This window comes from Methylobacterium sp. WL119 (assembly GCF_008039875.1).
Taxonomy (GTDB): Bacteria; Pseudomonadota; Alphaproteobacteria; order Rhizobiales; family Beijerinckiaceae; genus Methylobacterium.
Genome location: NZ_VRUU01000020.1, coordinates 1 through 54,663, shown reverse-complemented (window position 1 = coordinate 54,663; position 54,663 = coordinate 1). Strand labels below are relative to the sequence as shown.

Here is a 54,663-nt window from a genome sequence, read left to right as displayed (position 1 = left end):
CCGGCCAGCTACAGCATCGTGGCGGTCGACCGCGGCTTCCGCCAGCGCCGCGTCTCGGTGATCGCCGCCTCAATGCATCCCGAATTCGTCCCCGGCACCACGCCGGAGGACCAGCCGGGCGTCGACCTCGCCCTGCTCAAGCTCGAGCAGCCGCTCGGCACGGACTACGCGCCCCTCGATCCGCGCGGCGCCGGCTCGATCGGCAACGGCGACGCGGTCGACATCGCCGGCTTCGGCGTCGTCGCCGAGAACCGCCGCAACACCGCCCGCACCCTGCGCCAGGCGCACCTCGTCTCGATCGGGTCGCTGCAGGTCGCCAACCGCGTCACCGTCGTCACCGACCGCCGCCGCATGGCCGAGACCGCCGGCGCCGGCGCCTGCCTCGGCGATTCCGGCGGCCCGATCCTGTCGGGCGGCCCCGGCGGCTACCAGATCGTCGGCGTGGTGAGCTGGTCGAGCGGGGCGATGCGCCAGGACGCCCGCCGCCGCACCGCCTGCGGCGGGTTCACGGCGGTGACGCCGGTGGCCGAGCACACCGGGTGGATCGCGGCACGCTCGGCCGAGCTTTCCCGGATCGAGGTCGGCCAGGCGATGCCGGCCGGCCGTGGCAACCGCTCGGATTGGATGGCCCGGCCCGGGCGCAACCGCTGAACCCTGACCCGAACCGGAATTTGCAGAAGGACCAGGTTTCACGTGCGGTCGCGCGATCGTCGCCCGTGCATCTGGTCGATTGCATTTTCAATTCAGTGAATGATACCGCTTGATGCGATGGCGCCGACGCATCCGGCCTCAACCGGAACGCGATGCGGCTTCGCTCCCGGGAGCATCGCTCATGTTCGACGGCTCGACACCCGCCACGCCCTCGCTCGCCTCGGCGCTCATCGCCTTCGGGTTCGTCGGCGCCTGGGAGACGAACGTCGCGGCCGGGCGCTCGGTCCTCGACGAGGGCGCCTGCGACGTGATGGCGGGCGACGCGTCGCTCGCCGGCAAGCCCCTCACGCTAGACGAGTCGCTCGCGCGCATCCACCCGGAGGATCGCGACTGGGTGTTCGACCGGATCAGGCAGGTGCGCGAGACCGGCGGTTCGTTCTCCGCCGACTTCCGGATCGTCACGGAAGGCGGCGACATCCGCTGGATCCGCAACCGCGGCCACGTGACCCGGACGGAGACCGGCATGCACGGCCACGGCGCCTTCTTCGACGTCACCGACACGCGCGCGAAGCTCGACGTCCTGCCCCGGCCGAAGCTTCGCCTGCTGCCCCCGGCCGATCCGCTGGAGCAGGCCGCCGACCAGATCCTGGCCGCCCGCGTGGCGTTCGACCGGACCGGGCAGAAGCGCCTGCGCACCCTCGTCGATACGCTGCTGCTAGAGGTGGGCCGCGCCCTGGCACGGCGCCAGGGCGCGTGAGGCCGGCCCGGGGCGGGCCGTCGACGCGGGCGGGGACGCCGCCCGCGGCCCGGATCAGGCGAACTTCAGCAGCTTGATCGCGGCGAAGTCCTGCACGCCGCCGCCGACGCGCTTGGTGGTGTAGAACAGCACGTAGGGCTTGGCGGAATACGGGTCGCGCAGCACCCGCAGGCCGGTGCGGTCGACCACGAGGTAGCCGCGGCGGAAATCGCCGAAGGCGAGCGCGAGGCTGCCGGCGGCGATGTCGGGCATCGCCTCGGCCTCCGTCACCGGGAAGCCGAGCAGGGTCGCGGCCCGGTCCGAGGCGGTCGGCGGCAGCCAGAGATAGTTGCCCTCGTTGTCCTTGAACTTGCGGATCGCGCTCTGCGTGCGCCGGCTCATCACGAAGCCGGCGTTCTGGCGGTAGCCGGCCTTGAGGCCGTAGACGAGGTCGAACAGCACGTCGGCCGGGTTCGCCGCCGGGAAGGCGCCGGCCGTGCCGGTGCCGACGATCCCGATCTTGCCCGGCACCCAGGCGTCGTTGCCCACGGTGTCGTAGCTGAGGAAGCCGCGCGGGCGGCTGACGCCGTTGCCGGTGACGAAGGCGACGCTCTCCTGCTCGGAGAACGCGGTCTCGACCTCGTCGGCGAGCCAGGCGTCGATGTCGACCACGGCGTCGTCGAGCAGGGTCTGGGTCGCGGCCGGCATGGCGTAGAGCTCCATCGCCGGGAAGTTCAGCTCCGACAGCACCGGCCCGTCGGTGGCCGGGCGCGGCGCGGTCTCGGCGATCCAGCCGGCGATTGGGGCGCCGGTCGCCACCGCGCGCTTGTACTGGCCGCCCGAGATGGTGCGGACGCTGGCGATGGCACGGATCGGCGACAGGTCGGCTAGGCGCTTGAGCACCTCGCGCTCGATGGTCTGCGGCACGAGGTAGCCGCCGTCCGGGCCGGATCCGGCCAAGAGCGCCTTGGCCTCCAGGCTCTTCAGGCCGCCGCTCTCGCCGGCGCGGACGTAGAGGTCGAACGCCGTCTTGTGCTCGTCGGCGGCCGCATCGCGCGGCTGCTCGGGCCGGCCGAGCGGCGGGCGGGCGCGGTCCAGGGTGATCCGGTCGAGGCGCGTCCGAGCACTGTCCAGCGCCGCATCGATCCGCGCGAGCTTCTCCTCGGTGAGCACGTCGGGCCCGAGCCGGCCCTCGATCTGGGCGAGCCGGGTGTCGTTGGTCTCCTTGAAGGCCTCGAAGGCCTGGGTCAGCCCGTCGAAGGCGTCCCGCGCGGTGCCCGGCTCGGCGCCGGGCCGCCCGGCCTTGTTCTCCAGCAGCACGCGATCGGACTTGGTCTCGAAGGTCTCGTGACGGGTCATGTGAGCCTCACCGTTGGAATGAAAAGTTACGCGCGGATCCCTCCCCCTCTGCGGGGGAGGGAAGAACGTGGGCGCCCGCCGCCTCTCACCACCCGGCGGGGGTGGCGGAGCGCCCGGCGGCACGCACCGGCGCGAGGCGCCGGGCGAAGGCGCGCAGTTCCGCCGGCAGCGGGGCGTTCGCGACGCGCGCCCCCGGCTGCAGCGGGAAGGTCACCAGGGAGATCTCCCAGAGATCCACCGCGTGCAGTTGCCGAAAGCCGCCGCGCGGGCGCGCCTCCAGGGTGCGGAAGCCGATCGACAGACCGTCGAGGGCGCCGTCCCGCATCAGCGCGTCGATCTCGCGCGCCCGCTGCACCGCGAGGTTGAGGCGACCCTCGACGCGCAGGCCGCGCCCATCCTCGGCGAGCGCCTGCCAGCGCCCGATCGGCTCGGCGGGATCGTGCTGCCACAGCATCCGCACGCCGGCGGCGCCGCGCTGCCGCAGGCTCGCGGCGAAGGCCCCCGCCTGCACGATGTCGCGCCCGAGGTCGGGCACGCCGAACAGGCTGGCATAGCCGGTGAAGTGGCCGTCCATGGCGGTCTCCCGTGGCGGGCAGGGAAAGATCGGGCTGCGCCGGAGCCTCAGGCCCCGGGCTCCGGGGCTTCGGGCGGGTAGCCCACCGCCGCGCGCTTCTCGGCCTTCGTCAGGAAGTCGGCCGCCTGCACCCGACGCCACAGCGACTCGCGCTCGCTGGCCAGCGCCTCGATCGCGTCGAGATCCGGCTCGAGGCGGACGTCGCCGAAGGCCGGCGCGAGCCAGTGCGCGAGCGCCTCCGCCGTGCGGCGGGCGAGCGGCACCAGGGTCTGGCGGTAGAAGGCGCGGTTGGCCTCGGCGTAGTTGGCGTGGGTGTTGTCGCCCGGAAGCCCGAGGAGCAGCGGCGGCACGCCGAAGGCCAGGGCGATCTCGCGCGCGGCCGCGGCCTTCGCCTCGACGAAGTCCATCTCCTTGGGCGACAGCGCCAGCGGCTTCCAGTCGAGCCCGCCTTCGAGCAGCAGCGGCCGCCCGGCATTGCCGGCGCCCTGGTAGTTCGCCTCCAGCTCGGCTTTCAGCCGCACGAACTGCGCCTCGCTCAAGCTCGCCCCGGCACCGGCGAAGACCAGCGCGCCGGAGGGGCGCGCCGCGTTGTCGAGCAGCGCCTTGTTCCAGGCCCCGGCCGCGTTGTGGATGTCGAGGGAGATCGCGGCCGCCTCCATCGGCGACAGGCCGTAATGGTCGTCGGTGGGGTGGAACAGGGCGAGATGCAGGATCGGCGGCACGGCGCCGGACTCGTCGTAGGCGACGCGGCGGCCGCCGACCTCGTAGACGTAGCCGGCCGGCCAGCCGTCGGGCCCCGGCACCACCCGCATCCGGTCGGGGCGCAGCGCGAACAGGGCGCGCGGGATCCCGTCGAGCGACACCGCCTCGAGATAGGCGTTCCCGGACACCATCAGGTGCCCGTACAGGGTCTCCAGCAGGCGGGTGCTGCCCTCGCGCGGGTTCGGCCGCGCCAGCAGCGCGGCGATCGGGTGGTCGGCCGCCTCCGCGCCGGTGACGACCAGCGGGATCGACGCGGCGCCCTCGGCGACGAGCCGCACGGCGCGGTGGACCACGGCGTTGCGCTGGTAGCCCTCGCGGGCGAGCGCGGTGCCGTCGCGCGCGGTCCAGACGGCGCGGGCGTCCCCGTAGAGGGCGACGCTCGGCCCGGAGAGCGGGGCCGCCTTCACGGCCGGCACGTAGCCGGCGGCCCGCGCCAGCCTCGTCAGCAGGGTCGGCATCGGGCGCCTCCTCGAGATGCGTGTTGTCCGACGCCTCATGGGTCGAAACCCATGAGGCCCGGCGGATGGCCGCCGCCCCGCAGTCGCGTGGGCCGGCATCAGAAGCTGCGGATGCGCGGCTCGGCGCGGGGCGCGAGCAGCAGGTGCGTCACCGCCCAGACCAGGGCGTCGAGGCGGTCGGGCGAGGCGCCGGACGAGAGCCCGTCCGCCCCGAAATCGCACAGCTCGTCCTCGAGCGCCGGCAGCGCCCCGACGTGGCGGACGCGCGCTTGCGCGTAGAGCAGCGAGACCGGCTCGGCCCGCAGGTATTTTCCCCGTGTGGCGCGCACCGGGGTCACCGGCACCGCCGGATCGCACTGGGCGAGCACGGCGGTGGCCATCTCGCCGCCCTGGTTGACCTCGACCACGAGCCCGTCGGCGCCGAGGCGGTGGTAGAGCGCGAGCGCGGCGTTGGCCCAGGCCTGCGGGCTGGCGCGCGCCACCGTCGCGTCGGCGAGCACGTAGGCGGTCTCGCCCAACGCCCCGACCGCGACGATCCCGCAGGCATCGGCCGAGCGGCCTGAGCTCGCCGGCGGGTCGACCGCGACGACGATGCGGGACAGATCGGGTGCCGCGGCGACGCGGGCCGCCTCGATCGTCTCGCGCGTCCACAGGGCGTCGGCCCGGTCGTCGATCAGCTCGCCGTCGAGCTCCTGCCGCCCGAGGCGGGTGCCGGCGTAGCGCCCGACCACCGCCTCCAGGAAGGCGGGGGCGAGGTTTCGGGCGTTGTCGGCGGTGCGGGCCTTCGTGACCACGCAGCGCGGGTCGGCGATCAGCCGGCGGATCAGCGGGATCGGCCGCGGCGTGGTGGTGACGAGGTTGCGCGGGCGGGCGCCCAGCCGCAGCCCGAATTGCAGCATGTCGAAGGCGGCATCCGGCCGGCGCCACTTGGCGATCTCGTCCGACCACGCCGCGCCGAATTGTGGGCCGCGCAGGGAATCCGGCTCCTCGGCCGAGAACGCCGACGCCACCGCCCCGTTCGCCCACTCGACCCGGCGCCGGCTCGGCGACCAGCGCGGGCGGCTGCCGCGCTCGGGCAGCCCGAGCAGGCCCGACGGGCCCTCGACCATCACGTCGCGCACGTCGGCGAAGGTCTCGCCGACGAGCGCGATCCGGCCGATCGCCCTGTCGGTGAAGGCCGGGTCGCCGCGGGCGAGCGCGTCGACCCACTCCGCCCCCGTCCGCGTCTTGCCGCAGCCGCGGCCGCCGATCACCGCCCAGGTGGTCCAGTCGTCCTCCCAGGGCGGCGGAAGCTGGTCGGGCCGCGCCTGGTGCAGCCAGTCAAGCGCCAGCGCCCGGAGGAGCGGCGGCGGCAGGCTCGCCAGAAAGGCGGCCATCCGGCCGGTCGCCGCGGCATCCTCCATAGCGGCGCGCGATCTCCGCGCGGAGGCCCGGAAGGTCGAGGGCGGAAGGGGTTCGGCCGTCGCCATCGCCCTCCCCTTCGCTAGCGGGATCGTCGGCGGCGAGGTCGTCGAGCAGGCGCTTGAGGCCCCCGAGATCGCGCAGGGTCCGCGCGGAATCGATCACCGCCGCCCCCTCGCCGCGCAGAGCCGCATCGAACGTCGCGATCTGCCGGCCGATATGCGCACGCAGCCGCCGCCGCAGCACCGGGAGGTCGGCGGGCACGCGCACCGGATCGCCGCACCGTTCGAGGGCGGCGAGATCGGCCAGGATGTCGTCGGTCCCGCGCGGGCGGACCGGGCACGTCCGCGCCCATCCGCGATCGCGCATCCAGCCCGTCACGGTCGTCTGCGGGAGCCCGGCGGCGGCGGCGATCCGCGCGAGGCTGGCCTCGCCGTGCCGCACCAGCCGTTCCACGGCGGCGACGACCTCCGGTGGGACGGCCCCGGTTGCGCTGCCCATCCGCCGCCTCCCGAGACCGTCTCGTCACACTTCTGGAGCGTGCGGTTCTTATGCCGGAGGAGCGTGCCGATGTCAAGCTCTTAATCCTGAGAACGATATTTTTTCCTTCTCTTAGGCGTTTGCTGCGGGATCCCGGTTCGTGCGACGAGGCCGGCTTCCCAGGCGGGCCGGAGCGCCGACCGACGATGCAGGACGCGACGCACGACACCCTCGACGCCCTCCGCCGGGGCGACCTTGCCGGGGCGCGCACCTTGCGCCTGCCGGCCGCCGGCCTGACCGTGCTCCCGCCCGAGATCTTCGGGCTGGCCGACACGCTGGAAGTGCTCGACCTCTCGGGCAACGCGCTCACCGCCCTCCCCGACGATCTCGGCCGCCTGACGCGGCTGCAGGTGCTGTTCTGCTCGGGCAACCCGTTCGCGACGTTGCCGCCGGTCCTGGGGGATTGCAGGGCGCTGAGCCAGGTCGGGTTTCGCGGCTGCGGCCTCGCGGAGGTGCCGGGCGAGGCGCTGCCGCCGCGCCTGCGCTGGCTGACGCTCACCGACAACAGGATCGCGCACCTGCCCGACGCGCTCGGGCACCGGCCGCGGCTGCGGAAGCTGATGCTCTCGGGCAATCGCCTGCGCAGCCTTCCGGACAGCCTGGCGGGCTGCGACGACCTCGAGCTGATCCGTCTCGCGGCCAACCGCCTCGACGCGCTGCCCGCCTGGCTTCCGGCCCTCCCCGCCCTCGCCTGGATCTCCTGGGCCGGCAACGCGTTCGAGGGCGATGCGCCGCGAGCCTCGGCCGCCCTGGTCCCGTTCGCCGACCTCGACGCGGGCGCGCTCCTCGGCGAGGGCACGTCGGGCCGGGTGCACCGCGCGCTGTGGCGCCCCGGCGGCACCGCGCCGCCGCGGCCGGTCGCGCTCAAGCTGTTCAAGGGGACGATGACAAGCGACGGCCTGCCCGAGCGGGAGATGGAGGCCTGCCTCGCGGCCGGGGCGCACCCGAACCTCACCGGCGCGCTCGGGCGGATCACCGGCCACCCGGACGGGACCGACGGGCTGCTGATGCCGCTCCTGCCGCCGGACCGGCGCGTGCTCGCCGGGCCGCCGAGCCTCGCGAGCTGCAGCCGCGACGTCTACGACCCGGCCCTGCGCCTCGCCCCGGCGGCGCTGCTGCGCCTCGTCCGCGGCCTCGCCGCGGGCCTCGCCCATCTCCACGCGCGCGGGCTGCTGCACGGCGACGTCTACGGCCACAACATCCTGTGGGACGCCGCCACCGGCGAGGCGGTGCTCAGCGATTTCGGCGCGGCCTCGGTGCTGCCCGACGGGCCGTCCGGCGTAGCCCTGCAGCGGGTCGAGGTCCGCGCCTTCGGGCTGCTGATCGGCGAGGTGCTGGACCGTGCGCCCGCCGATTTCCCGGAGGCGGCGGCCCTGCGCGATCTCGAGCGCGCCTGCGTGCAGGCGGAGGTCGGCGCGCGCCCGGCGATGGCGGAGGTGGTGCGCGCCGTCGGGTGATGACCGTGCGGCGCGCGACCGCGCGGTCGGCCACGCCCTCGATCGCGCTGAAGAGCGTCTCAAGAGCGGTCCAGCGCAGGCCATCCCGTTCAGCGAACCGGCTTGCGAAAGCGTGGCAAGGATCCGACGGGGCGCGTCCAGTCATCGCCGGCTTGCGTAAACGGTCCAGCTTGTATCCGGCGCTCGCGCGCGTCGTTATACTCTTGCCGTTTCCGTCGTTCACCTGCGCGTCACCGCACAAGATGTAGAGCCGAGGTTTGATTCCCCGGCACCCCGACGGTCCGTCCGCCGGCCGCTCCCGCTCAACAGCAAGGTCCTGAATGTCGAAGCTCACCCCGATCGCCCTCGTCGGCCTCCTCTCGGGCGCGATCCTCACGTCGGCCGCCGCCGGCGAGCCGGGGGCCTTCAACGGGACCTGGGCCGTCGATCTCGTGACCGAGAGCGGCCTGTGCGACGCGCGCTACAGCACCTCAGTCGCGATCCGCGACGGGCAGGTGCGCGCCGCGTCGGCGGCGACGGCCGCCCGGGTCAGCGGGCAGGTCGGGGCTGACGGGACGGTGGGCCTGAGCGTCTCGAACGGCGCCGCGAGCGGCGCGGCCTCGGGTCGGCTGCAGGCGCAGGGCGGGGCCGGGACCTGGAAGGTCTCGGCTTTGTGCTCCGGCCGCTGGACGGCGCGACGCAACACCACGCGCACCGCCCAGGCCGAGTAGGCGGCAGGCCGCCTCAGGACGGTTTCTCGCCGCTCAGGCGGCGGCGAGCCAGGTGCGGGCCTCGTCGAGGCGGGCGCGCTCGAACACCTTGATCTGGGCCGGCGAGACGAAGCCGAAGGTCTCGGCGACGACCTTGAGCCACTGCGCGTCGGTGACGAGCGCCACGTGGCTGATGCCCTTCATCATCGACAGGCCGAAGCGCGGGTCCTTGAAGAAGGCGGCCGGCTCCATGCCCTCGAAGGCGCGGATGTCCTCCAGCAGCTTGAGCTTGCCGCCCTTGTCGAGGTCGGCCTTCATCGCGGTCATCACCGCGTTCATCTCCTCGTCCGTGATCTTCCCGTCGACCACGATCTCGGCGACGCTGGACTCGGGCTTCTTGGTGTAGCTCAGCACGATGCGCGCTCCTGAAATGGACGCCGCCGGTCGGGACTTCGGCGGCGCCGCACCTTCCTACAAAACGCGATCCCGGTCGCCTACAAAAAGCTCTGCGGGTCGACGTCGATCGCGACGCGCACGTTGCCGCGCACCTTCGGCCCGCGCGCCAGCCAGTCGCGCAGGTAGCTCTGCAGGTCGACGTTGCGCTCGGTCTTGACCAGGAGGCGGAAGCGGTAGCGCCCGCGCACCAGCGCCAGCGGCGCCTCGGCGGGCCCGAGCACCATCACGCCGTCCGGCGGCTCGGCGGCCCGGGCCAGCGCCTGCCCGTGGGCCTCGGCCGCCGCGCGGTCGTTGGCGGAGACGATCAGCGCCGCGAGCCGCCCGAACGGCGGCAGGCCGGCCGCCTCGCGGGCGGCGATCTCCTCCTCGTAGAAGCGCTCCGAATCGCCCGACAGCAGGGCCGCGATCACGGGGTGCTCGGGCTGGTAGGTTTGCACCAGCGCGCGGCCCGGCCTTTCGCCGCGGCCGGCGCGGCCGGTCACCTGCTGCAGCAGCTGGAAGGTGCGTTCGGCCGCCCGCGGATCGCCCGAGGTCAGGCCGATATCGGCGTCGAGCACGCCGACGAGCGTCAGGTGCGGAAAGTTGTGGCCCTTGGCCACGAGCTGGGTGCCGATGACGATGTCGCATTCGCCCGCCGCCACCGCCTCGAGCTCCATCCGAAGCCGCTCGGCGCCGCCGGGAAAGTCGCTCGACAGCACGATGATCCGGCGATCCGGGAAAAGCTCGGCGGCCTCCTCCGCGATGCGCTCGACCCCGGGGCCGCAGGGGGTGAGGTTGTCGAAGGTGCCGCATTCCGTGCAGGCGTCCGGCCGGCGCTCACTGTAGCCGCACTGGTGGCAGACCAGGGCCTTGCGGAAGCGGTGCTCGACCAGCCAGGTCGAGCAGTTCCGGCACTGGTAGCGGTGGCCGCAGGCGCGGCACAGCGTCAACGGCGCGTAGCCGCGGCGGTTGAGGAACAGCAGCGCCTGCTCGCCGGCGGCGAGGTTGGCCTTCACCGCGTTGATCATCGGCGGCGACAGGAAGCGCCCGCGCTCCGGCTTGTCGAGGCGCATGTCGATCGCCTGGATGTCGGGCAGGCGGCGGCCGCCGAAGCGCTCGGGCAGCCGCACGCGCCGGTAGCGCCCGCGCTCGACGTTGACCCGCGTCTCGATCGAGGGCGTCGCCGAGGCCAGCACCACCGGGCAGCCCTCGAGCTTGGCCCGCACCACGGCCATGTCGCGGGCGTGGTAGTGCACGCCGTCCTCCTGCTTGTAGGCGCTCTCGTGCTCCTCATCGACCACGATCAGGCCGAGCTTCCGGAACGGCAGGAACAGGGCCGAGCGGGCGCCGACCACCACCCGGACCTCGCCGGCCGCGACCCCGGCGCGCAGCCGCTCGCGCCGCCGCCCGCCGATGCCGGAATGCCAGGCCGCCGGACGGACGCCGAAGCGCTGGGCGAAGCGGTCGAGAAACTGCGCCGTCAGCGCGATCTCGGGCATCAGGATCAGCGCCTGCCCGCCTGAGCGGACGCACTCCGCCACCGCCTCGAAGTAGACCTCGGTCTTGCCCGAGCCGGTGACGCCCTCGAGCAGGACGGCGCCGCTCCCGCCCGCCTCCGCGGGGGCGGCGACCAGGTCCGCGACCGCCGCGGCTTGCGCCTCCGACAGCGGCACCCGCGGGAACTCCGGATCGGGGGGGAGCGCCACCGGCTCGGGCGCGAGCGCCACCGTCTCCAGCGCGCCGTCGTCGATCAGCCCGTCGATCACCGAGAGCGAGACCTCGGCCGTCTTGGCGAGCACGCTCTTGCCCCGGATCTCGCCGTCGGCGGCGACCGCCAGAACCTTGTCCCGGGCCTTGGTCGGGCGGGCCGGGAGCTTGCCGGTGGTGCGGACGCCGACGCGGACCACCTCGGCGGCGGCCGCCTCGTCGGGCAGGCGCAGCACCATGGCGAGGGCCGAGCCCTTCGGGGCCAGGGTGTAGCGCGCGATCCAGTCCACCAGCCTGCGCAGCGGCTCGGAGAGCGGAGCCACGCCGAGATAGCCGGTGACCGGCCGCAGGTTCGAGCCGCCCGCCGTCTCCGCCACGCCCCAGACCACGCCGACCGTCTCGCGCGGCCCGAGCGGCACCTGCACCACGTCGCCCGCCGCCAGCGCCAGGCCCGCGGGCACCGCGTAGCTGTAGGCGGTGTCGATCGCGAGCGGGATCAGGATCTCGGCGACGTGCGGCATGGACCTGGGCGTTGTGTTGCGGGGACCGACGGCATGTTCCGGTTTTGTACCATGAAACGCGCCGTCACGCAGAGGTCGTGCCTTCCGACGGCGGGCGCAAGCGCGGAACGAGCGGCAGCGCGGCGAGGCTCAGCACCGCCATCGCCCAGAAGCCGCGGCCGTGGAAGGCCGAATATAGCGGACCGGACGCGAGCGTCGCCGCCGCGCCGGCGAGGCCGAGGCCGACGGTGCCGTAGAGCGCCAGCGCCGTGGCGCGGGCGGCCGGCGGCACGGTCCGCTCGATCAGCCCGAGGCAGGCGAGATGCAGGAGCGCGAAGCTCAGGCCGTGCAGGGACTGGATCGCGGCGAGCCAGGGCAGCGCCACCGTCTCGGCCTGCACCGCCCAGCGCAGCGCGCCGGCGCCGGCGGCGACCGCGAGGCCGCCCGGCAACCCGATCCGCGCCAGCAGCGGCGGGCCGGCGATCAGGAACACGAACACCTCCGCCGCCACCGCCTCGGCCCAGAGCAGGCCGGCGGCGCCCGCCCCGATGCCGGCCTCGCGCCACAGGATCATCGCGAAGGCGTCGTGCATCGCGTGCGCGCCGATCACCAGGGCCGCGACCAGCACCGTGCGGCGGAAGGCGGGAAGGCGGAGGACGTCGGCGAAGCCGATCCCGGGCGCGGCGACGGGCCCGTCGCGCGCGACGCCCGGGTCCCGCCCGGCGAGCGCCGCCGAACCGGCGGCCGCGAACAGCACCGCTCCGGCGACGAGGCCGGCCGCGAGCCCGAACCCCTGCACCAGCCAGCCGGCGGCACCGACGCCGGCGATGAAGGCGGCCGAGCCGGCGCCCCGCACCCAGCCGTAGGGAAACGCGGCGCCGCCCCGCGCCGCGGCGAGCCCGAGCACGTCGGCGAGCGGGGCCAGCGGGGCAGTCGTCACCGCGTAGGCGAGGCCGACCGCGAGGAACGGCCAGAACCCGCGCGCGGGGAGATGCCCGAGGACCGCGAGCGCGGTGAGGCCACAGGCGGCGGCGAGGATCGGGCGGGTCGCCGCGTGCCGGTCGGCGGAGCGCCCGGCGAGCGGGCCCGCCACGAGCCGCACCAGGGTCGCAGCGGCGAGCAGGATCGCGATCCGCTCCGGGGGCAGGCCGCCCGCGGCGAGCACGTTCGGCAGGATCGGCGAGATGCAGCCGTAGGCGCCGTAGAGCGCGGCGTAGAGCGCGAGGCAGCCGACGAGCCCGTCCCGCTTCATCCCCCGCCTCCGCGCGTGCCCGCCCCGGCGACAGCGTAGCACCGCGTGGCGCCGCGACGTGCGCGCATCTTCACGGGCGCCGCGGAGCGAACGGGCGGCGAAATCCGACCGCGCGGGCGCACGACGGCGCCGGGCCGGGCGAACCGGCATCGCTCTCGCCAGTTGTCGCAGCTTCAGGCCCCCGACGGGACCGCCAACCGGAGCTCGACATGGACATCGCCCCCGATACGGTCACCGAGATCATCCTGCGCCTGCGCGCGGTCGAGGTGAAGGAGGGCGCGACCGATCCGGATTCCGGCTCCAACGCCATCGACGACGGCGCCACCGACGTGCTCACCTCCGGCACCGACGACGCCACCGAATCGGAGCTGCGCGGCATGATCGCCGGCCTCAACGACGACGAGCGCGCCGACCTGCTGGCGCTGCTCTATGTCGGCCGCGGCGACATGGAGCCGGAGGAATGGGCCGACGCGGTCCGCTTCGCCCGCGAGCGCGAAGGCGCCGGCGACGGCGCGGTGAAGACGCTGCTCGGCACGCCGGATGCTGGCGACCTCCTGGAGGAGGGCATGGACGCCCTCGGCATCACGCCGGACCTGCCGCAGGGCTGACCGAGGCCGGCTCCCCCTCCCCCCTCTGCGGGGGAGGGAAGAGACGGTTACCTCTGCCAGAAGGCCCACACCGGAGAGGCGCCGGGCCCCCTCATTCCTCGCCGTCGTGAAGGGCGTAGAAGCCCTGGGCCGAGACCGCGCCGGCCGCGTCGCCGCCCGCGTCGAGCAGCATGCGCTCGCGGGCGCGCAGCTTCTCGGTCTCGCTCTTGAGCTGGCCGCAGGCGGCGAGGATGTCGCGGCCGCGCGGGGTCCGCACCGGCGAGGCGTAGCCGGCGTCGAACACGATCTCGGAGAAGCGCTCGATCCGCTCCCAGTCCGAGCATTCGTACCGGCTGCCGGGCCAGGGGTTGAACGGGATCAGGTTGATCTTGGCCGGGATGCCCTTGAGCAGCCGCACCAGCTCGCGCGCGTCGCCGTCGGTGTCGTTGACGCCTTTCAGCATCACGTACTCGAAGGTGATGCGGCGGGCGTTGTTGAGGCCGGGATATTCGCGGCAGGCGCGCATCAGCTCGGCGATCGGGTATTTGCGGTTCAGCGGCACCAGTTCGTCGCGGAGCTCGTCGCGCACGGCGTGGAGCGAGATCGCCAGCATCGCGTGCGCCTCCTCGCCGAGCCGCCGGATCTGCGGCACGACGCCGGAGGTCGACACCGTGATGCGCCGGCGCGACAGCGCGAGCCCCTCCGGGTCCGACATCGTCGCCACCGCGTCGACGACGTTCTCCAGATTGTAGAGCGGCTCGCCCATGCCCATGAACACGATGTTGGTGACGAGCCGCCCGACCTCGCCGCTGCCCGAGGCGTCGCGCGACGGGATCAGGCCGGGCCAGTCGCCGAGCGCGTCGCGGGCGACGACGAGCTGGGCGGTGATCTCGGCCGCCGACAGGTTGCGCACCAGGCGCTGCGTGCCGGTATGGCAGAACGAGCAGGTCAGCGTGCAGCCGACCTGGGACGAGACGCAGAGCGTGCCGCGGTCGGGCCCCGGAATGTAGACGCACTCGATCTCGGCGCCGCGGTTGTGGTCGTGCCGGCCGGTCGGGGCCATGCGCAGCAGCCACTTGCGGGTGCCGTCGCGCGAGACCTGCTGGCTGACCACCTCGGGCCGGTCGAGGGTGTAGGCGGCGGCGAGCTGCGCCCGCAGCGCCTTGCCGACGTTGGTCATCTGGTCGAAGTCCTGCGCGCCGCGGACGTTGAGCCAGTTCCAGAGCTGGCCCGAGCGCATCTTGCTCTCGCGCTCGCCGACGCCGACGGCGAGCAGGCGCTCCTTCAGCGCCGCCCGCGGCAGGCCGACGAGCGAACTGCGCTGCCCGGGCACCGCCGCGGGTGCCGGCTCGGGCCGGAACTCGGGCGCCTTCTCGATGCCGGAGAAATCGCTGCCCGCGCGCCGGGCGGTGTCGAACGACGCCGTCGCCATGTTCTTGCAAAGACCTTGGAAATGAGGCGTCGAGCTATACGCGATCCGCGGCACGAACGCGAATGCGCGCCCGTCATGCCCGCTCCCTGCATGCCCGGATCCTGTGATCCGGGGAGCGGAGGGAAGGCCGCCCGCGACACCATGTGCGCCCGCGCACCCCGGCAGGGTCGCCCATGCGTCCAGTGCCTTGCGGGCGGCATCGTTCCCGCCACCTATGCGTCACACGGGGTGCGGCGTGCCGCCCCCACCCCATCCAAACACGGGAAGCCCATGCCTTCACTGCTCGATCCGATCCGCGTCGGTGCCATCGACGCGAAGAACCGCATCTGGATGGCGCCGCTGACGCGGGGACGCGCCACCCGCGAGCACGTGCCCACCCCCTTGATGATCGAATACTACGCCCAGCGCGCGAGCGCCGGCGTGATCCTCACCGAGGCGACCGGCATCAGCCAGGAGGGGCTCGGCTGGCCCTACGCCCCGGGGATCTGGAACGCGGCGCAGGTCGAGGCCTGGAAGCCGATCGTCAAGGCGGTGCACGACAAGGGCGGCCGCATCGTCTGCCAGATCTGGCACATGGGCCGCCTCGTCCACCCGGACTTCCTCGACGGCGCCGCGCCGATCTCGTCCTCGGCCACGACCGCGCCCGACGACGCGCACACCTACGCCGGCAAGAAGCCCTATGCCGAGGCGCGCGCCCTGCCGGTCGAGGAGATCCCGCGGCTGCTCGAGGATTACCGCAACGCCACCCGCAACGCGCTGGCCGCCGGCTTCGACGGCGTGCAGATCCACGCCGCCAACGGCTACCTGATCGACGAATTCCTGCGCGACGGCACCAACCACCGCACCGACGCCTACGGCGGCTCGATCGAGAACCGCGTGCGCCTGCTGCGCGAGGTCACGCAGGCCGTGGCCGAGGTCGCCGGCAAGGACCGCACCGGCGTGCGCCTGTCGCCCAACGGCGCGATCCAGGGCGCCAACGATTCCGATCCCGAGCCGCTGTTCGTGGCCGCGGCGAAGGCCCTGTCGGAACTCGGCATCGCCTTCTTAGAGATGCGCGAGCCCGGCCCGAACGGCACCTTCGGCAAGGCCGACCATCCGCCGATCGCCCCGGCGATGAAGCGGGTGTTCGACGGCGCGCTGATCCTCAACGCCGACTACGACGGCCGCAGCGGCCAGGCGGCGCTCGATGCCGGCGAGGCCGACGCGATCGCCTACGGCCGGACGTTCATCGCCAACCCGGACCTGCCCGCGCGCATCGCCGCCGACGCCCCGCTCCAGAAGGACGTGGCCGCGACCTGGTACAGCCAGGGCCCGGAGGGCTACGTGGACTATCCGACGCTCGACGCCGCGAAGGCGGCCTGAGGCGACTCCCGCGGCCCGCTCCCGTCCCTCGTCGGGGTGCGGGCCGCGAACGCGCCCACGAACGGGCGCTCGCGACCCGCTTCGAACGAAACCGGCGCTTCGTCCGTTCCCGAACCTAGGCGCGGCGGCGCAAGCCGCCTATCTCTGGCTCGGGAATTCGGGAGCTGCCGATTACGATCGCGAGCCAGACGCGTGCGACCGAACGAGAGCGCTGGAACGAGGCCGAGCGGCTCGCGGAGCTTCGCGCGCTGCGGATCCTCAATACCGAACCGGACCCGGCCTATGACGACCTCGCGCGGATCGCCGCCCTGGTCTGCGCCGTTCCGGTCTCGCTGATCGGCTTCGTCGATGCGCATCGGCAGTGGTTCAAGGCCGAGATCGGCTACGGCGAGCGCGAGACCGGCATCGACCGCTCGGTCTGCGTCCACGCCCTCCAGGCCGACGATTCGCACGCCGACGGGCTGTTCGTCATCACCGACCTGACCGTCGATCCCCGCACCCGCGACAACCCGGCGATCCGGGCCGAGAACGGGTTCCGCTTCTACGCCGCGGCGGTGATCCGCAGCCGGATCGGCGCCCCGATCGGCACGATGTGCGTCCTCGACCGCACCGCGCGGCCCGAGGGGCTCACCAGGGCCCAGGGCGACACCCTGGCCGCGCTCGCCCGCCAGATCTCGACCCTGGTCGAGCATCGCCGCACCCTCGCCGACGTCGATGCACGGGAGCGCGAGCTGGCCGCGAGCGAGCGCCGCTTCCGGGTGATGACCTCGGCGATGCCGCAGATGGTCTGGACCACGCAGCCCGACGGCTTCCACGACTTCTACAACGACCGCTGGTACGAATTCACCGGCGTGCCCCACGGCTCCACCGACGGCGCCGGCTGGACCGACATGTTCCATCCCGACGACCAGGCGGAGGCCTGGAGCCGCTGGCGCCACAGCCTCGCGACCGGTGCGCCCTACGAGGTCGAGTACCGCCTGCGCCACCACAGCGGCGCCTATCGCTGGACCCTCGGGCGCGCGATGCCGATCCGCGGCGCCGACGGGCGGATCGAGCGCTGGTTCGGGACCTGCACCGACATCCACGACCTGAGGCAGGCGGTCGCCGACGCGCGCAAGCTCGCCTCCGTCGTCGAGACCTCGAAGGACTTCATCGGGCTGGCCACCGAGGACGGGCGGATCGCGCACTTGAACGAGGCCGCGCTGGCGCTGGTCGGGCTGCCCGACCTCGACGCCGCGCTGCGGACCACGATCGCCGACTACGTGACCCCCGAGAGCCGCGAAGCCCTCGAGGGCGTGGCGATGCCGGCGCTCGAGCGCGACGGCTGGTGGGAGGGCGAGCTCGCGTTCCGGCACTTCGCCACCGGCGAGGCCATCGCCGTGCTGTTCACGGTGTTCGCCGTGCGGGATGCGGCCGGCCGCCATGCCGGCTACGGCACGGTCACCCGCGACCTGCGCGAGCGCAAGCGCGCCGAGGAGGCGCGCGACCTGCTGATCAAGGAGCTGTCGCACCGGATCAAGAACATCTTCGCCGTGGTCGGCGGCATCGCCGCGCTCAGCGCCCGCAGCGATCCCGGCGCGCGCCCGTTCGCGAAGGCGTTCCGCGAGCGGCTCGGGGCGCTGGCCCAGGCCCACGAATACGTCCGCCCGCATTCCGCCGGCAGCGCGCCGCGGGTCGGCGGCCAGACCATCCTCGGGCTGATGCGCCTGATCCTGTCGGCCTACGCCGAGGACGGGCGCTGCCGCATCGCCGTCGACGGCGACGATGCGGTCGTCGGCGAGCGCGCGGCGACCGCGCTGGCGCTGATCATGCACGAGCAGGCGACGAACGCGGTGAAGTACGGCGCGCTCTCCAACGAGGCCGGCACCGTCACGCTGACCGGGCGGCGGACCGATTCGCGCTACCGCCTGACCTGGGCCGAGCGCGGCGGGCCGCCCGTTCCCTCGGCCCCCACGCGCAAGGGCTTCGGCACGGAACTCGCCGAGCGCAGCGTCACGGGCCAGCTCGACGGCATCCTGGAGCACGATTGGGCGCCGAGCGGCCTCGTGCTGCGCCTCGACGTCCCGGCGGAGACCCTGCGGTTCTGATCCGTCCCGCCCCGGCTCGCGGATATCGCCTCGTCGTCCTCGATTTCGACGGGACGCTCGCCGACACCTTTCCCTGGTTCTGCGGCGTGCTCGACGCGGTGGCCGACCGCTACCGCTTCCGCCGGGTCGCGGCGCACGAGACCGACGAGCTCCGCAGGCTCTCGGCGCGGGCGATCATGGCGCGCCTCGGCGTGCCGCGCTGGAAGCTGCCGGTGATCGCCCGCCACATGCACGGGCTCGCCGCGCGCGACGCCGCGCTGCTGCATCCGTTTCCCGGAACTTCGGAGATGCTGGCGGGGCTCGGCGAAGCGGGCGTCGCGACGGCCGTGCTCAGCTCGAACACCGAGGCGAACGTCCGGCGCGTGCTCGGGCCGGACGCCGCCCGGATCGGCCGCTACGCCTGCGGCGCGTCGGTGTTCGGCAAGGCACGGCGTCTCGCAAGCCTGCTGCGCCATGCGCGGATCGAGCCGCGTGCGGTGCTCTGCGTCGGCGACGAGCTGCGCGATCTCGACGCGGCGCGCGCGGTGGGCTGCGCCTTCGGCGCCGTCGCGTGGGGCTACACCGACGGGGCGACCCTGTCGGCGGCCCGTCCCGACCTGATGTTCGCCGAACCCGCGCAGATCGTGGAGGCCGTCCTGTCAGCACGACGATGAGCCCTCGCGGGGCCGCCTCCCTCCCCCCGCAGAGGGGGGAAGGACGGTTCGGGGTCGGGCCTTCGCCCGACGCCTCACATGCCGCGCTGGGCGCCCGGGACGACGCTGGCGCCGTTGCCGCTGCCGAAGGGCTCGTACTTGGTCAGGCCCTTGAACAGCTGGCTCAGGAAGGCGCGGTCGGCGCCGCTGGTCGGCGTGGTGCGCTCGATGAAGTCGAACACCTTGCCGTCCTGCAGGCCGTACAGGGCGACGCGCTCCACCTTGAAGGCGGAAGTGAAGTACACCGCCGTGACCTTCTGGTCCTCGACCTGCTCGCCGAGGAACAGGACCGTGCGCGAGGTGTTCTGGGAGATGTAGTACCAGGACTTGTTGCCGACGGTGGAGACCGTGGACGGGGTGCCCAGCGTCTGCAGCACCTGCTCCGGGCTCATGCCGGGCTTGACGGTGGCGAGCGCCGCCTGGTCGATCTGGTAGCCGTGGCGAAGCTCCTCGCCGATGCAGCCCGACAGGCCGAGGCCGAGCAGGCCGACGAGGCCGAGGCGCGCGAGAGACGGAACGAGACGGCGCGACATCGGCCACCCTATGTTGCTGATGGGACGGGACGCCGCTAGGCACGCCGGAGCGCGACACCAGGGGCGGTCTGATGAATGCTTGCACCTTGACCGTGGGTTGCCGTACCGCGGGGTTATGGCTTTGACAAGGCAAGCTCGGCCACAGGCCACAACGCTGCGCGACCGGGCACGGCCGTTCCGCCGGGCGCGGTCCGGGGGCCGGCCTCCGGGCCGAGGGCGGACCCCATGATCACCCGGTTCTTCCGGCGCAACGATGCGCGGCGGCGGTCCATCGAGACCCTGCACATGCGCCTCAACGCGGCCTCGCGGCAGCCGGGCCTCTACACCGCGCTCGGCGTGCCCGACGGCGTGGAGGGCCGCTTCGAATCGCTCATCCTCCACGTCATCCTGGCTTTGCGCCGCCTGAACCGCCTGCCGGCACCGGCGGCGGACGTGGCGCAGGACCTCGTGAACTCGGTCTTCCTCCAGCTCGACGCGTCCCTGCGCGAGCTCGGCGTCGGCGATTTCGGCGTGCCCAAGCGCATGAAGAAGCTCGGCGCCGCGTTCTACGGCCGCGCCGCCAACTACGACGCGGCGCTCGACGCGGGCGATGCCGCCGCGCTCCGCATTGCGCTCGCCCGCAACGTGCTCGGCAGCGAGGATCCCGAAGCCGCCGCCGGCCTCGCCGACTACGTCCTCGCCGCCGACCGCGCGCTGGCCGAGGCCGACCTCGACGGCCTGCTCGGCGCCGGCCCGTCCTTTCCGCATGCGGGCGATGCCCCGACACCCGACCTGGAAGCCCGATGAGCGTGAGCGAGACCCCCCTGTCCCGATGGGTGAGCGTGGCGCGGCTGCCGCAGGGCCGCGGCGCCGTCACCGTCGAGGCGACGCCGGCTGAGTGCACGGCGCTCGCCGCCGACTTCAAGATCCCGGCGATCCGCGACCTCGCCGGGCAGTTCTCGGTGTCCGGCCCGACGAGCCGCCTCGTCGTCACCGGCACCGTCGAGGGCACCGTGACGCTGGTCTGCACCGTCAGCCTGGAGCCGTTCGAGACCAAGGTCTCCGAGCCGGTGGAGGTGGTCTTCACCGACACCGACCGCCTCGCCGGCACCGACGCGGAGGATGCCGACATCCCCGACCCGATCGTCGGCGGGCGGATCGACTTCGGCCTTCTGACCGCCGAGTTCCTGGCGCTCGGGATCGACCCCTATCCGCGCAAGCCCGGGGTGGTGTTCGAGGCGGTCCAGCTCGGCGAGGACGTGAAACCCTTCGACGTCCTGCGGACGCTCCGCCCCGAGGAGCCGTAGCGGGCTCCCGGGTCCGCGGGCCGCCGAACCCGGCCGCCAAATCGGGCCGCACCCTGCCCCTGCGCGAGAATTCGTTTGCCCGCCGGGGCTGGATCGCTATTTTCCGCCGCGCCGATCCCGGCCGTCGCCCCCGCGACGGCGTTCCGTCAAAGGCCGCGACAACCCCTTCATGTCCCAACGCGTGTGCATCTCGCTCGACGCCATGGGCGGCGACCATGGCCCCTCGACCGTCGTGCCCGGTGCCGCGCTCGCGCGCGAGCGCCATCCCGAGACGACCTTCCTGATCTTCGGCGACGAGGCGGTGGTCGCCCCCCTCGTGGCGGCCGAGCCGCGCCTCAAGGGCGGCGTCGAGATCCGCCACACCACCTACGCCGTCGCCATGGACGACAAGCCGAGCCAGGCGGTGCGCCAGGGCCGCGGCAAGTCGTCGATGTGGAAGGCGATCCAGGCGGTGAAGGACGGCGAGGCCGATGCCGCGGTCTCCGCCGGCAACACCGGCGCGCTGATGGCGATGTCGAAGATCTGCCTGAAGACCATGGCCGGCATCGAGCGCCCGGCCATCGCCTGCCTGTGGCCGACGGTGCGCGGCGAGAGCGTGGTGCTCGACGTCGGCGCCACCATCGGCACCGATGCCGAGCACCTGATCGAGATGGCGGTGATGGGCTCCGCCATGGCCCGCATCGTGTTCGACCTCGAGCGCCCGACGGTGGGGCTGCTCAACGTCGGCACCGAGGAGATGAAGGGCAACGAGGCGGTGAAGGAGGCGGCGCGCCTGCTGCGCGAGATCGATTTGCCGAATTTCGCCTATCACGGCTTCGTCGAGGGCAACGACCTCGGCCGCGGCACCGTCGACGTGGTCGTCACCGAAGGTTTCACGGGAAACATCGCGCTGAAGACCGCGGAAGGCACCGCCAAGCAGATCGGCACGTACCTGCGATCCGCGATGACGCGGACGCTGTCCGCCAAGATCGGCGCGCTGTTCGCCCGCCAGGCGTTCCGCGCGCTGCGCGAGAAGATGAACCCGAGCCGGGCCAACGGCGGCGTGTTCCTCGGGCTCGAGGGCATCGTCATCAAGAGCCACGGCTCGGAGAACGCGCAAGGCTTCGCGGCCGCCGTCGACCTCGCCCACGACATGGCCCGCCACGACCTGATGCGCACGATCCGCGAGATGCTCGACCAGACGCCGACGCTCGCGCCGGCCTGACTTCGCCCCGGCCCGGATGGGTGCCCGGCCGGACCTTCGCCGGCGCGGGACGCCCGCACCGGCACGAGACACCTGCGCCGGCCCGGGATCGGGGTCGGTGAACGAATGCGATGGAGATCGGAGCGATGCAGGTCTAACAACCGATGGTTGTTGCGCCGGCGTCGCGACGGGAAGGAATCCGATGACAACCCTGCGTTCCGTCGTCGTCGGCACCGGCTCAGGGCTTCCTGCGCGGGTGGTGACCAACGCCGAGCTCGCCGAGCGGGTCGACACCTCGGACGAATGGATCGTCCAGCGCACCGGCATCCGGCAGCGCTACCTCGCGGACGCCACCGAGACCACGTCGGTGCTCGGCATCCGCGCGGCCCGCGCGGCGCTCGACGATGCCGGCCTCACCGGCGACGACATCGACCTCGTGATCTGCGCCACCTCGACGCCCGACCACACCTTTCCCTCGACCGCGACGCAGATCCAGGCGGCGCTCGGCATCACGGCGGGTGCCGCCTTCGACCTGCAGGCGGTCTGCGCCGGCTTCGTCTTCGCCGTCTCCACCGCCGACAAGTTCCTGTCGACCGGCGCGGCCCGGCGCGCGCTCGTCGTCGGCGCCGAGACCTTCTCGCGCATCGTCGACTGGGAGGACCGCACCACCTGCGTGCTGTTCGGCGACGGGGCCGGCGCGATCGTGCTGGAGGCGCAGGAGGCCGCGGGGGCGAGCGGCGACCGGGGCGTGATCAGCGCGAGCCTGCGCTCGGACGGGCGCCACCGCGAGAAGCTCTACGTCGACGGCGGCCCGGGCTCGACCGGCACCACCGGCCATCTCCGGATGGAGGGGAAGGACGTGTTCCGCTTTGCCGTCGGCTCGGTGATGGACGTGATCGTCGACGCGCTCGAGAAGGGCGGCGCGACGGCGGCCGACCTCGACTGGTTCGTGCCGCACCAGGCCAACCGCCGCATCATCGAGGCGTCCGCCGACAAGCTCGGCATCCCGCGCGACAAGGTGGTGCTGACGGTCGACCGCCACGGCAACACCTCGGCCGCATCGATCCCACTGGCTCTGGACGTGGCCCGCCGGGACGGCCGCATCCGCCGCGGCGACCTCGTGATGATCGAGGCGATCGGCGGCGGCTTCAGCTGGGGCGCGGCGCTGATCCGCTGGTAGCCGAAAACAATTTCCGGAGCCGCCCCGGTTGACCCGGGCCCGACCGGGGATTAGCGTGGCAGATCATAGGGATACGTCGGAAACGACCGCTCCCGGTAAGAAGAACCGCGAGGGGTCGAGGCATGACAGGCAAGACGGTGACGCGCGCCGATTTGAGCGAGGCCGTCTACCAGCAGGTCGGCCTCTCCCGCACCGAATCCGCCGCCCTCGTCGAGACGGTCCTGTCCGAGATCTGCGCCTGCCTCTCCGAGGGCGAGACCGTGAAGCTGTCCTCGTTCGGCTCCTTCGTCGTGCGGTCGAAGGGCAAGCGCGTCGGCCGCAACCCGAAGACCGGCGTCGAGGTGGCGATCGAGCCGCGCCAGGTGATGGTGTTCAAGCCCTCGAACGTGCTCAAGGCCCGGATCAACGGCCTGAACGGCGCCGCCCACGCCGACGACTGACCGCTCGCCCATCGCCGCCCTCGTAGCCGGATCGATCCATGGCGCTCGCTGCCCTCACCGAGGCGTCCGGACCCGTCGACAAGGATCCGGGCGCGTTCCGCACGATCACCGAGGTGGCCGAAGCCCTTGACGTGCCGCAGCACGTCCTGCGGTTCTGGGAAACCCGGTTCGGCCAGATCCGGCCGGTGAAGCGGGCCGGCGGGCGGCGCTACTACCGTCCCGGCGACGTCGCGCTCGTCGCGGGCATCCGTCACCTGCTCCACGTCCAGCGCTACACGATCGAGGGGGCACAGCGCGTCCTCAAGGAGAACGGCGTCCGCTTCGTCCAGGCGGTCGGCCGCGGCGAGGCGGTGGCGGCCGCACCGGTGATGCAGGAGACGAGCGGCCCGGCCACGTCGTCCCCCGACGGCGCCGAGCCCGAGACCTGGGATCGCGAGGGGTCGAATCGCGAAACCTTGGATCGCGAAACCTTGGACCGCGAGGCGCTGGCCGGCGCGCTGCAGGACCTCTACGCCTGCCGCGAGGCGCTGGCGGCCTTCCGCGCCCCGCCCGAGACCTGAGCGACGCCCGGGCTGCGTCGCGACGACGCCGCGCGATGCGTCACGGCGCGGCGAACTTTGCGGGCCGATCCGCGTTGATCGCCGCATGAGCGCACCCCGCCGTTCGATGACGCCGACGCAGGAACTCATCAGCCGCGTGATGCGGATCGTGCGCGCATGCCCCGACGCGGCCTCCGAGGTCCTGGAGCTGATGTTCCTCGTCAGCCAGATCGAGGCCGCGACCCACGTCGACCGGGATTATCGCGACGCGCGGCGCGTCGTCAGCCGCCTGCGCAACCCGCTCTGGGAGATGGGGCCGACCGATCGCGGCGCGCTGCTGGCCGCGGCCGAGACGATCCGACGGGTCTGCGGCCTCGACGAGACCGACATCCCCGTCACCCCGACTTCGGATGCGGGCGAGCGGGCGCGGGTCGAGCGCAGCCTCGCGGCGGCCCTGGAAGGCGAGCTCGACGCCGCGCAGATCGCCCGCGTCACCGGCGTGGTCGCGGCCGCGCTTCAGCAATAATCGCGGTCCCGGCTGCCGGCACGGGCCTGCGGCCTCGACGCGCGTCGTGGGCATCCCCACATCGGCTCGGCCGGCACGTGGCCCCATGGCTCCGGATGCCGCGCCAAGAGATGTTCGGAGACACGCCCGTGAGCGCCACCCTGTCCGCCCTTCGCCCCGTCCGCGCGCTCGCCGCCGGCGCCCTCCTGCTGGCCGCGCCCGCCTTCGCGCAGACGACGATCACCAAGAGCGAGACCGTCGCCTCCGGCAAGACGGTTCGGATCGCCATCGTCCCGAACCTGAAGAAGGATTGCTCGCCCGGCCCGATGCCGGAGTTCAAGGTCTCGGGCGCGCCGAAGAACGGCGCGCTGATTACCAAGGTCGGCAAGCAGAAGACGCCCGCTTCCTATCGCTGCCCGAACAAGGACACCGCGGTCCAGGGTCTCTTCTACCAGCCGAAGGCCGGCTACACTGGCGCCGACGAGGTGACGTTCGAAATCAAGAACGCGGACGGTCAAGTGCAGACGCAAAATATCAAAATCACCGTCGAGGCTGCGTCGGCCAAGAAGGACACCGATGCCAAGAAAGACAGCAGCGATCTCTGATCGGAGGCAACCGAAAGCTGGGAGTGCACGTTTTTTCGGCCGGATCGTTCTTTCGATCCGGCCGGACGACCACGGGGAAGCTTGACGGATGCCGCATTTCAGCCCGACGGGTGTTGCATCCAGCACACGCAGCGTCACCGTGTTCGCCGCACTGCGACAAATGCGGGCCTGTCGGTTGCGTTCGCGGCAGGACAGGATGAAGCTGTTGACGGTCTGAGAGGGTTATCGAATGCCGATGCATGCGACCAACGACCTTTTCCAGAGCTTCGCCCGCGGGTACGAAGCGCGCCGCGACACGGAGATGACGCTCTCCGAATTCCTCGAGGCGTGCCGCGACGAGCCGCTGATGTACGCGAGCGCCGCCGAGCGCATCCTCGACGCGATCGGCAAGCCGGAATTCGTCGACACCTCGAAGGACGCCCGCCTCGGCCGCGTCTTCATGAACCGGACGATCCGGACCTACCCGGCCTTCCACGAGTTCTTCGGCATGGAGGAGACGATCGAGCGGATCGTCTCGTTCTTCCGCCATGCGGCGCAGGGCCTGGAGGAGCGCAAGCAGATCCTCTACCTGCTCGGGCCCGTCGGCGGCGGCAAGTCCTCCCTGGCCGAGCGTCTCAAGGCCCTGATGGAGGTCCATCCGGTCTACGTGCTCAAGGCCGGCAACGAGGTCTCGCCGGTGTTCGAGAGCCCGCTCGGGCTGTTCGACCCCGAGACCATGGGCGCCGAGATCCAAAGCCGCTACGGCATCCCGCGCCGGCGCCTGACCGGCCTGATGAGCCCGTGGGCGCTGAAGCGTCTCGACGAGTTCGAGGGCGACATCTCGCAGTTCAAGGTGATCAAGGTCCGGCCCTCGCGCCTGCGCCAGATCGCCATCGCCAAGACCGAGCCCGGCGACGAGAACAACCAGGACATCTCCTCGCTGGTCGGCAAGGTCGACATCCGCCGGCTGGAGACGCTGTCGCAGGCGGACCCGGACGCGTACTCGTACTCGGGCGGCCTGAACCGCGCCAACCAGGGCGTCCTCGAGTTCGTCGAGATGTTCAAGGCGCCGATCAAGATGCTGCACCCGCTGCTCACGGCGACGCAGGAGGGCAACTACGTCGGCACCGAGAACATCGGCGCGATCCCCTTCACCGGCATCATCCTGGCGCACTCGAACGAGTCCGAGTGGCAGACCTTCAAGACCAACAAGAACAACGAAGCCTTCATCGACCGCATCTACGTGATCAAGGTGCCCTACTGCCTGCGCGTGCAGGAGGAACAGCACATCTACGAGAAGCTGATCTCGGGCTCCGAGCTCTCGGATGCGGCCTGCGCGCCGGGCACCTTGGAGATGCTGTCGCGGTTCTCGGTGCTGTCGCGCCTGCGCGAGCACGCCAACTCCAACGCGTTCTCGAAGATGCGCGTCTACGACGGCGAGTCCCTGCGCGAGGTCGACCCCCGCGCCCGCTCGATGCAGGAGTACAAGGATTCGGCCGGCGTCGACGAGGGCATGGACGGGATCTCGACCCGCTTCGCCTTCAAGGTGCTGGCCGCGACCTTCAACCACGACACCACCGAGGTCTCGGCCGACCCGGTGCACCTGATGTACGTGCTCGAGCAGTCGCTGCGCCGCGAGCAGCTCCCGCCCGAGACCGAGAAGCGCTACCTCGAGTTCATCAAGGGCGAGCTGGCGCCGCGCTACGCCGAGTTCATCGGCCACGAGATCCAGAAGGCCTATCTCGAATCCTACCACGATTACGGCCAGAACCTGTTCGACCGCTACATCGACTACGCCGACGCCTGGATCGAGGACCAGGACTTCAAGGATTCCGAGACCGGGCAATTGCTCAACCGCGAGCTTCTCAACCAGGAGCTGACGAAGATCGAGAAGCCGGCCGGGATCGCCAACCCGAAGGACTTCCGCAACGAGGTGGTGAAGTTCGCCCTGCGCTCGCGGGCTCAGCACGGCGGCCGCAACCCCTCGTGGACGTCCTACGAGAAGCTGCGCGAGGTCATCGAGCGGCGGATGTTCAGCCAGGTTGAGGAATTGCTGCCGGTGATCTCCTTCGGCTCGAAGAAGGACGGCGAGACCGAGAAGAAGCACGGCGAGTTCGTCGACCGGATGATCTCGCGCGGCTACACCGAGCGGCAGGTGCGCCGCCTGGTCGAGTGGTACATGCGGGTGAAGCAGGCGGGATGATTCGGTCCCCTCGGGGACCTGATCGAGATCCGCCATGATTTCGGACGACCGGCCGGCGCGTTATCCCGGTCGGATCTTGCGGGCGGGGATTTGATCACCGAATGCACATCGTCGACCGTCGATTGAATCCAGGAGGCAAGAGCCTCGCCAACCGGCAGCGCTTCCTTAGGCGGGTCAAGGACGTGGCCCAGCGGGCCGTGCGCGAGTCGGCCCGCGAGAAGGACATCAAGGACCTCGGCAAGGACGGCCGCGTCACGGTGCCGGCCGACGGGGTGCGCGAGCCGCGTTTCTCCCGCCAGCCGGGCACCGGCCTCCAGGACCACATCCTGCCCGGCAACAAGACCTATGTGGAAGGCGACCGCATCGAGCGGCCGCAGGGCGGCGGGGGCGGCCGCGGCTCCGGCGAGGGCGGGGACGGCGGCGAGAACAACGAGGACGCGTTCCGCTTCGTCCTGACCCGGGAGGAGTTCCTCGAGCTGTTCCTCGAGGACCTGGAGCTGCCCGACCTCGCCAAGCGCCGCCTGGCGGTGGTGGAGACGGAGGGGCTGCGCCGGGCCGGCTACACCGTGACCGGCTCGCCGGCCAACCTCGCCCTCACCCGGACGCTGCGCAACTCGATGTCGCGGCGCATCGCCCTGAAGCGGCCGAAGCCCGAGGAGGTGGCGGCGCTCGAAGCGCGCATCGCCGGCCTGGACGAGGGCGACCCGGCGCTGCCGGACCTCGCCGAGGCGCTGGCGGGCTTGCGCGAGCGCACGCGGCGCATCCCCTACGTCGACCCGATCGACCTGCGCTACCGCCGCTTCGAGCCGTATCCGCGCCCGATCGCGCAGGCGGTGATGTTCTGCCTGATGGACGTGTCCGGCTCGATGACCGAGCACATGAAGGACCTCGCCAAGCGGTTCTACATCCTGCTGCACATCTTCCTCACGCGCCGCTACCGGCACGTGGAGATCGTGTTCATCCGCCACACCGACCGGGCGACCGAGGTCGACGAGGAGACCTTCTTCGGCTCCCGCGAGACGGGCGGCACGCTGGTCTCCTCGGCGCTGGTCGAGATGAAGCGCATCATCGCCGAGCGCTACGACCCCAACGACTGGAACATCTACGCGGCGCAGGCGTCGGACGGCGACAACGTCTCCTCCGACGGCCCGACCTCGACCGAGCTGCTGCGCGCCCACATCCTGCCGGCCTGCCAGCACTTCGCCTATCTCGAGGTCGGCGACGAGAACGGCCCGCGCGCCGGCTTCGTCGAGCACCGCACCACCCTGTGGCGGACCTACGAGGCCATCGCCAAGGCCGGCGGCCCGATCGCCATGCGCAAGGTCAACCACCGCCGCGAGATCTACGCCGTCTTCCGCGACCTGTTCGGGCGCAAGGACGCGCGGGCGGAGGCGGAGTCTTGAGCTTCGCAGGTCGTCATGTCGGGGCGCGGGTCCTCTCTCCCGGTTGGGAGAGGGACAGGGTGAGGGGGGTGACCTCTCCGGACGGACCTGCCCCCTCACCCCAACCCTCTCCCGCACGGGAGAGGGGGTACGTCGCGCTTCGGCCGGCCGATCGGGAGGCGATATGACTGCTCTCAAGACACGCGCGACGTCCGGCGCCCCAAAACCGCTGTTCACCGGCAACGACTGGGACTTCGACACCATCCGGCGCATCCACGACGCCTGCGAGGTCGAGGCGCGGGCGCTCGGGCTGTCGTGGTATCCGAACCAGATCGAGATCATCACCGCCGAGCAGATGCTCGACGCCTACGCGTCGATCGGCATGCCGCTGTTCTACAAGCACTGGTCGTTCGGCAAGCACTTCGCCCAGCACGAATCCGGCTATCGCCGCGGCATGATGGGGCTCGCCTACGAGATCGTCATCAACTCCGACCCGTGCATCTCCTACATCATGGAGGAGAACACGGCGACGATGCAGACGCTGGTGATCGCCCACGCCGCGTTCGGTCACAACCACTTCTTCAAGAACAACTACCTGTTCCGGCAGTGGACCGACGCCGAGGGCATCCTCGATTATCTCGACTTCGCCAAGACCTACATCTCCCGCTGCGAGGAGCGCTACGGCCATCAGGCCGTCGAGCAGGTGCTCGACGCCGCCCACGCGCTGATGAGCCAGGGCGTGCACCGCTACCCGCGCAAGAAGCGGCCGGACCTCGCCTCCGAGCAGCGGCGCGAGCGCGAGCGGGTCGAGCACGGCGAGCAGATCTACAACGACCTGTGGCGCACCCTGCCGGCGAAGGCGGGGGCGACGCGCGCCGACCAGGCGATCGAGCGGCGCAAGGCGCTGCTCGAGCTGCCGCAGGAGAACATCCTCTACTTCTTGGAGAAGGTCGCCCCGCGCCTGCAGCGCTGGCAGCGCGAGATCCTGCGCATCGTCCGGCTGGTGGCGCAGTACTTCTACCCGCAGCGCCAGACCAAGGTGATGAACGAGGGCTGCGCCACCTACTGCCACTACCGGATCATGAACGCGCTCTCCGAGAAGGGCCTGATCGGCGAGGCGGCCTACCTCGAGTTCCTGCAGTCGCACACCAACGTCATCCGCCAGCCGAACTACGACGACCGCAGCTACAGCGGCCACAACCCCTACGCGATCGGCTTCGCGATGATGCAGGACATCGCCCGCATCGTGGAGCAGCCGACGGCGGAGGACCGGCAGTGGTTCCCCGACATCGCCGGCACCGGCGACGGCATGGCGGTGCTGCGCGATTGCTGGGAGAACTACCGCGACGAGAGCTTCATCGCCCAGTTCCTGTCGCCGAAGCTGATGCGCGACATGCGGCTGTTCCACGTCGCCGACGATCCGGAGCAGCCCGAGCTGCACGTCGCCGCGATCCACGACGAGCGCGGCTACCGCAAGATGCGCCGCTCGTTCGGCCGCCAGTACGACGTGGCCTGGCTCGATCCCGACATCGAGGTGGTGGACGTCGACCTCGAAGGCGACCGCCGCCTGATCCTGCACCACAAGGCGCTGAACAAGATCACCCTGCAGAAGGACGACGCCCGGCGCGTGCTGCAGCACCTCGCCGACCTCTGGGGCTACGACGTGGTGCTCAAGGAGATCGAGCCCGCCACCGGCACCGTGCTCGGCGAGCACCACGCGAGCGCGCGGCCGATCTTCTTCTGAGGCGTTTCGCGACGGTGCCGCATCGTGCAGGCCTCCCCGCCCGCGGCGGCGAGGGGGGCCCCGCGGCTCGTCCGAGGCCCGTGCGGAAATGGCCGGCGAAGGCCGCTCGGCCGGGGCTCACGCCGTCGGCGCGGTCCCCGGGCAGGGCATCGGTGCGCAGGACAGGCTGGCGGCCGGCGGCTTGGACGGCGGGGCGCGCAGGACGATGATGGCGCTGCCGAGCACGGCCAGCGCCACGGCGGCGACGAAGGTGAGGAAAAGCCAGCGGGGCATCGCCTCCCCTACCACGGGCGGGCGATGGCCGGTACCGCGGCACGTTCGACGCCCCGGCCGGGTCCCGTGTCAGGCGGGGTCGATCTCGAACTCCATGCCGCGGCCGGGGCCCTGGTCGGCATAGCCGACGAGGGTGTAGCCGCGCTCGGCGAGGGCGGCGTCGAGGTGGTCGCGATGCTTGCGGTAGAGCTGGCCGATCGCCAGCGGCGTCAGCCGCGGGTTGCCCTGGCGCAGCCGGTCGACGCCGATCTGCAGCGGCGCGCCGTCCCGGTCGGCGATGCGCACGATCGCGGATGCGAGCTCAGCCGCCTTCGTCTCGGAGGCGGATTTCGCCTTGAACGCCATGCCCTCGTCCTCGCCCCGGCTCAGTCCGTCAGCTGGCGCGCCTCTTCCGGCAGCATGATCGGGATGCCGTCGCGGATCGGGTAGGCGAGCTTGGCCGAGCGGCTGATCAGCTCCTGGCGGCCGGCATCGTAATCGAGGGTGCCCTTGGTCAGCGGGCAGACCAGCAGCTCGAGGAGCTTCGGGTCGACGCGGGTCGCCTCGACGGCGGTGCTCTGCGTGGTCATGTCCTGCGTCATGCTCTGGTTCTCCATGGGAAGCCGTGCCGGTTGGTCGCGAAGGCGCGGGCGCTCGTCGCCGCCGGCCGTCCTTCGAGCCGTCACTGCATCGTCGGCTCGGGCCCGGTGCTGCGCACCATCTCCATCTCGGTGACCGCGACCAGGATCTCGGCGCGGGTCTTCAGGTCGGCGGCCTCGAGCATCGCCTGCTTCTCGCGGACGCCGAACGGGCTCATCATGCACAGCGCGTTGACCAGGGCCTCGTTCGGCGCCTCCTCGATCCCGGCCCAGTCGACCTTGAGGTCGTTGGAATCGACGAAGTCGCGCAGCGCCCGCAGCACGCCTTCGCGGTCCACCGCGTCCTCGCCGGCGCGCGCGGTGAAATCGATGGCGAAGTCGTCGTAGCTGACCTGGCAGCGGCGATAGGCGCCGGTGGTGGCCAGCTCGCTCATCACCCGGAAGCGGCCGATGCCGGTCAGCGAGAGCAGGTAGCGCCCGTCGCCGGTCTCGGCGAACTGGGTGATCCGCCCGGCGCAGCCGACGCGGTACAGCTTCGGGTTCAACGGCGAGGCGCCGCCCTCGGCGTCGGGCTGGATCATGCCGATGACCCGGTCGGTCCGCAGGGCGTCGTCCACCATCGCGAGGTAGCGCGGCTCGAAGATGTTGAGCGGCATCTGCCCGCGCGGCAGCAGCAGGGCGCCGGGCAGGGGGAAGACCGGGATGACGGGCGGGCAATCGCCCGGCCCCTTGTAGCCCGCATGCGTGCTCATGATGCCTCCAGCAAGACAGAACCTTCGGCTTCCCTCTGCACCCGCAGATCCGCCCTCACGCGAACAGCAGCGTCGAGAGCTTGCGCCGTCCGCGGATCGCGGCCGGATCCATCGGGCCCCAGGCCTCGAAGAACTGGAGCAGCTGCTTGCGCGCGCCGTCCTCGTTCCAGGTCCGGTCGCGGCGGATGATCTCGATCAGGTGATCGACCGCCTTCTCGCGCTCGTTCCCGGCATTGAGGCCGAGGGCGAGGTCGAACCGGGCCTGGTGCGCGTCCGGGTTCACGGCGACCTCCGCCTCCAGGCCGGCGAGGTCGCCGAGCGCCGCGGCCTGCTCGGCCAGGACGATCGCGGCGCGGATGCCGGCGAGCCCCGGGTCGGCGGCCTTGGCCTCCGGCACCATCGCCAGCACCTGCTTGGCGTTCTCCAGCTCGCCAGCGTCGAGCTGGATCTTGGCGAGGCCGGCCAGGGCCGCGACGTTGTCGGGCTGCTGCCCGAGCACCGCGGCGTAGAGCTCGGAGGCGCCGGCGAGGTCGCCCTCCGCCAGCGCCTGCGCGGCTTCCGCCATCACCTGATCGATCTCGCTCGGGCCGGCGAGACGGTCGAAGAAGGTCTTGATCTGCGCTTCCGGCAGGGCGCCCTCGAACATGTCGACCGGGCGGCCCTGGTCGATGGCGACCACGGCGGGCACGCCCTGCAGGCCGAGCTGCTGGCCGATCTGGCCCCAGACCGCCGGATGCTCGTCGACGTTCATCTTGACCAGCACGACCTTGCCCGCGGCGGCTCGGACGAGCTTCTCCAGCACGGCGAGCAGCGTCTTGCTCGACGGTGCGCGCGGCGACCAGAACGCGACCAGCACGGGACGGTTCGCCGATTCGGCGATGACGTCCTGCCGGAAACCGGCCGTGGTGGTCTCCCGGATCAGGTCGGACCCACCCGGGTGCGCGTCCGTCGCGAGCGTGTCGTTCAGCATGCGGTGTCGGGCCTTGGAACCAAATGTCGCCAGACCGGGTACATGGGACTCGGGCACGCGGCTGACCAGTGCGGTGCGCGCGCTCTCGCGCGGCGGAATCGGGCAAATCCGCGGGTTTCGTCGCGTTTTCGCCGGCCCCCGAGGGCCGTCCCGCGCGCGGTGCCGGGCCGAGACCGGATCGCTGCATCCCAGGGTGGAGCGCGTCGCGCGGTGCGCCCCGACCCTCGAAACGCCGGGCCTACTGCGCGGGGGCGCCGGCGGCGGCCTTGGCCTGCGTCACGAAGGTCCCGGCGAAGGTGCGGCCGTCCGGCGCCGAGGCCTCGCAGGCGATGGTGGTCTTGCCCGGTGCCGGCGTCGAGAAGGTGCAGGCGCCGACCGCCGGGGTCGGGTTGCGCACGATGCCCTTGTCGCTCGACGTGCCGGTGGTGACGAGGTTGATCGGCTGCAGCGGGTCGGTCTCCTCGGTGCGCTCCTGCTGCGCGCCGGTGCCGCTGAAGCTGAGCGTGCGCCCGTCCGTGGTGGTGAAGTCGAAGGTCGTGCGCCGACGCTCGGCGCTGTTCCCGAGGGTCGGCCTGCAGGCCGAGGTGGCGTCCTTCCCTTCGATCGTCAGTTTCTCGCAGGTGCCGTCGAGCTGCACCGCGGCCTGGGACCAGGCGGGGCCCGACAGCGCCAAGGGCGCGGCGAGCAGGGCGAGGGCGAGGCGGCGAGAGGTGTGTGCGAGCGTCATGCTGTCCGATCTAACGCGCCGCGCGCATCCGTCGAGCCCGGCGCGCGTTCGCCTCACCCGCCGAAGCGCAGGGCCCGGTCGTTGGGCGCGGCGAAGTCCAGCGCCGGCCCCACCGGGACGATGCCCGTCGGGTTGATGGTCGGATGGCTCTCGTAATAGTGCCGCTTGATGTGGACGAGGTCCACCGTCCCGGCGACGCCCGGCAGGGCGTAGAGGTCGCGCAGGTAGTTCGACAGGTTCGGGTAGTCGGCGATGCGCTGCCGGTTGCACTTGAAGTGCCCGACATAGACCGCGTCGAACCGCACCAGCGTCGTGAACAGCCGGATGTCGGCCTCGGTGAGCCGAGCGCCGCACAGGTAGCGCGACCGGTCGAGGCGGGCGTCCAGCGCGTCAAGCTCGGCGAACAGCGCGGCGAAGGCCTCCGCGTAGACGGATTGCGCGGTGGCGAAGCCGGCCCTGTAGACGCCGTTGTTGACCCGGTCGTAGACCCGGGCGTTCACCGCATCGATTTCCCCGCGCAGGTCGTCCGGGCAGAGGTCCGGCCCGCCGCCGTGGAAGGCCCCGTCGAGCATGCGGATGATCTCGGCCGATTCGTTCGAGACGATCGTCTTCCGCTCGCGGTCCCACAGCACCGGCACGGTGACGCGGCCGGTATAGCGCGGGTCGGCGGCGCGGTAGACCTCGTAGAGCCGCGTCGCATGGTGGATCGGATCGGGGGTGGCGCCGGGGCTGTCGCCGAACACCCAGCCCTCGGCGCCCATGTGCGGGTCGACGACGGAGACGGAGATCGCGTCCTCGAGGCCCTTCAGCGCCCGCACGATCAGGGTGCGGTGCGCCCACGGGCAGGCGAGCGAGACGTAGAGGTGGTAGCGCCCGGGCTCGGCCTTGAACCCGCCCTCGCCCGAAGGGCCGGGCGACCCGTCGGCGGTGACCCAGCTGCGGAAGGCGGAGGCCTTGCGCTCGAAGCGGCCGCCGGTCGACGCCGTGTCGTACCACTGATCCTGCCAGACGCCGTCGACGAGCAATCCCATGGGTGCGATCCGTTGTTTCGCGCGTCGCGCCGTCCGTCGGGAGGGCGACGCGGCGAGGGGGAAAGGTTGCGGCAGGCTTGGTGCCTCTCACAACCCCCCCGTCGTGGCGTCGCCGACATAGTGAACGGCCGCGGAGGTCGGGGGTTTTGTGAGGTGCACTTAGCCCGTTTCCTGCTTGGATGTCTCCCTCGGTCGTCGCCCCGCGCAGGCCTCGGCATCTCGCATTCGATGCCGGACCGTGAGACGGGTGGCACGATCCCGCCGAAACGTCCGGAGAGAAGGCCCGATGTCGCTTGCCCTCGCGATCCCCGCCGCCGAGGCGGCCATGTTCACCGCCGGATGCGCCGCGATCCACGCGCTGCGGCGGCAGGCCGACGGGGTGACGCTGGGCCTGGCCGGCCTCCTCGCGATCGTCGTCCTGCTCCTCGGCATCGCGTGGACGCCGGACCTCTACCTCGCGGCCCAGACCGACGACGTCCTCGTCGAAACCACCCTGAGCCAGCCGATCCCCTGACGCGATCTTGCAACGGGAGAGCATTCCACGTGATCCGGGGATCGCGGAGAATGCTCTAGCCGGCCGCGCCGGCCCGGCGCCCGGCGGCCACGTCGAAGTCGTCGGCGGGCAGGCGGGCGAGGAAGCGCTCGGCCAGCTCGAACAGCAGGATGTCGGGGCGCACCCGCTCGACGTAAGCCCAGTCGAAGCTCGACGACCACACGAAGTGCACCTCGGCGAAGCTCTCGGCCAGCAGCCCGGTGAGCAGCATCGGCGCGAAATGCGCGTAGGAATCGCCGAACAGCACCACGCGCCGCGGGTCGGCGGCGGGGTTGGCGTTGCGGTAGACCACGTGCGCGCCGACATGCAGGTCGACCTCGGTTCCCGCTTCCTCGGAGGCCGCGAGCAGCGCCCCGGTCTCGACGCGCACCGCGTCGCGGTGGATCTGCGGGCGCACCAGGCGCTCGGCCGGCCGGCCCGGCAGCTTCGCGCCGAGATCCATCACCCGCTCCGTCACGAGGACGGGCCGGGTGCCGATGTCGGCCGGCGGGACCGCGGCGAGCGCCCGCATCAATTCGCGATAGGCGAGCAGGCATCCCTCGGCCGACCAGTGCGTGTCGGTCTTGAGGTAGAGCGGCACCGGCCCGTCGCGGGCCGCGCGAAACGGGCCGAGCAGGTCGAGATAGGTGGCCTGCCCCGCGAGCTTGCGGGCGAGGCGACGGGTCGAGGCCCGGGCCGGGTCGTAGCGCAGGTCGATGGTCTTGTGATCGTAGACCGAGAGCTTTTCCGGCACGATGAGCTGGACGCAGCGGATGCCGAGCCCGGCCGCGCGGGCGGCGCGCGCCGTGATCAGCCGGGTCCAGCCGCGCAGGGTCCACCACTGCCGCAGGGTCCCGCGGTAGCGCTGCATGACGTCGTTGCTGCCGCCGATGAGGAACAGCCAGCCGTCGCGCCCCTCGTGGACGGTTTCCCGGACGGGGGGGACGGGCGAACGCTTCGGGGCCATGGCCGGTGCTTTAGCCGCAGGCCGCGCCCGGCGGAAGTGAGGAGCCGGCACGGGTGCCGGGGCGTTCGGCCCTCATGGAGCCCGCCCAGACCCTCGCGCCACCGGTGCTTTCGCCGCCCGTGCTTTCGCCGCCCGTCCTTTCGCCGCCGCCCGCGCCGGCCGTCTCGTCGACGGCGCGGCCGGCACGCTTGTGGCGTCCGCGGCGCGTCCTGGCGACGCCGGCCGCCCTGGAGCACGCGCACGGCCGGGCGATGCTCGCCCGCGCGGAAGCGCTCGGGCTCACGGTCGAGCGCCTGACGGCCAACCGCCTCACCGGCCTGCGCCAGGCCGACCCGCGCCGGGCCTACATCGAGGCGAAGGCGACGCTCGCCCTCGTCGTGGCACCGCCGACCAAGCTCCGGCTCCAGCCGATCCCACCCTCGGCCGACTGGCGCTTCGACCTCGCCGAGGGCTGCCCGGCCCATTGCCAGTACTGCTACCTCGCCGGCTCCCTGTCGGGGCCGCCGGTGACGCGGGCCTACGCCAACCTCGACGCGATCCTGGCCAATCTCGGCGCCTATCTCGGCCAGGGCGCGGTGACCTCGGCGCAGGCCGAGCGGGCGCAGGAAGGCACCACCTTCGAGGCCTCGTGCTACACCGATCCGCTGGGCATCGAGCACCTCACCGGCTCGCTCTCGGCGGCGATCCGGCATTTCGGTGCCTGGGAGGCGCCGGTGCAGCTGCGCTTCACCACCAAGTTCGCCGCGGTCGAGCCGCTGCTCGACCTGCCGCACAACCGCCGCACCCGCATCCGGTTCTCGGTCAACGCCCGCACCGCGACGCGCTACGAGGGCGGCACCGCGAGCCTCGACGCGCGGCTCCAGGCGATGCGGGCCGTGGCGCTGGCGGGCTATCCCGTCGGGCTCACGATCGCGCCGATCCTGCCGGTGCCGGATTGGGAGGCCGGCTATGCCGGGCTGATCCGCGAGGCCGCCGCGGCGCTCGCCGACGTGCCCGACCTCGACCTCACCGCCGAGCTGATCACCCACCGCTTCACCCCGGGCTCGAAGCAGGTGCTCCAGGGCTGGTACCCGGGCTCCGACCTCCCGCTCGACGAGGCCGAGCGCGCGAAGAAGCTCACCAAGTTCGGCTCGGTGAAGTACGTCTTCCCCAAGGAGCTGATGCGGTCGATGCGCGACACGCTGTTTGCCGCGCTCGCCCGCGACCTGCCCGCGGCGCGGATCCTCTACTGGACCTGATCGCGCGCCGCGCCATCTCCGTCCGGCCGCGACAGGAAGCCCGCATGCCAGAGACGCCGACGCAAGATGCGCTGAAGCAAGAGGAGCCGGGACAGGACGCCCGGCAGGCGCCCCTGATCCTGACGCTCGAGTTCGACGCGGACACGTTCGCGCGGTTCGACGGCCTGCGGCGGCGGCACTTCCCGAAGGCGCTCAACCGCATCCCGGCCCACGCCACGCTGTTCCACAACCTGCCCGGCGCCGCCGAGGCGGGCGTGCGCGAGACGATCGCGCTGCTCGCGCGCACCGTGCCGCCGCCCGAGGTTGCGGTGACGGGGCTGCGCTTCACCGGCCGCGGCGTGGCCTACGTCCTCGATTCCGAGCCGCTCTCCGCCTTCCGCGCGCGCCTCGCCAAGACCTTCGACGCCCACCTCACCGCCCAGGACAAGCAGGGCTGGCGCCCGCACGTCACCGTGCAGAACAAGGTCGACCCCGACACCGCCCGCGCGCTCCACGCCGCCCTCGCCGACGACTTCGCGCCGTTCCGCTTCACCGCGCCGGCCACCCGCCTGTGGCGCTACCTCGGCGGTCCCTGGGCCGAGCGGGCGCGCTTCGCCTTCGGCGAGAACGCGTGATGGTCTCGATGAATCCTCCCCACGGCGCCCGCGATCGATCGGGCACGGCGCGATGAGCCCCCCCGCCCCGCTGCGGCGCATCCCGTTCCTGTCCCACGCCACCTCCGTCTGGCTCCGGCTGCGCCTCAACGAGGTCGGGCCGTTGCTGGCGCTGATCTGCGTCAGCGGGCTCGGCTACGCCTTCTTCGCCCTGGCGCACGAGGTCGGCGAGGGCTCGACCGAGGCGCTCGACCGCAAGATCCTGCTCGCCCTGCGCAACCCGGCCGACCTGTCCGATCCGATCGGGCCGCGCTGGCTCGAGGAGACGATGCGCGACATCACCGGGCTCGGCAGCGTCTTCACCATCGTGTTCCTGACGGCGTCGGTCGCGGCCTACCTCGCCCTGTCCGGCAAGCGCCGGGTCGGCCTGTTCGTGATCGGCGCGGTCGGCGGCGGCGAGCTGGTCTCGACGGTGCTGAAGCTGTTCTACCATCGCCCGCGGCCGGACCTGGTGCCGCACGGCATGGACGTGTTCACGGCGAGCTTCCCGAGCGGCCACGCGATGATGTCGGCGATCGCCTACCTGACCCTGGCGACGCTGCTCGCGCGGATCGACCGCTACCGCCGCGTCAAGGCGCTGGTGCTGGCGCTCGGCGTCACCATGACCCTCCTCGTCGGGATCAGCCGGATCTACCTCGGCGTCCACTGGCCGAGCGACGTGCTGGCCGGCTGGTGCATCGGCGCCGCCTGGGCGGCCCTGTGCTGGTTCGTCGCGCTCCAGCTCCAGCGCAGCGGCGGCGTCGAGGCGCCGGACCCGCCGCCGGCCCGGTGACGGCCGCATGCCTGCCCGGCGCCGTTAGGGTTAACCATCACTTATACCTGACGAGACGAAGCTTTTCGTGCTCCCTTGCATTGATGAAATGCCAACAAGAGCCGGGATGACTTTCGTGACCTTGACGACGCCCAAGATCGAGCGCCGCTACAGCGACCGCCGCCGGGCCTGCCTCGGCGGCACCCTGCGCCTTGCGGCGTTCCTGCCGGAGGCTCCGTGCCGCCTGCGGGACCATTCGCTGACCGGCGCCCGCATCGTCGTCGCGGAGGACGTGGTCCTGCCGCGCGTCGTCGACCTCACCGTGACCGGCCGCAACGTGACCGGCCGCAACGAGACCCGCCGCGCCGAGGTCGTCTGGCGCGACGGCACCCAGGCGGGCCTCGCCTTCCTCGATCAACCGGCGCGCGAGGACGGGGCGGCGGCCGAGGCCCGGGCCGCCTGGAATGCGGCCGCCCCGCCCGACCGGCTGCACTGAGCGCGCCGGCGCCCGGCGGAACCCTGCGATCAGGCCCCGGGTTTCCCCGCCTCTCACCGACCGAGACGGGGATGCATGGCAGACGATCACGGGCTCTCGCGACGGACCCTACTGCGGGCCGGCGGCGTCACCCTCACCGGCGCGGCGCTCGCGGCTGCGGACGCGGCCCGCGCCGCGACGACGCCCGGCCCGACGGTGCCGGCCGACACCGGCGCGGTTCAGGGCGGCCGCGTGCAGTTCCCGAACTGGCGCGGCCAGGGGGACCGGCCTCCGGCGCCGACGCCCGCGCCGCAGCCGCCGGGCCAGCGGGTCGGCTACTGCGTCGTCGGCCTCGGGCGCCTCAGCCTCGACGAGATTCTCCCGGCGCTCGGAGAGGCCAAGCGCTCGCGGCTCGTGGCGCTCATGTCGGGCACGCCGGACAAGGCCAAGCTCGTGGCCAAGCAGTACGGCGTCGCCGAGAGCGCGGTCTACGGCTACGGCGACTGGGACAAGCTCAAGGCCAATCCCGAGATCCAGGCGGTCTACATCGTCACCCCGAACGCGGTGCACCGCGACGACGTCGTCGCCGCGGCGGGGGCCGGCAAGCACGTGCTGTGCGAGAAGCCGATGGCGGCCTCCTCCGCGGAAGCCCGCGCGATGATCGCGGCGTGCGAGCAGGCCAAGGTCAAGCTGATGATCGCCTATCGCTGCCAGTACGAGCCCTACAACCGCGAGGTCGTGCGCCTCGTCCGCTCGGGCGAGTTCGGCAAGCCGCGGATGATCCAGGCCTTCAACGGCCAGACCTCGGGCCTGCCGGAGCAGTGGCGCCTGAAGAAGGCGCTGTCCGGCGGCGGGGCGTTGCCGGATATCGGGCTCTACTGCCTCAACGGCGTGCGGGCGCTGCTGGGCGAGGAGCCCGACCTGATCCAGGCGCACACCTATTCGCCGCCCGACGACCCGAAGTTCCGCGAGGTCGAGGAGAGCGTGAGCTTCACCCTGCGCTTCCCCTCCGGCGTGCTGGCGCAGTGCATGACCAGCTACGGCGTCCACGAATCGCGCCGCCTGACGGTGCATACCGGCGGCGCCGACATCGATCTGCAGAACGCATTCGCCTATGTCGGCCAGCGCCTCGTCATCACCCATCGCGACGGCAAGGCGGTGTCGCAGGACACCAAGGTGCTCGGCGCGAAGAACCAGTTCGCCCTGGAGATGGATCACTTCTCGCGCTGCATCCAGGAGAACCGCCGGCCGCGCACCCCCGGCGAGGAGGGCCTGCAGGACCAGGTGCTGATGGAGGCGATCTACGAGGCGGCCCGCACCGGCGCGCCGGTGCCGATCGCGCCGATCCCGGGCGCCGGCCTCGACGCCACCCGCGGCCCCGAGCTGGACGAGGCGGGTTGACGCGGCGGCCGCCGGAGCGTCGCGGGCCCTGGATGGGAGGGGCCGCGGCCCTATCGTAGAACACATCATGCTCGACACCGATCCGAGCGGCTTCGTCCGCGACGCGCGCCACCTGCGGCTCGACACGTTCGTGCGCCTGCGCTGGCTCGCGATCACCGGGCAGAGCGCCGCCGTGGTCGGGGCGCAGTTCGGGCTCGGGCTCGGGCTGCCGTTCGGCTGGTGCTTCCTGGCGATCGCCGCCTCGTCGTGGCTCAACCTCGGCCTGCGCATCCGCTTCCCGGCGAGCTACCGGCTGAGCGCCGATTCGGCGGCGCTGCTGCTGGCCTTCGACATCGTGCAGCTCGCCGTGCTGCTGTTCCTCACCGGCGGGTTGCAGAACCCGTTCTCGCTGCTGTTCCTCGCCCCGGTGCTGATCTCGGCGACCGCGCTGCCGCCGGAGCGGACGCTGGCGCTCGGCCTGCTGGCGATCGGGCTGGCGACGCTGCTGGCCCTCGTCCACCGCCCGCTGCCGTGGTTCGCCGACGGCCGGATCGAGCTGCCGTTCCTCTACGTCTCCGGGGTGTGGACGGCGATCCTGCTCGGCACGGCCTTCACCGGCGTCTACGCCTGGCGGGTCTCGGAGGAGACGCGACAGCTCGCCCAGGCGCTGGCCGCGACGGAGCTGGTGCTCGCCCGCGAGCAGCACCTGTCGCAGCTCGACGGGCTGGCGGCGGCGGCGGCGCACGAGCTCGGCACGCCGCTCGGCACGATCATGGTGGTGACCAAGGAGCTGGTGCGCCAGCTCGGTCCCGACGCACCGCCGGCCGTCGCCGAGGACCTGCAATTGCTGCGCGAGCAGGTCGACCGCTGCCGCGGCATCCTCTCGAAGCTCACCTCGCTCGACGGCGACGGGGCCGGCTTCCTCGAGACCTTGAGCTTCAGCCATCTCATCGAGGAGCTGGTGGCGCCGCACCGCGCAATGGGCATCGCCCTCGACATATCGAGCGCGGGCGACGCCCCGGAGCCGGATTGCCGCCGCAACGCCGGCGTGATGTTCGGGCTCGGCAACATCCTCGACAACGCGGTCGACTTCGCCGACGCCCGGGTGGTGATCGAGGGGCGCTGGACCCTGGACCGGGTCACCCTGGAGATCCGCGACGACGGCCCCGGCTTCTCCGCCGAGGTTCTGCTTCGGGCGGGCGAACCCTACGTCACCACCCGCAGCCCGGACCGCACGGCGGGCCAGAACCAGGGCGGCACGGTCGGCGCCGGCCTCGGCCTCGGGCTGTTCATCGCCAAGACGCTGATCGAGCGCTCGGGCGCGCAGATCACCCTGGCCAACGCCTCGAAGCCGGGAACGCACGGGGCGCAGGTCCGGATCTCCTGGGCGCGCCACATCTTCGAGCGGGGTGCGGCGCTCCGTCATGCCCCCGAATTCGGTACCCGGCCACCCCTGCCCGCGGGCGATGTCGCGCCTATATAGACTTTCAACGAATACAACGAAATGTTTGAGGAGCTTCTCATGCTGACGCAATCGAGCTCGTCGGGCGCCCCGGATGCTGTGGCGCTCAACGACGCCGACCCGCTCGCCGCGTTTTCCGACCGCAGCCTTCTGATCGTCGACGACGACAAGCCGTTCTCGACCCGCCTCGCCCGTGCGATGGAAGCGCGCGGCTATCACGTCCAGGTCGCCGAGAGCGTGGCCGAGGGCGTCTCCGTGGTCGAGGCGCGGGCCCCCGCCTTCGCGGTGATCGACATGCGGCTCGGCGACGGCAACGGGCTCGACGTGATCGCCCGCCTGAAGGAGCGCCGGCCCGAGGCCCGCGGCGTGATCCTCACCGGCTACGGCAACATCGCCACCGCCGTCACCGCCGTGAAGCTCGGCGCGTTCGACTACCTCGCCAAGCCGGCCGATGCCGACGAGATCCACGGGACGCTGATGGCGCAGCCCGGCGAGCGGGCCGACCCGCCCGAGAACCCGATGTCGGCCGACCGGGTGCGCTGGGAGCACATCCAGCGGGTCTACGAGCTGTGCGGACGGAACGTCAGCGAGACCGCGCGGCGGCTGAATATGCACCGCCGCACCCTCCAGCGCATCCTCGCCAAGCGGGCGCCGCGCTGAGGCGGGGGGCCTCCCGGCCCTCCGCTTATCGGTTGCACAGGATGCGACAATCGGGGTACTGCCGCCTTCGCAAGCGGGACGCACATCCGTGCCGCCGGAGGAAGGGGTCCTCGTGAACACCCGCAACCTGATCACGATCCTCAGCATGATGGTGCTGGTGGGAACGGAAGTCTTCGCGGTGGCGATCGCCGCGGGCTGGGCAATCGCCGGCCTGTTCGAGCTCGGCGACACCGTCGGCCACGTGCTGATGGGGCTGTTCAGCGTGGTCGCGGCTTGGATCATGCTCCAGCTCTGGCAGCGCGCGACCAGCATCGAGCCCCTGCGCACGGCACCTCGGGCCGCGCGCCGGTGATGCCTGGTCTCGGCACGTCCCGTGTCGATCCCCGCGCCCGGCTCGGCCGCCCCGACGTTCGTCACCGCCTTCTTCCGATCCAGACCCTGCTGAGTGGCCCATCATGAAAGCCCGCATCGTCGTCACCCTGAAGACCGGCGTCCTCGATCCGCAGGGCAAGGCGATCGAGGCCGCGCTCAAGTCCTTCGGCATCGCGTCGATCGAGGGCGTGCGCCAGGGCAAGGTGTTCGACATCGAGGTCGCGGCCGCGGACCGGGCCGGCGCCGAGGCGACGCTGAAGACCGCCTGCGAGAAGCTCCTGGCCAACACCGTGGTCGAGAACTACGCGATCGAGATCGCGTGATGCGCGCCGCGATCGTCGTCTTCCCCGGCTCGAACCGCGACGCCGACGTCGCCCGCGCGCTTCGGCTTGCCGGGGCCGAGGTCGCGACCATGTGGCACGCCGACACCGCGCTTCCCGCCGGCACCGACCTCGCCGTCCTGCCCGGCGGCTTCTCCTACGGCGACTACCTGCGCTGCGGCGCCATCGCCGGCCGCGCCGCCGCGATGGATGCGGTCCGCGCGCACGCCGCCCGCGGCGGGCTGGTGCTCGGCATCTGCAACGGCTTCCAGATCCTGTGCGAATCCGGCCTGCTGCCGGGCGTGCTGATGCGCAACGTCGACCGCCGCTTCATCTGCCACCGGCAGACGCTGCGCGTCGAGCGCACCGACACGCGCTTCGCCGGCGCCTACGCGAAGGGCGAGGTCATCGACGTCTGCGTCGCGCACGGCGAGGGCAACTACTTCGCCGACCCCGAGACGCTGGCCCGGATCGAGGGCGAGGGCCGGGTCGCGTTCCGGTACTGCGACGCTGACGGGCAGGTGACGATTGCCGCCAACCGCAACGGCTCGCTCAACGCCATCGCCGGGATCTACTCGGAGGGCGGCAACGTCCTCGGGATGATGCCGCACCCTGAGAACTTCGTCGAAGGCTTGGTCGGCGGCACCGACGGGCGTGGTCTCTTCACTAGCCTCGCCGCCTGAGCGGCCGCCGATACTGATGTCGGCCCGGTCGAACCGGGCGATGATTTGAGGAACGCCGGATCGTTAACCGCGCGTTAACTTTTTCGATTGAATGTCGGGGCATTCCAGATGTCTGGATGTCGAGTGAGACCTCCGTCCCGCTCTGTTTGATGCCTCCCTGAGACTTCAAAGCCGCCCGTCAGGGGCGGCTTTTTTTGTTCCGCATCGGAACTACGTCCCTCTCCCCTGGAGCGGGGGAGGGAAGAGAGGCATCCCGCTCAGTACAGCCCGCCGGCCTGCACCGCGCGGTCGGCATCCGCCGGGACGGTGGCCGGCGCCGCGGCCTGACCGGCCGGGGCGACGTAGGAATCCGGCGGCGCGGTGCCGGGCTTGAACGCCTCGAGGATGGTGCCGGCGCCCTCGCCCGATCCGGCGCGCATGCCGGAGCCGAGCGCCACGCGGATCAGCTTGATGCCCGGCGGCACCCGGAACGGGGTCGGCGGCTTGTCCTTGAGGGCGACCTTGAGGAAGTCGAGCGCGATCGGCGCGGCGAGGCCGCCGCCGGTGGCGCGGTCGCCGAGCGAGCGCGGCTTGTCGAAGCCGATGTAGATGCCGACCGCGAGGTCCGGCGAGAAGCCGACGAACCACGCGTCCTTGGCGTCGTTGGTCGTGCCGGTCTTGCCGGCGAGCGGCTTGCCGATCTGCTTGAGGATCGTCGCCGTGCCGCGCTGCACGACGCCCTCCATGATCGAGACCATCTGGTAGGCGGTCAGCGGGTCGAGCACCTGCTCGGAATCGTCGACCAGCTTCGGCTCGTCCTGCCCGGACCACTTCTCGGCATCGCAGCCGACGCACTTGCGGTTGTCGTGCCGGTAGATCGTCTCGCCGATGCGGTCCTGGATCCGGTCGATCAGGGTCGGGCGGATGCGGCGGCCGCCATTGGCCAGCATCGAGTAGGCGGTGACCATCCGCATGACGGTGGTCTCGCCGGCGCCGAGCGACATCGGCAGCACCGGCAGCATGTCGTCGTAGACGCCGAAGCGGCGGGCGTACTCGGCGATCAGCGGCATGCCGACGTCCTTGGCGAGCCGAACCGTCATCAGGTTCTTCGAGTGCTCGATGCCGTAGCGCAGGGTGTGCGGCCCACCGGACTTGCCGTCGTAGTTCGAGGGCGTCCACGCCTCCTGGCCGGGGCCGGCCTCGATGGTGATCGGCGAGTCCTGCACGATCGAGGACGGGGTGTAGCCGTTGTCGAGGGCCGCCGAGTAGACGATCGGCTTGAACGACGAGCCGGGCTGGCGCATCGCCTGGGTCGCGCGGTTGAACTCGGATTCGTCGTAGGAGAAGCCGCCGACCATCGCGTGCACGCGGCCGGTGTTCGGGTCCATCGCGACGATGGCGCCGGACACCTCGGGCTTCTGGCGCAGGCGGTACTGGCCACGGCCGCCATCCATCGCCTCGACGTAGATCATGTCGCCGGCGGCGAGGTTCGGGCGGCCGGCCCAGCGCATGCCGTCCGGCGGGATCGTGCCGGTGTCGCGGTCCTTGGCGACCTGGCCCGAGGCCTCGCGCTTGGGCTGCAGGCCGATCTGCACGCCGCCGCCGCCTTGCCCGAGCACCACGGCGAGCCGCCACGGCGCGACGTCGCCGAGCGCGTTCACCTCGGCCGCCGCCATGCCCCAGTCGCGCCCGGTCAGGTCGACCTTGGTGACAGGGCCGCGCCAGCCGTGGGACTGGTCGTAGCGCACGAGGCCGTCGACCAGCGCCTTGCGCGCGAGGGCCTGCATCTTCGGGTCGAGGGTGGTGCGCACCGACAGGCCGCCCTCGTAGAGCTTCTTCTCGCCGTAGCGCTCGGAGATCTCGCGGCGGACCTCCTCGGTGAAGTAGTTGGCGTTGGCGGCGTTCGGGAAGGCGACGCGCGGGTTGACGCCGAGCGGCATCTTCTTGGCGGCGTCCGCCTCCTCCTTGGTGATGTAGTTGTTCTCCGCCATCAGGCGGATGATCTCGTTGCGGCGGTCGAGCGCCGCCTGGGTCTTGCGGTAGGGGTGGTAGTTGTTCGGCCCCTTCGGCAGCGCGGCGAGGTAGGCCGCCTCGTTGATCGTCAGCTCGTGCACCGACTTGCCGAAATAATCCAGAGCCGCGGCGGCGACGCCGTGCAGGTTGCGGCCCGGCACGATCGTGCCGAGGAAGATCTCGTTGAGGTAGAGCTCGAGGATCTTGTCCTTGGAGTAGGTCGCCTCGATCCGCAGCGCGATCAGCGCTTCCTTGATCTTGCGGTCGAAGGTCTGCTCGTTCGAGAGCAGGAAGTTCTTCGCGACCTGCTGGGTGATGGTCGAGGCGCCCTGCCGCTTGCCGCTCTTGGCGTTGGTCAGCGCCGCGCGCACGATGCCCTCGGGGTCGATGCCGCCGTGCTTGTAGAAGTTCTTGTCCTCGGCCGAGAGGAAGGCGGCGACGATGATCTTCGGCATCGCCTGGATCGGCAGGTAGAGCCGGCGCTCCTTGGCGTACTCGGCCAGCAGCGAGCCGTCGGCGGCGTGGACGCGGGTCATCACCGGCGGCTCGTAGTTGGCGAGCACGGCGTGGTCCGGCAGGTCCTGGCTGTATTTCCAGTAGAAGAACGCGCCGCCCGCGGCCGCGATCACGAACAGCACCGCGAAGGCGCTGAACAGGAAGCCGAAGAAGCGAAGGATGAGGCGCATCCGGTTTCCCGTCCGTCGGTTTCTTCGGCCGCGCGCGGAGCGCATTCGGCTAGGGGGGTCGGGGCTGCCCGCGAGGCGCACGCCGATCCGGCATGCCCGCAGCCTGGAAGATCCCCGCCGACGATGACCGAAGAATGGACGGCGCGACGGGGTCTCGAGTGCCCCGTATCGACACCGGATCTATGGTGAAACTGGGGCGATTGCCGCCGAGCGGCGGTTCGGCACCACCGGGCGGACCAGGCTGGCCCGGTTGCCGAAGAACTGGTCGATCGCCTTGGCCATCGAGCCGGTGACGGAGGCGCGCCACTCGGCCGATTGCAGCAGGTCGAGGTCGCGCTGGCTCGACAGGTAGCCGAGCTCGACCAGCACGCTCGGCACATCGGGCGAGCGCAGCACCTTGAAGCCGGCCTCGCGGTGCGGCTTCGTGCTCATCTCCATCACCGGCCCGAGCTGGCCCATCAGGGTCTTGGCGAAGCCGGACGAGAAGCCGCGGGTCTCGCGCAGCGTCAGCTCCTGCAGGATGTCGGCGATCTCGGGCGGCCCGTCGCCGGATTCGGCGCCGGCGGCGGCGTCGGCCTTGTTCTCGCGCTCGGCAAGCTTGGCAGATTCGCTGTCGGTCGCCTTCTCCGAGCCGGTGTAGATCGTCGCGCCGCGCACCTGCGGCGCCGACGAGATCGAATCCGCGTGGATCGAGACGAACAGGTCGGCCTTGGCGTCGCGGGCGATGCGCACGCGCTCGGACAGCGGCACGTAGACGTCGCGGTCGCGGGTCATCGCCACCCGGTAGCGGCCGCCGGCCTCGAGCCGGGCGACCAGCGCCTGGGCGAAGCCGAAGACGATGTCCTTCTCGAACACGCCCCCGACCGCGATCGCGCCGGGATCGATGCCGCCGTGGCCGGCATCGACCACGATGAGCGGGCGCCGGTCGGCGGGCTCGGCCGGCGCCACGGCCTTGCCGGCCGCGGGGGCGAGGTCGCCGGCGGTGGCCGCCTTGCGGAAGCTCTCGCGGTCGGCGCGCTGGAACGGCACGGTGAGGATCACGGCGCCGTCGCGCGGGCGCGTCGCGGTCTCGATCCGCCCCACGGTGGCGGGGCCGGCGAGATCGACGACGATGCGCGAGCGCCCCGGCGCGAACAGCCCGTAGCGGAACGACTGCACCAGGCCCTCGCGGCGGCGGCCGGTCTCGGGCGCGAGCTGGAAGTTGACCTCGGCGAGGTCGATCACCGCCCGGTCCGGGCGCTCCATCACGAAGGCGCGGGCATCGACCGGCTTCGACAGGGTGAGGGTGAGCTTGGTGCCCGCGGGCGAGGCGGCGAGGTCGGCCGCGATCGCCACCGCGGGCGGAGCCCGGTCGCCGTTCTGCGCGCAGGCGGGCATCGCGGCGAGCGCGACGGCGGCCGTCAGGATCGCGGAACGGATCAGGCGCGCGGATCGCAGCATCGGTCGGCCTCCCGAGCCTCCGATACGGCATAGGAGCGACATGGTTAACCGGAGGTTTCCGGCCAAGCTCCATTCCGGCAGCGGCTGTGACCGGGAGGCGACAGGGACGTTCCGCCGCCGGCGGTCTCGTGCACGGATGCCGCGCGCCAACCGAACCGGCTCCTTTCCGTCATCCCGGGGCTGCGCAACAGAACCCGGGATCCGCCCCCCCCCGACGAGACCGATCGGGGCGCGACCGGCGGTCCTGGCTCCCGGGCTCGCCTTCGGCGCGACGACGCGTCGGATTTGCCGGGATCCGCGCGTTGGCGAGCGGACGGCGGCGCGGCAGCCTCAGCGGTGGCCGACGATCCGCGTCGCGCGGCGGGCGAGTTCGCTCCAGCAGGTGAGCGAGGCGTCGGCGACGCGCTGCATCTCGTTGACCTGCAGGCGGATCGCGTCGGCCGGCGAGCGCGCGTCCTTCAGCGCGCTGAGATGGGTCAGCACCGCCGAGCTCTCGTCGCGCATGAAGGCGAACAGGGTCTCGCCGAGGCCTTCGAGGTCCTGACGCAGGGCCGGGACGGGTCGGCGCCCGGCGCGCCAGGAGGCCGGCGACGGCAGCGCACCGTCCGACAGCTGCACCGGCGCCTCGCCGGGCTGGGGCGCCGCCCGGGGCTCGGGCGGCCGCGCCGGCGCGGCGGATTTCAGCGGGACCACGTTGGTGTAGGCGGGCGGAGCCTCCGGCTCCGGCGCGGCGGCCGCGACCGGCGCGGGCTCGTCGGCAGGCACGGGCTCATCGATAGGTGCGGGCGCCGTGTCCGCAGCCGGGCCGGCAACTTCCGGTTCGGAGACCGGCGGCGCTTCGGGATTCGGGATCTCGGCGAAGGCGGGTTCGGCCAGGTTGGCGTCGGCGGGGACCGGTATCTCGGCCGGGGGGGCCTCCGGCTCGGGCGCCGACGTCGGGGTGCCGGTCGCGGTGCCGAGGGCCTCGGGCGAGACCGTGTCCATCAGGTGCGCGTGAAGCGGCTCGGGAGGCGCCTCGGAGGGCACCGGCGGGAACGACTCCTCCGGCGGGTGCAGCGCCGCCTCGAGCGCGGCGGCGCGAGCGCTTTTGGCCTCACCCGCCTTGGCCTCACCCGCCTTGGCCTCACCCGTCTTGGCCTCACCCGTCTTGCCCTGCAGGGTGCCGGGCGGGGTCGAGGAGGAGCGGCGGCCGGTCGATCGTCCCTGCGGCGTCCGTTGCTTGCCCATCGTCGAGATCCCTTGAGGCCGTCCGCGTGTCGTTCCGTTCGAGCCCGAATCGCACGGGCCGAACGTAGTCCAGTTGCCGGCCGGCGCAATGCATCGGGGGTGCGGCGGCGATCGGCGCCCGCGGATCGGCACCCCGACGCGACGGCCGCGAGACCGGACGATCCAGCCGCGGTGCCGACCGGAGGCCGGGGCCGCCGCGCCGGTGCGCGGCGGAAGATCCTCGGCCCCGCACGGGGCCGAGCGGCGGCTCAGCGCGCGGCGTTTTGCGCGAGGGCGCCGAGGTCCTTGGCCTGCGCCTGCATCGCGGCGATCTGGCTGCGGACGAACTCGGACTGCAGCTCGAAGGCCTCGCGCAGGTCCTTGGTGCGCACGAGCTTCTGCGCGAAGTCGAAGGTGGCGTTGGCGTTGGTCTGGGCGTGGTCGAAGCCCTTGGCGACGGCGGCCTGCATCGAGGACTGGAGGTTGAGCCCCGAGCTCTGGACCTGCTCGGCGGCCTTGAGCGCGTTGCCCATCAGGGTGCCGACGGCGGTGCGGGCCTGGTCGACGCTCTTCTCGGCGAAATCGCGCATCTCGGTCGGGATCTCGAAATTCGGGGTCTGCATGAATCGGCTCCTCGGGTGGCGTCGTCACCGGCGGTCTCGAAGCGATCGCCCGTGCGAGGCGGATTTATGTTGCATTGCAATAATAAGTCAAGACGCCGCTTTTCGAGGCGAAAGCCGCGCTTATTAAGCAGAGACGCTAGCCTCGGCATCGATCCGAGACCCCACCAAGCGCCACACCTGACAGATTGCCCCCGATGTTGCTGCAATCATCCGTCGGGCACAGGGGCACGATGGCGACGACGGCGCGATCGTGACGTCGTGGGGGATCGCGAAACCGCACGGAAACTTGATCTGATCGGCCGATCGCTTCGCATCGTCCTCCGGGCGGGCGCGGGTCGGGCGCCGCGCCGGCCTATGCGTGCTGCATCGCGTCACGCCGCGTGCGCAGCAAGCCGGCATACAGCGCGGCCGAGGCTTCGGCGTGCCGGGCGATGGTCATCGGCGCGGCCCAGAAGCGGCCGTGGGCGGCCCGGCCCATCGCGGCGACGCGAGCGTCGTCGGCGAGGCGCGCGAAGGCCGCCGACAGGGCGGCGGGCTCGGGCGGCACGACGAAGCCGCTCGTGCCGTCCAGCACCTTCTCGGCGGCGCCGGAGCGGTCGGAGGCGACGACCGGGATGCCGGCGGCGAGCGCCTCGTAGACGGTGAGCGGCCCGGTCTCGAACCAGCGCGACGGCGCGGCGAGCGCACGGGCGCGGCGGCGCAACACCGCCTGCACGGCCTCCGGCGCCTGCCAGCCCAGCATCTCGACGTGGGGCATGGCCCGCAGCTCCGCCTCCAGCGGCCCGGTGCCGACGAGCAACGCCGTCAGGCCGGCCTCGCGGGCGGCCGCCGCGACGAGGTCGGCGCCCTTCTCGCGGGTCAGGCGCCCGACATAGGCGACGGCGTCGCCCCGCTCCGGCGCGGCCGGGGCGCCGGGGGCGACCCGCACCGGGTTGTCGATGCGGTGATGCGTGAGCCCATAGCCGCCGAGCATCGCGCCCATCCGCGCGCGGCTCGCGTCGCAGACGTGGACGACGTGGAGCCCGCGTCCCGACACCGCCCGCCGCGCCGCCGCGGTGCGGGCGACGCGGACCAGCTTGTGCAGGCGGCTCCTGGCATCGCACGGCGCCAGGATGCAGGCGGCGGACATCGGCGCGAGGGCACAGGGCTCGGCCGTGTCGAAGCGGTAGTAGACGCCGTTCGGGCAGGCCAGGAAGTAGTCGTGCAGCGTCAGCGCCACCGGGGCGCCGGTGGCGAGCAGCACCGGGAAGATCCCGGGCGACAGGCTGCGGGTCCACTGGTGGACGTGGACGACGTCCGGCGCGCGCGCCATCCGCCCGATTGCGTCGCTGAGCGCCCGCGCGGCGCGGGCGTGCCAGATGCCGGCGACCGCCGCGGCGGCGGGGTTGCGCGCCCACACGTCGGGCAGGTCGAGGCAGATCCGGGTGAGGTTGCGATGGTCGAGCAGCGGGTCGACCGGGCCGGCGACGCCCTGGACGTAGGTGACCCGGAGCCCGGCCTCGGCCAGCCCGCGGGCCGATTCGACGGCGACCTTCTCGGCGCCCCCGCTCGGGCTCGCGAACTCGGCCAGGATCACGACGTGCATGGCGACACCGGCGCAGGAGATCGAGAGATCAGGCGGTCGAGCGGGGACGATCCGAGCGGGAACAACCGCAGATCGGCGGCGTGCCCGAGGTTTACGTGGGATCAACTGCGGTCCGGTAAACGTGGGGACATCCAGGGAGCGGGAGCCGCCTCGTGCACGTCGTCCTCGTCGCCGACCACGCCTACGTCAACGGCGGCCAGGCCAAGGTCGCGCTCGACTCGGCCCTCGGGCTCGCCGCCCGCGGCACCCGCGTGACGCTGTTCGCCGCCTGCGGCCCGGCCGACCCGCGCCTGGCCGCCGCCGGCATCCGCGTGGTCTGCCTGAACCAGGACGACATCTCGACCACGACGAACAAGCTCGCCTTCCTGGCGCAGGCGATCTGGAACCGCGAAGCGGCCCGCGCGCTCGCCGCGGAACTGGCGACGTGCGACCCCGACGATACCGTGGTCCACGTCCACGCCTTCGCCAAGGCGCTGTCGCCGTCGATCGGCGTGGCGTTGCGGCGCGCGCGGCTGCCGCTGCTCTACACCATGCACGAGTTCTTCCTGGTCTGCCCGACCGGGGGGTTCTACGAATATCCGGCCGCCGCGATCTGCCACCGCACGCCGATGTCGGGCGCGTGCCTGACGACGAACTGCGATGCGCAGAGCTTCCCGCGCAAGCTCGCGCGGGTGGTCCGCCACCTCGGCATGACGCAGGTCGCGGAGCTGCCGACGCTCTTCCGCCACGTGATCACGATCAGCGACCTGCAGGAGCGGGTGGTCGGCCCGCTGTTGCCGCGCGGGACCCGCTTCCACCGGGTCGACAACCCGATCGCGGTGGCGCACCGGCCGATGACCGAGCGGGCGCCGGGCGACTTTCTGTTCGTCGGGCGGATCTCGACCGAGAAGGGCGCGCCGATCTTCGCGGAGGCGGCGCGGCGGGCCGGCATCCGCGCGGTCTTCGTCGGCGACGGCGAGCAGCGGGCGGCGCTGGCCGCGCGCTACCCCGAGGCCGCGATGCTCGGCTGGCGCGATGCCGCCGGCGTTCAGGCGCTGATGGGCGCCGCCCGCGCGCTGGTCTTTCCCAGCGTCTGGTACGAGGGCCAGCCGCTCACGGTCTACGAGGCGCTGGCGCTGGGCACGCCGGTGGTGGTGAGCGACGCCTGCGCCGGCCGCGAGGCGGTGGTCGACGGCGAGACCGGCTTCCTGTTCCGCTCCGGCGACCCGGACGCGCTCGCCGCCCACCTGCGCCGGCTCGCCGACGACGCGCTCGCCGCCCCGATGGGCCGGGCCGCGCATGCCCGCTACTGGGCCGCGCCGCTCACCCTCGACGCCCATCTCGACCGCCTCGCCGGCGTCTACGAGGCGGTGCTGCGCGAGGCGGCGCCGGGCCGGGCGACCTCGCGCGCCGCCGCCCCCCGGCCGACGCGGCGTGAAACACCCGGGGCCGCCTCGCGTTGATCCGGCACCGGCGCCGCCCTCGGCGCCTCGTGACGGCAGGAGCAGCCCCGATGACCGACGACACCAAGACGCCGCAGGGCGCGGACAAGCCGGGGTTCCAGCAGGGCAGCGCCAAGCCCGGCGACGAGAAGAACCCCGCCAACCAGCAGGACAAGATGGGCGAGCGCCTCGACGACGCCCTCGAGGAGACCTTCCCGTCGAGCGACCCGGTCTCGGTGAAGATCACCAAGTAGCGCGATCCGCAGGCGTTCGGGGCCGGTGCGCGCGAGGCGCGCCGGCCCTTTTCGTTGCGGTGCTTCCGCTGCGGGCACGGACAACGCAAGCACGCGCGGACGGGGAAGGCACGGGGACGCCGAGCGGTCCCGTGCGGAGCGCCCTCCGCCCTCAGCGGCCGCGCAGGAAGAAGAACCAGATCAGGAGGATGACGGGGATCGGGATCCCGATGAGCCACAGCAGGCCGCCGGTCAGCATGTCTTTCTCCTATGTTGCACGAGAGCAACGGGACCATCCCGGAAACCGTTCCGCCGCGCGGACGCCCGCGATCCCCGCCCGCCGCCAAGCTTCCGCTGGACGCCGGCCGCACGATCCTGTCTCATCGGAACGAAGACGCGTCCGGGAGGCACGCCATGGCCGACGATCCGCAATCGCAGGGGCGCCTGACCCGCGCGTCGAGCTTCGTCTTCCTCCACACCGAGCACGCGATCTACGCGGCCCTGGGCCTGCTGCTCGCCTTCACCGCGCTGATCGCGCTGGTCGACGCCGTCGGGCTCACCTTCGAGGCGCTGCGCTCGCTCGGGGGCGCCGCGCAGACCCTGGAGGTGGTCGACCGGCTGCTGTTCCTGCTGATGCTGGTGGAGATCCTGCACACGGTGCGGGTCTCGATGCGCTCCGGCAAGCTCACCTGCGAGCCGTTCCTGATCGTCGGGCTGATCGCCTCGATCCGGCGGGTGCTGGTGATCACCCTGCAATCCTCCGAGATCATGCACGGCAAGGACTGGTCGCAGGAGAAGGCGGCCCTGTTCCAGGCCTCGATGATCGAGCTCGGCGTGCTCGCCGGCCTGATCCTCACCATGGTGGCCTCGATCTTCCTGCTCCACCGCGCCCGCGACGACGACAAGCCGGCCGGCGAGGAGACCGAGGGGTAAGCCCGGGTAACTGGCCCGGCCGCGCCGCGAAGGGCACGGCATCGCACCCGTCCGGAGACCTGCCATGCGTCGCACGATCTCGCTCGCGCTCCTCGCCGCCCTGCTCGGCGCCCCGTTCTCCCCTTCCGCCGTCTCCCCGGCGGACGCGGCCGGGCGGCCGGTGGTGGTCGAGCTGTTCACCTCGCAGAGCTGCTCGTCCTGCCCGCCGGCCGAGGCGCTGCTCGGGCAGATCGCGCGCGAGGGCGGCGCCGTGCTGCCGCTCGCCTTCCACGTCACCTACTGGGACCACCTCGACTGGCGCGACACCTTCGCCCTGCCGGCGGCGACCCGTCGGCAGGCGGCCTACGCCGAAAGGCTCGGCGGCGGCTCGTACACCCCCGAGGCGGTGATCGACGGGCAGGTCGGGCTCGTCGGCTCCGACGCCGGCGCGGTCCGCGCCGCGATCGCCCGCGCGCAGGCC

At 72.1% G+C, this 54,663-nt stretch carries 58 protein-coding genes (1 of these 58 only partly in view); 34 read left to right on the top strand and 24 right to left on the bottom strand.

All coding sequences use genetic code 11. From position 1 onward, the window contains the following. Positions 1-651, top strand: the 3' portion of a protein-coding gene (locus FV227_RS10560; RefSeq protein ID WP_147729721.1) for a trypsin-like serine protease. Its footprint begins 225 nt before the window's first position; the window shows 651 of its 876 coding nt (coding positions 226-876); its start codon lies beyond the left edge, outside the window; the stop codon is at positions 649-651. Positions 652-832: 181 nt separating this feature from the next. After that, a complete protein-coding gene (locus tag FV227_RS10555; protein ID WP_147858887.1) occupies positions 833-1,408 on the top strand; it encodes a PAS domain-containing protein in 576 nt (191 codons plus the stop codon). A gap of 54 nt (positions 1,409-1,462) precedes the next feature. Here FV227_RS10555 and FV227_RS10550 read toward each other — a convergent pair whose 3' ends face one another. The 5 genes from FV227_RS10550 to FV227_RS28940 all read right to left on the bottom strand — a co-directional run bounded on the left by FV227_RS10550 (position 1,463) and on the right by FV227_RS28940 (position 6,442). Next, positions 1,463-2,746, bottom strand: a complete 1,284-nt coding sequence (locus tag FV227_RS10550; RefSeq protein WP_147858886.1) for a phage major capsid protein — start codon at positions 2,744-2,746, stop codon at positions 1,463-1,465. 85 nt (positions 2,747-2,831) lie between these two features. Then, on the bottom strand, positions 2,832-3,320 hold the full coding sequence (locus tag FV227_RS10545; RefSeq protein ID WP_147858885.1) for an HK97 family phage prohead protease: 489 nt from the start codon (positions 3,318-3,320) through the stop codon (positions 2,832-2,834). 47 nt (positions 3,321-3,367) lie between these two features. Next, a complete protein-coding gene (locus tag FV227_RS10540) occupies positions 3,368-4,540 on the bottom strand; it encodes a phage portal protein (protein WP_147729415.1) in 1,173 nt (390 codons plus the stop codon). A gap of 98 nt (positions 4,541-4,638) precedes the next feature. Beyond that, on the bottom strand, positions 4,639-5,916 hold the full coding sequence (locus FV227_RS10535) for a terminase family protein (RefSeq protein ID WP_147858884.1): 1,278 nt from the start codon (positions 5,914-5,916) through the stop codon (positions 4,639-4,641). Further along, the gene (locus tag FV227_RS28940) at positions 5,861-6,442 is read right to left on the bottom strand and encodes a hypothetical protein (protein WP_187274749.1); all 582 of its coding nucleotides are present in this window, start codon (positions 6,440-6,442) and stop codon (positions 5,861-5,863) included. Before FV227_RS28940 ends, FV227_RS10535 begins: the two co-directional genes overlap by 56 nt. A gap of 185 nt (positions 6,443-6,627) precedes the next feature. Here FV227_RS28940 and FV227_RS10525 point away from each other — a divergent pair, with 185 nt between their 5' ends. Together FV227_RS10525 and FV227_RS10520 are read left to right on the top strand one after the other, a co-directional pair. Next, complete coding sequence (locus FV227_RS10525) at positions 6,628-7,938, top strand: leucine-rich repeat-containing protein kinase family protein (RefSeq protein WP_147858883.1); 1,311 nt, start codon at positions 6,628-6,630, stop codon at positions 7,936-7,938. Positions 7,939-8,258: 320 nt separating this feature from the next. Continuing rightward, positions 8,259-8,648 carry a hypothetical protein gene (locus tag FV227_RS10520; protein ID WP_147858882.1) on the top strand — a complete coding sequence of 130 codons (390 nt, stop codon included), beginning with the start codon at positions 8,259-8,261 and terminating at the stop codon, positions 8,646-8,648. Positions 8,649-8,681: 33 nt separating this feature from the next. Here FV227_RS10520 and FV227_RS10515 read toward each other — a convergent pair whose 3' ends face one another. From FV227_RS10515 to FV227_RS10505, 3 genes are all read right to left on the bottom strand, one after another. After that, positions 8,682-9,041, bottom strand: a complete 360-nt coding sequence (locus tag FV227_RS10515) for an STAS/SEC14 domain-containing protein (protein WP_147729390.1) — start codon at positions 9,039-9,041, stop codon at positions 8,682-8,684. Between the two features lie 80 nt (positions 9,042-9,121). Further along, entirely contained in the window at positions 9,122-11,290 is a 2,169-nt protein-coding gene (locus FV227_RS10510) for a primosomal protein N' (protein ID WP_147858881.1), read from the bottom strand. A 64-nt stretch (positions 11,291-11,354) separates the two neighbouring features. Further along, positions 11,355-12,521, bottom strand: a complete 1,167-nt coding sequence (locus FV227_RS10505; protein WP_147858880.1) for an MFS transporter — start codon at positions 12,519-12,521, stop codon at positions 11,355-11,357. Positions 12,522-12,730: 209 nt separating this feature from the next. On the opposite strand from FV227_RS10505, the gene FV227_RS10500 reads away from it, so the two are divergent. Beyond that, the gene (locus FV227_RS10500) at positions 12,731-13,129 is read left to right on the top strand and encodes a DUF3775 domain-containing protein (RefSeq protein WP_147725621.1); all 399 of its coding nucleotides are present in this window, start codon (positions 12,731-12,733) and stop codon (positions 13,127-13,129) included. A 91-nt stretch (positions 13,130-13,220) separates the two neighbouring features. Here the strand turns inward: FV227_RS10500 and rlmN are convergent, their stop codons facing one another. Further along, entirely contained in the window at positions 13,221-14,540 is a 1,320-nt protein-coding gene (rlmN, locus tag FV227_RS10495; RefSeq protein ID WP_147725622.1) for a 23S rRNA (adenine(2503)-C(2))-methyltransferase RlmN, read from the bottom strand. Between the two features lie 270 nt (positions 14,541-14,810). On the opposite strand from rlmN, the gene FV227_RS10490 reads away from it, so the two are divergent. Further along, positions 14,811-15,902, top strand: a complete 1,092-nt coding sequence (locus FV227_RS10490) for an alkene reductase (RefSeq protein ID WP_147725623.1) — start codon at positions 14,811-14,813, stop codon at positions 15,900-15,902. Here the strand turns inward: FV227_RS10490 and FV227_RS29770 are convergent. Then, the gene (locus FV227_RS29770) at positions 15,869-16,354 is read right to left on the bottom strand and encodes a hypothetical protein (RefSeq protein ID WP_246686514.1); all 486 of its coding nucleotides are present in this window, start codon (positions 16,352-16,354) and stop codon (positions 15,869-15,871) included. The two genes, FV227_RS10490 and FV227_RS29770, sit on opposite strands and share 34 nt — an antisense overlap. Before the next feature lie 138 nt (positions 16,355-16,492). On the opposite strand from FV227_RS29770, the gene FV227_RS10485 reads away from it, so the two are divergent. Beyond that, positions 16,493-17,989, top strand: coding sequence for a PAS domain S-box protein (locus FV227_RS10485; protein WP_246686515.1), 1,497 nt, complete (start codon positions 16,493-16,495; stop codon positions 17,987-17,989). Then, positions 17,986-18,642, top strand: coding sequence for an HAD hydrolase-like protein (locus FV227_RS10480; protein WP_147725640.1), 657 nt, complete (start codon positions 17,986-17,988; stop codon positions 18,640-18,642). The genes FV227_RS10485 and FV227_RS10480 overlap by 4 nt, the downstream gene beginning before the upstream one ends. Before the next feature lie 74 nt (positions 18,643-18,716). Here the strand turns inward: FV227_RS10480 and bamE are convergent, their stop codons facing one another. Then, on the bottom strand, positions 18,717-19,214 hold the full coding sequence (gene bamE, locus FV227_RS10475) for an outer membrane protein assembly factor BamE (protein ID WP_147725625.1): 498 nt from the start codon (positions 19,212-19,214) through the stop codon (positions 18,717-18,719). Positions 19,215-19,439: 225 nt separating this feature from the next. On the opposite strand from bamE, the gene FV227_RS10470 reads away from it, so the two are divergent. The 11 genes from FV227_RS10470 to FV227_RS10420 all read left to right on the top strand — a co-directional run bounded on the left by FV227_RS10470 (position 19,440) and on the right by FV227_RS10420 (position 30,260). Further along, on the top strand, positions 19,440-20,000 hold the full coding sequence (locus FV227_RS10470; RefSeq protein ID WP_147725626.1) for a ubiquinol-cytochrome C chaperone family protein: 561 nt from the start codon (positions 19,440-19,442) through the stop codon (positions 19,998-20,000). Further along, a complete protein-coding gene (locus tag FV227_RS10465; protein WP_147725627.1) occupies positions 19,997-20,500 on the top strand; it encodes a DUF177 domain-containing protein in 504 nt (167 codons plus the stop codon). The genes FV227_RS10470 and FV227_RS10465 overlap by 4 nt, the downstream gene beginning before the upstream one ends. Before the next feature lie 169 nt (positions 20,501-20,669). Next, positions 20,670-21,704: a phosphate acyltransferase PlsX gene (gene plsX / locus FV227_RS10460; RefSeq protein WP_147725628.1), complete on the top strand. Its 1,035-nt coding sequence runs from the start codon at positions 20,670-20,672 to the stop codon at positions 21,702-21,704. 181 nt (positions 21,705-21,885) lie between these two features. Then, positions 21,886-22,863, top strand: coding sequence for a beta-ketoacyl-ACP synthase III (locus tag FV227_RS10455; protein WP_147725629.1), 978 nt, complete (start codon positions 21,886-21,888; stop codon positions 22,861-22,863). A gap of 122 nt (positions 22,864-22,985) precedes the next feature. After that, the gene (locus FV227_RS10450) at positions 22,986-23,303 is read left to right on the top strand and encodes an integration host factor subunit alpha (RefSeq protein ID WP_147725630.1); all 318 of its coding nucleotides are present in this window, start codon (positions 22,986-22,988) and stop codon (positions 23,301-23,303) included. Between the two features lie 38 nt (positions 23,304-23,341). After that, a complete protein-coding gene (locus FV227_RS10445) occupies positions 23,342-23,863 on the top strand; it encodes a MerR family transcriptional regulator (protein ID WP_147725631.1) in 522 nt (173 codons plus the stop codon). Positions 23,864-23,948: 85 nt separating this feature from the next. Then, on the top strand, positions 23,949-24,368 hold the full coding sequence (locus FV227_RS10440) for a hypothetical protein (protein ID WP_187274748.1): 420 nt from the start codon (positions 23,949-23,951) through the stop codon (positions 24,366-24,368). 140 nt (positions 24,369-24,508) lie between these two features. Further along, on the top strand, positions 24,509-24,952 hold the full coding sequence (locus FV227_RS10435; RefSeq protein WP_243937175.1) for a 4-aminobutyrate aminotransferase: 444 nt from the start codon (positions 24,509-24,511) through the stop codon (positions 24,950-24,952). A 229-nt stretch (positions 24,953-25,181) separates the two neighbouring features. Beyond that, a complete protein-coding gene (locus FV227_RS10430) occupies positions 25,182-27,134 on the top strand; it encodes a PrkA family serine protein kinase (protein WP_147725632.1) in 1,953 nt (650 codons plus the stop codon). 101 nt (positions 27,135-27,235) lie between these two features. Further along, complete coding sequence (locus FV227_RS10425; RefSeq protein ID WP_147858878.1) at positions 27,236-28,537, top strand: YeaH/YhbH family protein; 1,302 nt, start codon at positions 27,236-27,238, stop codon at positions 28,535-28,537. Between the two features lie 163 nt (positions 28,538-28,700). Continuing rightward, positions 28,701-30,260, top strand: a complete 1,560-nt coding sequence (locus tag FV227_RS10420; RefSeq protein ID WP_147725634.1) for a SpoVR family protein — start codon at positions 28,701-28,703, stop codon at positions 30,258-30,260. Between the two features lie 117 nt (positions 30,261-30,377). Here FV227_RS10420 and FV227_RS28935 read toward each other — a convergent pair whose 3' ends face one another. The 7 genes from FV227_RS28935 to FV227_RS10390 form a co-directional block, all read right to left on the bottom strand. After that, a complete protein-coding gene (locus FV227_RS28935; protein WP_187274747.1) occupies positions 30,378-30,533 on the bottom strand; it encodes a hypothetical protein in 156 nt (51 codons plus the stop codon). Between the two features lie 69 nt (positions 30,534-30,602). Continuing rightward, entirely contained in the window at positions 30,603-30,878 is a 276-nt protein-coding gene (locus tag FV227_RS10415) for an adenylosuccinate synthase (protein ID WP_147725635.1), read from the bottom strand. Between the two features lie 20 nt (positions 30,879-30,898). Then, entirely contained in the window at positions 30,899-31,102 is a 204-nt protein-coding gene (locus FV227_RS10410) for a Trm112 family protein (RefSeq protein WP_147725643.1), read from the bottom strand. 92 nt (positions 31,103-31,194) lie between these two features. Next, positions 31,195-31,863: an LON peptidase substrate-binding domain-containing protein gene (locus tag FV227_RS10405; protein WP_147725636.1), complete on the bottom strand. Its 669-nt coding sequence runs from the start codon at positions 31,861-31,863 to the stop codon at positions 31,195-31,197. A 55-nt stretch (positions 31,864-31,918) separates the two neighbouring features. Next, complete coding sequence (locus FV227_RS10400) at positions 31,919-32,833, bottom strand: co-chaperone YbbN (protein ID WP_147725637.1); 915 nt, start codon at positions 32,831-32,833, stop codon at positions 31,919-31,921. Positions 32,834-33,071: 238 nt separating this feature from the next. Continuing rightward, positions 33,072-33,560 carry a hypothetical protein gene (locus FV227_RS10395; protein ID WP_147858877.1) on the bottom strand — a complete coding sequence of 163 codons (489 nt, stop codon included), beginning with the start codon at positions 33,558-33,560 and terminating at the stop codon, positions 33,072-33,074. A 53-nt stretch (positions 33,561-33,613) separates the two neighbouring features. Further along, entirely contained in the window at positions 33,614-34,591 is a 978-nt protein-coding gene (locus FV227_RS10390; protein WP_147725638.1) for a glutathione S-transferase family protein, read from the bottom strand. Between the two features lie 286 nt (positions 34,592-34,877). Between FV227_RS10390 and FV227_RS10385 the strand changes: the two genes are divergently transcribed. Further along, a complete protein-coding gene (locus FV227_RS10385; RefSeq protein ID WP_147725639.1) occupies positions 34,878-35,105 on the top strand; it encodes a hypothetical protein in 228 nt (75 codons plus the stop codon). A gap of 55 nt (positions 35,106-35,160) precedes the next feature. Here FV227_RS10385 and FV227_RS10380 read toward each other — a convergent pair whose 3' ends face one another. After that, complete coding sequence (locus FV227_RS10380) at positions 35,161-36,090, bottom strand: hypothetical protein (protein WP_147858876.1); 930 nt, start codon at positions 36,088-36,090, stop codon at positions 35,161-35,163. 188 nt (positions 36,091-36,278) lie between these two features. On the opposite strand from FV227_RS10380, the gene FV227_RS10375 reads away from it, so the two are divergent. The 10 genes from FV227_RS10375 to purQ all read left to right on the top strand — a co-directional run bounded on the left by FV227_RS10375 (position 36,279) and on the right by purQ (position 44,084). Next, entirely contained in the window at positions 36,279-37,328 is a 1,050-nt protein-coding gene (locus FV227_RS10375) for a spore photoproduct lyase family protein (RefSeq protein WP_147858875.1), read from the top strand. Positions 37,329-37,372: 44 nt separating this feature from the next. Then, on the top strand, positions 37,373-37,942 hold the full coding sequence (locus tag FV227_RS10370; protein WP_147729497.1) for a 2'-5' RNA ligase family protein: 570 nt from the start codon (positions 37,373-37,375) through the stop codon (positions 37,940-37,942). Between the two features lie 52 nt (positions 37,943-37,994). Beyond that, entirely contained in the window at positions 37,995-38,753 is a 759-nt protein-coding gene (locus FV227_RS10365; RefSeq protein WP_147858874.1) for a phosphatase PAP2 family protein, read from the top strand. A gap of 115 nt (positions 38,754-38,868) precedes the next feature. Continuing rightward, positions 38,869-39,228, top strand: a complete 360-nt coding sequence (locus tag FV227_RS10360; RefSeq protein WP_187274746.1) for a PilZ domain-containing protein — start codon at positions 38,869-38,871, stop codon at positions 39,226-39,228. A gap of 75 nt (positions 39,229-39,303) precedes the next feature. Beyond that, the gene (locus FV227_RS10355; RefSeq protein ID WP_147858872.1) at positions 39,304-40,608 is read left to right on the top strand and encodes a Gfo/Idh/MocA family oxidoreductase; all 1,305 of its coding nucleotides are present in this window, start codon (positions 39,304-39,306) and stop codon (positions 40,606-40,608) included. 67 nt (positions 40,609-40,675) lie between these two features. Continuing rightward, the gene (locus tag FV227_RS10350) at positions 40,676-42,070 is read left to right on the top strand and encodes an ActS/PrrB/RegB family redox-sensitive histidine kinase (protein ID WP_147728651.1); all 1,395 of its coding nucleotides are present in this window, start codon (positions 40,676-40,678) and stop codon (positions 42,068-42,070) included. Between the two features lie 39 nt (positions 42,071-42,109). Further along, positions 42,110-42,709: an ActR/PrrA/RegA family redox response regulator transcription factor gene (locus FV227_RS10345; protein ID WP_147728650.1), complete on the top strand. Its 600-nt coding sequence runs from the start codon at positions 42,110-42,112 to the stop codon at positions 42,707-42,709. A gap of 112 nt (positions 42,710-42,821) precedes the next feature. Then, positions 42,822-43,061, top strand: a complete 240-nt coding sequence (locus FV227_RS10340) for a hypothetical protein (protein ID WP_147843713.1) — start codon at positions 42,822-42,824, stop codon at positions 43,059-43,061. Between the two features lie 103 nt (positions 43,062-43,164). Next, the gene (gene purS / locus FV227_RS10335; protein WP_147728648.1) at positions 43,165-43,404 is read left to right on the top strand and encodes a phosphoribosylformylglycinamidine synthase subunit PurS; all 240 of its coding nucleotides are present in this window, start codon (positions 43,165-43,167) and stop codon (positions 43,402-43,404) included. Further along, positions 43,404-44,084 carry a phosphoribosylformylglycinamidine synthase subunit PurQ gene (gene purQ, locus FV227_RS10330; RefSeq protein ID WP_147858871.1) on the top strand — a complete coding sequence of 227 codons (681 nt, stop codon included), beginning with the start codon at positions 43,404-43,406 and terminating at the stop codon, positions 44,082-44,084. Before purS ends, purQ begins: the two co-directional genes overlap by 1 nt. Positions 44,085-44,341: 257 nt before the next feature. Here the strand turns inward: purQ and FV227_RS10325 are convergent, their stop codons facing one another. The 5 genes from FV227_RS10325 to FV227_RS10305 form a co-directional block, all read right to left on the bottom strand. Beyond that, positions 44,342-46,762 (bottom strand): penicillin-binding protein 1A, encoded by a 2,421-nt coding sequence (locus FV227_RS10325; protein ID WP_147843715.1) that lies wholly within the window; start codon positions 46,760-46,762, stop codon positions 44,342-44,344. Positions 46,763-46,942: 180 nt separating this feature from the next. After that, positions 46,943-48,202 (bottom strand): N-acetylmuramoyl-L-alanine amidase, encoded by a 1,260-nt coding sequence (locus FV227_RS10320; protein WP_147728853.1) that lies wholly within the window; start codon positions 48,200-48,202, stop codon positions 46,943-46,945. A gap of 330 nt (positions 48,203-48,532) precedes the next feature. Further along, complete coding sequence (locus tag FV227_RS10315; RefSeq protein WP_147858870.1) at positions 48,533-49,429, bottom strand: hypothetical protein; 897 nt, start codon at positions 49,427-49,429, stop codon at positions 48,533-48,535. Between the two features lie 248 nt (positions 49,430-49,677). Next, positions 49,678-50,031 (bottom strand): phasin, encoded by a 354-nt coding sequence (locus tag FV227_RS10310; RefSeq protein WP_147729981.1) that lies wholly within the window; start codon positions 50,029-50,031, stop codon positions 49,678-49,680. Positions 50,032-50,383: 352 nt separating this feature from the next. Next, the gene (locus FV227_RS10305) at positions 50,384-51,616 is read right to left on the bottom strand and encodes a glycosyltransferase (RefSeq protein WP_147858869.1); all 1,233 of its coding nucleotides are present in this window, start codon (positions 51,614-51,616) and stop codon (positions 50,384-50,386) included. A gap of 152 nt (positions 51,617-51,768) precedes the next feature. Between FV227_RS10305 and FV227_RS10300 the strand changes: the two genes are divergently transcribed. From FV227_RS10300 to FV227_RS10285, 4 genes are all read left to right on the top strand, one after another. Then, positions 51,769-53,058: a glycosyltransferase family 4 protein gene (locus FV227_RS10300; protein WP_147858868.1), complete on the top strand. Its 1,290-nt coding sequence runs from the start codon at positions 51,769-51,771 to the stop codon at positions 53,056-53,058. Between the two features lie 50 nt (positions 53,059-53,108). Beyond that, positions 53,109-53,291, top strand: coding sequence for a hypothetical protein (locus FV227_RS10295; protein ID WP_147844753.1), 183 nt, complete (start codon positions 53,109-53,111; stop codon positions 53,289-53,291). 393 nt (positions 53,292-53,684) lie between these two features. Continuing rightward, positions 53,685-54,203, top strand: a complete 519-nt coding sequence (locus FV227_RS10290) for a phosphate-starvation-inducible PsiE family protein (protein ID WP_147729856.1) — start codon at positions 53,685-53,687, stop codon at positions 54,201-54,203. A 64-nt stretch (positions 54,204-54,267) separates the two neighbouring features. Further along, the coding region (locus tag FV227_RS10285) for a DUF1223 domain-containing protein (protein WP_147858867.1) at positions 54,268-54,663 on the top strand (396 nt) is incomplete at its 3' end.

Coding starts and splice junctions, on each gene's coding strand:
- FV227_RS10555 (WP_147858887.1), top strand. CDS start 833: ATGTTCGACGGCTCGACACCCGCCACGCCCTCGCTCGCCTCGGCGCTC.
- FV227_RS10550 (WP_147858886.1), bottom strand. CDS start 2,746: ATGACCCGTCACGAGACCTTCGAGACCAAGTCCGATCGCGTGCTGCTG.
- FV227_RS10545 (WP_147858885.1), bottom strand. CDS start 3,320: ATGGACGGCCACTTCACCGGCTATGCCAGCCTGTTCGGCGTGCCCGAC.
- FV227_RS10540 (WP_147729415.1), bottom strand. CDS start 4,540: ATGCCGACCCTGCTGACGAGGCTGGCGCGGGCCGCCGGCTACGTGCCG.
- FV227_RS10535 (WP_147858884.1), bottom strand. CDS start 5,916: ATGGCCGCCTTTCTGGCGAGCCTGCCGCCGCCGCTCCTCCGGGCGCTG.
- FV227_RS28940 (WP_187274749.1), bottom strand. CDS start 6,442: ATGGGCAGCGCAACCGGGGCCGTCCCACCGGAGGTCGTCGCCGCCGTG.
- FV227_RS10525 (WP_147858883.1), top strand. CDS start 6,628: ATGCAGGACGCGACGCACGACACCCTCGACGCCCTCCGCCGGGGCGAC.
- FV227_RS10520 (WP_147858882.1), top strand. CDS start 8,259: ATGTCGAAGCTCACCCCGATCGCCCTCGTCGGCCTCCTCTCGGGCGCG.
- FV227_RS10510 (WP_147858881.1), bottom strand. CDS start 11,290: ATGCCGCACGTCGCCGAGATCCTGATCCCGCTCGCGATCGACACCGCC.
- FV227_RS10505 (WP_147858880.1), bottom strand. CDS start 12,521: ATGAAGCGGGACGGGCTCGTCGGCTGCCTCGCGCTCTACGCCGCGCTC.
- FV227_RS10500 (WP_147725621.1), top strand. CDS start 12,731: ATGGACATCGCCCCCGATACGGTCACCGAGATCATCCTGCGCCTGCGC.
- rlmN (WP_147725622.1), bottom strand. CDS start 14,540: ATGGCGACGGCGTCGTTCGACACCGCCCGGCGCGCGGGCAGCGATTTC.
- FV227_RS10490 (WP_147725623.1), top strand. CDS start 14,811: ATGCCTTCACTGCTCGATCCGATCCGCGTCGGTGCCATCGACGCGAAG.
- FV227_RS10485 (WP_246686515.1), top strand. CDS start 16,493: ATGTGCGTCCTCGACCGCACCGCGCGGCCCGAGGGGCTCACCAGGGCC.
- bamE (WP_147725625.1), bottom strand. CDS start 19,214: ATGTCGCGCCGTCTCGTTCCGTCTCTCGCGCGCCTCGGCCTCGTCGGC.
- FV227_RS10470 (WP_147725626.1), top strand. CDS start 19,440: ATGATCACCCGGTTCTTCCGGCGCAACGATGCGCGGCGGCGGTCCATC.
- FV227_RS10465 (WP_147725627.1), top strand. CDS start 19,997: ATGAGCGTGAGCGAGACCCCCCTGTCCCGATGGGTGAGCGTGGCGCGG.
- plsX (WP_147725628.1), top strand. CDS start 20,670: ATGTCCCAACGCGTGTGCATCTCGCTCGACGCCATGGGCGGCGACCAT.
- FV227_RS10455 (WP_147725629.1), top strand. CDS start 21,886: ATGACAACCCTGCGTTCCGTCGTCGTCGGCACCGGCTCAGGGCTTCCT.
- FV227_RS10450 (WP_147725630.1), top strand. CDS start 22,986: ATGACAGGCAAGACGGTGACGCGCGCCGATTTGAGCGAGGCCGTCTAC.
- FV227_RS10445 (WP_147725631.1), top strand. CDS start 23,342: ATGGCGCTCGCTGCCCTCACCGAGGCGTCCGGACCCGTCGACAAGGAT.
- FV227_RS10440 (WP_187274748.1), top strand. CDS start 23,949: ATGAGCGCACCCCGCCGTTCGATGACGCCGACGCAGGAACTCATCAGC.
- FV227_RS10430 (WP_147725632.1), top strand. CDS start 25,182: ATGCCGATGCATGCGACCAACGACCTTTTCCAGAGCTTCGCCCGCGGG.
- FV227_RS10425 (WP_147858878.1), top strand. CDS start 27,236: ATGCACATCGTCGACCGTCGATTGAATCCAGGAGGCAAGAGCCTCGCC.
- FV227_RS10420 (WP_147725634.1), top strand. CDS start 28,701: ATGACTGCTCTCAAGACACGCGCGACGTCCGGCGCCCCAAAACCGCTG.
- FV227_RS28935 (WP_187274747.1), bottom strand. CDS start 30,533: ATGCCCCGCTGGCTTTTCCTCACCTTCGTCGCCGCCGTGGCGCTGGCC.
- FV227_RS10415 (WP_147725635.1), bottom strand. CDS start 30,878: ATGGCGTTCAAGGCGAAATCCGCCTCCGAGACGAAGGCGGCTGAGCTC.
- FV227_RS10410 (WP_147725643.1), bottom strand. CDS start 31,102: ATGACCACGCAGAGCACCGCCGTCGAGGCGACCCGCGTCGACCCGAAG.
- FV227_RS10405 (WP_147725636.1), bottom strand. CDS start 31,863: ATGAGCACGCATGCGGGCTACAAGGGGCCGGGCGATTGCCCGCCCGTC.
- FV227_RS10400 (WP_147725637.1), bottom strand. CDS start 32,833: ATGCTGAACGACACGCTCGCGACGGACGCGCACCCGGGTGGGTCCGAC.
- FV227_RS10395 (WP_147858877.1), bottom strand. CDS start 33,560: ATGACGCTCGCACACACCTCTCGCCGCCTCGCCCTCGCCCTGCTCGCC.
- FV227_RS10390 (WP_147725638.1), bottom strand. CDS start 34,591: ATGGGATTGCTCGTCGACGGCGTCTGGCAGGATCAGTGGTACGACACG.
- FV227_RS10385 (WP_147725639.1), top strand. CDS start 34,878: ATGTCGCTTGCCCTCGCGATCCCCGCCGCCGAGGCGGCCATGTTCACC.
- FV227_RS10380 (WP_147858876.1), bottom strand. CDS start 36,090: ATGGCCCCGAAGCGTTCGCCCGTCCCCCCCGTCCGGGAAACCGTCCAC.
- FV227_RS10370 (WP_147729497.1), top strand. CDS start 37,373: ATGCCAGAGACGCCGACGCAAGATGCGCTGAAGCAAGAGGAGCCGGGA.
- FV227_RS10365 (WP_147858874.1), top strand. CDS start 37,995: ATGAGCCCCCCCGCCCCGCTGCGGCGCATCCCGTTCCTGTCCCACGCC.
- FV227_RS10355 (WP_147858872.1), top strand. CDS start 39,304: ATGGCAGACGATCACGGGCTCTCGCGACGGACCCTACTGCGGGCCGGC.
- FV227_RS10350 (WP_147728651.1), top strand. CDS start 40,676: ATGCTCGACACCGATCCGAGCGGCTTCGTCCGCGACGCGCGCCACCTG.
- FV227_RS10345 (WP_147728650.1), top strand. CDS start 42,110: ATGCTGACGCAATCGAGCTCGTCGGGCGCCCCGGATGCTGTGGCGCTC.
- purS (WP_147728648.1), top strand. CDS start 43,165: ATGAAAGCCCGCATCGTCGTCACCCTGAAGACCGGCGTCCTCGATCCG.
- purQ (WP_147858871.1), top strand. CDS start 43,404: ATGCGCGCCGCGATCGTCGTCTTCCCCGGCTCGAACCGCGACGCCGAC.
- FV227_RS10325 (WP_147843715.1), bottom strand. CDS start 46,762: ATGCGCCTCATCCTTCGCTTCTTCGGCTTCCTGTTCAGCGCCTTCGCG.
- FV227_RS10320 (WP_147728853.1), bottom strand. CDS start 48,202: ATGCTGCGATCCGCGCGCCTGATCCGTTCCGCGATCCTGACGGCCGCC.
- FV227_RS10315 (WP_147858870.1), bottom strand. CDS start 49,429: ATGGGCAAGCAACGGACGCCGCAGGGACGATCGACCGGCCGCCGCTCC.
- FV227_RS10310 (WP_147729981.1), bottom strand. CDS start 50,031: ATGCAGACCCCGAATTTCGAGATCCCGACCGAGATGCGCGATTTCGCC.
- FV227_RS10305 (WP_147858869.1), bottom strand. CDS start 51,616: ATGCACGTCGTGATCCTGGCCGAGTTCGCGAGCCCGAGCGGGGGCGCC.
- FV227_RS10295 (WP_147844753.1), top strand. CDS start 53,109: ATGACCGACGACACCAAGACGCCGCAGGGCGCGGACAAGCCGGGGTTC.
- FV227_RS10290 (WP_147729856.1), top strand. CDS start 53,685: ATGGCCGACGATCCGCAATCGCAGGGGCGCCTGACCCGCGCGTCGAGC.